The 41,356-nt window shown below is 60.3% G+C and carries 31 protein-coding genes and 1 rRNA gene; 19 read left to right on the plus strand and 13 right to left on the minus strand.

The features are described 5' to 3' along the window. Positions 1-153 precede the first annotated feature (153 nt). From rsmG to rpmH, 6 genes are all read right to left on the minus strand, one after another. Positions 154-822 carry a 16S rRNA (guanine(527)-N(7))-methyltransferase RsmG gene (gene rsmG, locus KIH75_RS06635; RefSeq protein ID WP_219055977.1) on the minus strand — a complete coding sequence of 223 codons (669 nt, stop codon included), beginning with the start codon at positions 820-822 and terminating at the stop codon, positions 154-156. 75 nt (positions 823-897) lie between these two features. Further along, on the minus strand, positions 898-1,410 hold the full coding sequence (locus KIH75_RS06640; RefSeq protein ID WP_219055978.1) for a Jag family protein: 513 nt from the start codon (positions 1,408-1,410) through the stop codon (positions 898-900). A gap of 118 nt (positions 1,411-1,528) precedes the next feature. Continuing rightward, positions 1,529-2,545: a membrane protein insertase YidC gene (gene yidC, locus KIH75_RS06645; RefSeq protein WP_219055979.1), complete on the minus strand. Its 1,017-nt coding sequence runs from the start codon at positions 2,543-2,545 to the stop codon at positions 1,529-1,531. Between the two features lie 11 nt (positions 2,546-2,556). Beyond that, entirely contained in the window at positions 2,557-2,859 is a 303-nt protein-coding gene (gene yidD / locus KIH75_RS06650) for a membrane protein insertion efficiency factor YidD (RefSeq protein ID WP_219055980.1), read from the minus strand. 2 nt (positions 2,860-2,861) lie between these two features. Then, entirely contained in the window at positions 2,862-3,224 is a 363-nt protein-coding gene (gene rnpA / locus KIH75_RS06655) for a ribonuclease P protein component (RefSeq protein WP_219055981.1), read from the minus strand. 24 nt (positions 3,225-3,248) lie between these two features. After that, the gene (rpmH, locus tag KIH75_RS06660; protein ID WP_003825298.1) at positions 3,249-3,383 is read right to left on the minus strand and encodes a 50S ribosomal protein L34; all 135 of its coding nucleotides are present in this window, start codon (positions 3,381-3,383) and stop codon (positions 3,249-3,251) included. Between the two features lie 305 nt (positions 3,384-3,688). Between rpmH and dnaA the strand changes: the two genes are divergently transcribed. From dnaA to KIH75_RS06710, 10 genes are all read left to right on the plus strand, one after another. Then, entirely contained in the window at positions 3,689-5,257 is a 1,569-nt protein-coding gene (dnaA, locus tag KIH75_RS06665) for a chromosomal replication initiator protein DnaA (protein WP_219055982.1), read from the plus strand. Between the two features lie 557 nt (positions 5,258-5,814). Further along, the gene (gene dnaN / locus KIH75_RS06670; protein WP_219055983.1) at positions 5,815-6,939 is read left to right on the plus strand and encodes a DNA polymerase III subunit beta; all 1,125 of its coding nucleotides are present in this window, start codon (positions 5,815-5,817) and stop codon (positions 6,937-6,939) included. 75 nt (positions 6,940-7,014) lie between these two features. After that, positions 7,015-8,268 carry a DNA replication/repair protein RecF gene (gene recF, locus KIH75_RS06675; RefSeq protein ID WP_219055984.1) on the plus strand — a complete coding sequence of 418 codons (1,254 nt, stop codon included), beginning with the start codon at positions 7,015-7,017 and terminating at the stop codon, positions 8,266-8,268. Further along, a complete protein-coding gene (locus tag KIH75_RS06680) occupies positions 8,265-8,735 on the plus strand; it encodes a DciA family protein (RefSeq protein WP_219055985.1) in 471 nt (156 codons plus the stop codon). The genes recF and KIH75_RS06680 overlap by 4 nt, the downstream gene beginning before the upstream one ends. A gap of 146 nt (positions 8,736-8,881) precedes the next feature. Continuing rightward, positions 8,882-10,984, plus strand: a complete 2,103-nt coding sequence (gene gyrB, locus KIH75_RS06685) for a DNA topoisomerase (ATP-hydrolyzing) subunit B (protein ID WP_274608103.1) — start codon at positions 8,882-8,884, stop codon at positions 10,982-10,984. Positions 10,985-11,140: 156 nt separating this feature from the next. After that, on the plus strand, positions 11,141-13,852 hold the full coding sequence (gene gyrA, locus KIH75_RS06690; RefSeq protein WP_219055987.1) for a DNA gyrase subunit A: 2,712 nt from the start codon (positions 11,141-11,143) through the stop codon (positions 13,850-13,852). A gap of 55 nt (positions 13,853-13,907) precedes the next feature. Further along, positions 13,908-14,510, plus strand: coding sequence for a DUF3566 domain-containing protein (locus KIH75_RS06695; protein WP_236028095.1), 603 nt, complete (start codon positions 13,908-13,910; stop codon positions 14,508-14,510). 131 nt (positions 14,511-14,641) lie between these two features. Further along, on the plus strand, positions 14,642-15,787 hold the full coding sequence (locus KIH75_RS06700) for a VanZ family protein (RefSeq protein WP_219055988.1): 1,146 nt from the start codon (positions 14,642-14,644) through the stop codon (positions 15,785-15,787). 249 nt (positions 15,788-16,036) lie between these two features. Further along, the gene (locus KIH75_RS06705; RefSeq protein ID WP_219055989.1) at positions 16,037-17,164 is read left to right on the plus strand and encodes an ABC transporter ATP-binding protein; all 1,128 of its coding nucleotides are present in this window, start codon (positions 16,037-16,039) and stop codon (positions 17,162-17,164) included. A 230-nt stretch (positions 17,165-17,394) separates the two neighbouring features. Further along, positions 17,395-18,813 carry a DUF4032 domain-containing protein gene (locus KIH75_RS06710; RefSeq protein WP_219055990.1) on the plus strand — a complete coding sequence of 473 codons (1,419 nt, stop codon included), beginning with the start codon at positions 17,395-17,397 and terminating at the stop codon, positions 18,811-18,813. Positions 18,814-19,271: 458 nt separating this feature from the next. On the opposite strand, the gene rlmB is transcribed toward KIH75_RS06710, so the two are convergent. From rlmB to KIH75_RS06730, 4 genes are all read right to left on the minus strand, one after another. Further along, positions 19,272-20,264 (minus strand): 23S rRNA (guanosine(2251)-2'-O)-methyltransferase RlmB, encoded by a 993-nt coding sequence (gene rlmB, locus KIH75_RS06715; RefSeq protein WP_219055991.1) that lies wholly within the window; start codon positions 20,262-20,264, stop codon positions 19,272-19,274. Positions 20,265-20,434: 170 nt separating this feature from the next. Further along, positions 20,435-22,018 (minus strand): hypothetical protein, encoded by a 1,584-nt coding sequence (locus tag KIH75_RS06720; RefSeq protein ID WP_219055992.1) that lies wholly within the window; start codon positions 22,016-22,018, stop codon positions 20,435-20,437. A gap of 74 nt (positions 22,019-22,092) precedes the next feature. Further along, positions 22,093-22,674 carry a dCTP deaminase gene (dcd, locus tag KIH75_RS06725; protein WP_033522392.1) on the minus strand — a complete coding sequence of 194 codons (582 nt, stop codon included), beginning with the start codon at positions 22,672-22,674 and terminating at the stop codon, positions 22,093-22,095. A 281-nt stretch (positions 22,675-22,955) separates the two neighbouring features. Beyond that, a complete protein-coding gene (locus KIH75_RS06730; RefSeq protein WP_219055993.1) occupies positions 22,956-25,028 on the minus strand; it encodes a cation:proton antiporter in 2,073 nt (690 codons plus the stop codon). A gap of 150 nt (positions 25,029-25,178) precedes the next feature. Here KIH75_RS06730 and KIH75_RS06735 point away from each other — a divergent pair, with 150 nt between their 5' ends. After that, a complete protein-coding gene (locus tag KIH75_RS06735; protein WP_219055994.1) occupies positions 25,179-25,622 on the plus strand; it encodes a nucleoside deaminase in 444 nt (147 codons plus the stop codon). Positions 25,623-25,659: 37 nt separating this feature from the next. Here the strand turns inward: KIH75_RS06735 and KIH75_RS06740 are convergent, their stop codons facing one another. Beyond that, positions 25,660-26,493 carry a sulfite exporter TauE/SafE family protein gene (locus KIH75_RS06740; protein WP_219055995.1) on the minus strand — a complete coding sequence of 278 codons (834 nt, stop codon included), beginning with the start codon at positions 26,491-26,493 and terminating at the stop codon, positions 25,660-25,662. A 677-nt stretch (positions 26,494-27,170) separates the two neighbouring features. Between KIH75_RS06740 and KIH75_RS06745 the strand changes: the two genes are divergently transcribed. Beyond that, positions 27,171-29,462 carry an alpha-galactosidase gene (locus KIH75_RS06745; protein WP_219055996.1) on the plus strand — a complete coding sequence of 764 codons (2,292 nt, stop codon included), beginning with the start codon at positions 27,171-27,173 and terminating at the stop codon, positions 29,460-29,462. A gap of 114 nt (positions 29,463-29,576) precedes the next feature. On the opposite strand, the gene KIH75_RS06750 is transcribed toward KIH75_RS06745, so the two are convergent. Beyond that, positions 29,577-30,776, minus strand: coding sequence for an ROK family transcriptional regulator (locus KIH75_RS06750; protein ID WP_219055997.1), 1,200 nt, complete (start codon positions 30,774-30,776; stop codon positions 29,577-29,579). Between the two features lie 362 nt (positions 30,777-31,138). On the opposite strand from KIH75_RS06750, the gene KIH75_RS06755 reads away from it, so the two are divergent. The 6 genes from KIH75_RS06755 to ilvA all read left to right on the plus strand — a co-directional run bounded on the left by KIH75_RS06755 (position 31,139) and on the right by ilvA (position 39,790). Beyond that, on the plus strand, positions 31,139-32,599 hold the full coding sequence (locus tag KIH75_RS06755) for a sugar porter family MFS transporter (protein WP_219055998.1): 1,461 nt from the start codon (positions 31,139-31,141) through the stop codon (positions 32,597-32,599). 219 nt (positions 32,600-32,818) lie between these two features. Further along, on the plus strand, positions 32,819-34,111 hold the full coding sequence (locus KIH75_RS06760) for an ABC transporter substrate-binding protein (protein WP_219055999.1): 1,293 nt from the start codon (positions 32,819-32,821) through the stop codon (positions 34,109-34,111). 14 nt (positions 34,112-34,125) lie between these two features. After that, positions 34,126-35,040, plus strand: coding sequence for a carbohydrate ABC transporter permease (locus tag KIH75_RS06765; protein ID WP_219056000.1), 915 nt, complete (start codon positions 34,126-34,128; stop codon positions 35,038-35,040). A gap of 18 nt (positions 35,041-35,058) precedes the next feature. Continuing rightward, positions 35,059-35,931, plus strand: a complete 873-nt coding sequence (locus KIH75_RS06770; protein WP_219056001.1) for a carbohydrate ABC transporter permease — start codon at positions 35,059-35,061, stop codon at positions 35,929-35,931. 578 nt (positions 35,932-36,509) lie between these two features. Then, positions 36,510-38,330, plus strand: coding sequence for a glycoside hydrolase family 13 protein (locus KIH75_RS06775; protein WP_219056002.1), 1,821 nt, complete (start codon positions 36,510-36,512; stop codon positions 38,328-38,330). A gap of 194 nt (positions 38,331-38,524) precedes the next feature. After that, complete coding sequence (ilvA, locus tag KIH75_RS06780) at positions 38,525-39,790, plus strand: threonine ammonia-lyase (RefSeq protein ID WP_219056003.1); 1,266 nt, start codon at positions 38,525-38,527, stop codon at positions 39,788-39,790. Positions 39,791-39,869: 79 nt separating this feature from the next. Here ilvA and KIH75_RS06785 read toward each other — a convergent pair whose 3' ends face one another. Continuing rightward, entirely contained in the window at positions 39,870-40,625 is a 756-nt protein-coding gene (locus KIH75_RS06785; RefSeq protein WP_219056004.1) for a Sir2 family NAD-dependent protein deacetylase, read from the minus strand. 515 nt (positions 40,626-41,140) lie between these two features. Between KIH75_RS06785 and KIH75_RS06790 the strand changes: the two genes are divergently transcribed. Continuing rightward, positions 41,141-41,356: ribosomal RNA gene (locus tag KIH75_RS06790) — 16S ribosomal RNA — on the plus strand; the annotation flags it as partial.

The raw sequence follows: 41,356 nt of genomic DNA on the forward strand, positions 1-41,356 counted from the left end.
ACCCCAACCCCACTCCCCCAAAGCGGCAAAACAAAAACGGCGTCCCCGCACACATACGCGGGAACGCTGTTTCACAACACTCAGACACTCAGGCGCTCAGGTCACCCAAGGCCACCCAAGACCCAAGCCACTCAGGGAACCAGACGAGTCTACCTACTTCTTATCCACCAGCACCACGTGCGTAGCCTCCAGGCCGGGGCCGACCGGAGCCTCCACAACGCGGGGGCGCACGCCCTTGAACTTGGCGATCATCTTAGCCGCCTTCTCGATCTCAGCCTGCGCGGAACGCCCCTTCAGAGCCACCAAGCGGCCCTGCGGCTTCAGCAGCGGCAAGGTCCATCCGGCGAGCTTCGTCATCGGTGCCACGGCCCTACAAGTGACCGCAGCGTACGGATGCATGCCGCGATCCTGACGCATCGCCGTGATCACCTCTTCGGAACGCGCACGCATGATCGTCACGTTCTTCAGGCCCATCTCCTCGACGCACTCCCCCAGCCATTCGACGCGACGTTCCATCGGTTCGATCAGCGTGAACTCGTGGTCGGGCAGACATGCCGCCGCGACAATGCCGGGGAACCCGCCACCGCTGCCGACATCGGCCACGGTCTTGAAGCGCTTGCCGTCCGTCACCTCACGGATGAACGGCACGATGGCGGCGGAGTTGAGAATGTGACGCTCCCAGATGATGTCGACATCCCTCGGACCGATCAGACCGCGCGGCTCGCCCTCCGTTTCCAGCTTCGCGTGGAATTTCTCCAGCTTGGGCAACGCATCCCCCAGCACCTCGGCGAGAATCGGGGAACCATTCAGTTCATCAACCATAGGCTCTACTGCTCTTTCCTACTCATACAAAACAGGGAGCCCATATCGCTATGGACTCCCTGTTCCACGTGAAACTTACTCTTCGTCCTCGTTCGCCGCGGCCTTCAGATAGATGGTCACATGGCGGTTCGGTTCCTCGCCGTGGGAGCGGGACTTCAGTCCCTCCTCGCGGACGACATCGTGCACCACCTTGCGCTCGAACGAATTCATCGGCTTCAGGTCGACCGGCTCACCGGTCTCCCTGACCTCATCGACCGCGTCCAGTGCGATATCGTGCAGACGCTGACGCTTGCGCTTGAGGAAGCCGTCAACGTCGACGATGAGGCGGGAACGTTCGCCGGTCTTCTGCTGGACCGCGAGCCTGGTCAGCTGCTGCAGAGCGTCGACCACTTCGCCGTTGCGTCCGATGAGATGCTTGATGTCGGTATCGTCGTCGGCGACGATCTGAACCGTCGGACGGCCGTTACGGATACCCATTTCGATATCGCCCTCGTAGTCGGCGATATCCAGAAGTTCTTCAAGATAATCGGCGGCGATATCAGCTTCCTCGTTGAGCTGATCCAAGGTCTTCTCGTCATCCTGTGCCATATATACTCCTTTTTGGCGCGTATAGATATCAGTCTAAACCAGCTGCCGGAATTGCTCAACGACAGCCCCAAGTCAGAATAAGGTCTGATGTTTCACATGAAACATCAGACCTTATCGTTCACTTCTTCTTTTTGCGTTTGCGGTGCGGCTGTTCTCGCTGGAAGCCTTGGGTGAGCTTTCGCTCCTCCTCTTCCTTGGCCCGCTGCAGCTCCTCATCCTCAAGCGAAGGCTCGCCGGCGCGTGCACGTCGTGCGTTCTCGCGCTTGTGGTCGCGCTCTTCCTTTTCCTTCGCGGCCGGGGAACCAGGGGTCGGGAAGTTGCGGATCTGCCACAGGGTACGAATCAGGTTGCACACGTTGTTGGTCAGCCAGTACACCAGCACGGCGAACGGCATGGCGATGCCGGAGAAGATGTACATGACCGGGAAGCCCCACATCATGACCTTCTGCATGGTCATGGTCTGCTGGTTGACGGCGTCGTTGTTCATGTTGCGCTTCATCTGGAAGCGCTGCATGAAGAACAAGCAGGCGCACATCAACAACACGAAGATGCCGATGACGATCTTGCCGCTGCTGTCCGCGGTGCCGAAGGTATCGGAGACGCCGACGATTTCAAAGACCTTGGTCTTGCTGAACTCGGCGGCCGTGGCCTGGTCGAACGCACCCAGGGTGGCGCGCTTGCCGCGTGCAATATAGGGAATGGCCGACAGCGTGTAGAACATGCACATGAACACCGGGCCCTGGATCAGCATAGGCAGGCAGGAGCCGGCAGGATTCACCTTGTTGTCCTGATACAGCTTCTGCATCTCACGGCTCATGGCTTCCTTGCTGGCCGGATCGGTCTTGCCCTTGTACTTGTTGTTGATGCGCTGCATCTTCGGAGCCAATGCCTGAAGCTTGCGCATCGACTTCATCTGCTTGTAGTACATCGGGAAGATAATGGCGTGAACCACCAGCACCAGGAAAATAATGGACAAAACCCATGAGATACCAACGGGGTTCATGCCCACCAAAACCAGCAGTTTATGGAAAATGGCCATGACCTGAGTCATCAGCCATTCGACCGGGGTCAGCAGCTTATACAGCCACCCCCAAAAACCACTGTCCAGTAAAAACTGGTCTTGATTATAAATCATCGTTCGAATCCTTACTCGTCAGCCGACAACGGCGTCAGTCGAGGTTCTTCGTGGGCTTTCGACCACCGAAAACGATAGAAAACGGAAAAGCGTTGCGGAACATCATCGATGCCGCCATAACTCCACGGCCGGCATCTCAACAGACGCAGAACAGCCAACAATCCCCCGCGGCATACACCGAATCGCCGTACCGCTTGAATCGCATAGTTGGAACAACTCGGGTAGAACTTACAGCATGGTACGGCGCGATTCGCCGAAAAATGACGCTGATACCACCGAATCATGCGTATGATCGCATCGCCGGCAACGCTCATCGTCAATCCCGGGCGAGTTTCGACGCCACCACCTCAAATCCGGTGGCCATTTGTTCTTCCAATGATTGGAAGGAGGCATTGGCTGCGGATGGCTTCGCGCGCAATACCACATCGATGCCCTCAGGCAAAGTATGCTCGTATCGCGAAGCCAATACGCGAAAACGACGCTTAACTGAATTACGCGTGACGGCATTGCCGACCGATTTGGATACGGCTAGCCCCATCCGTCGCGCACCGGGCGTCACAACACCATGCGCCTTGGCATCATCGCGCATAGCGTAATGCACGATGAGATCATGGCGCGAGACCTTGCGACGGCGCTTCAGCACGGCGACGAAATCACTGTGGCTCTTCAACCGTTCCACGGTAACGATGCCGTCAGCGGCAAATCAGGCAGACAGGTTCTTGCGGCCCTTGGCGCGGCGACGGTTAATCACGGCGCGGCCGGAACGGGTGCGCATGCGCAGGCGGAAGCCGTGCTTCATGTGACGACGACGGTTGTTGGGCTGGAAGGTCCTCTTCATAATTAGCTCCTAGGTTTCTTCGGCCACGCTTGCGCGCGGCTCTCACGTGAGTCAAGCTCTATAAAACTACTCTCACCCCTGCCCTAACGTCAACTCAACGGTCATATCCGCACGCGCGGAAAACCCGCCGACATGCCGTAAAACGTTGCAAATGCACGGGAACAGGGCCGAAAGTTATCCACAAATTACATTTATGTTATTCACAATTCAGTAATTGCAACACGCTAGGCGGTGGATAACTCACGCGGTACGAGTAAAAATAGGTAGCTGAGTGTCCCTACATGGCGGAAGAGGAAAGGAGTGTCATGACCGCAGACGCCGATAACCCAGCTGTTCAGGCTCAGCATATCTGGTCTGACGCCCTTACGCTGCTGAAGCATAAGAAGTCCCTCTCCCCCCGCGACAAAGGCTGGCTGGAGGGTGTGACCCCCGAAGCCGTATACGGGACGACCATCGTGCTGTGCGTCGACAACGCCGGCACACGCCAGGCTCTTGAAAACGAACTCATGCAGCCGCTGCTCGAAGCGCTGAACATGGTCACCGGCCAGGATATGTTCCCGGCGTTCAAAATCGTGCCGCAACAATCCGCCGCCAAAGCGAAGCCGGAACCCAAACCGCAGCCCAAGGCGAAGCCGGAACCGCGGCCCGCCGCCGTGGAGGAGCAGCCCGAACTGCCGTTGTCCGGCGGCACGCCATCGCTTGAGGATCTGGGCAAGGAACCGTTCGGTTCCGCCGGTCCGGTTCCGACCGTGCCTTCGGCATTGCAGCCGCAGGTCAATTCCGAGGTCGAAGGCCAGTATGTGGTCGATCGCAACAAGGTGCAACGCGATCCGGAAACCCATCTCAACAAGAACGCGACGTTCGACACCTTCGTGCCCGGTGATTCCAATCGTTTCGCCCGTACCGTGGCGCTTGCCGTGGCCGAGGGTTCCGGCAAAGATTTCAACCCGTTGTGTATCTACGGCGGGTCCGGCTTGGGCAAAACCCATCTGTTGAACGCGATCGGCAACTACGCACTGGTCAAGGATCCGACCCTCAAAGTGCGGTATGTCAACAGCGAGGAGTTCCTGAACGAGTTCATCGAGGCGTTGCAGATTCCGTCGCAAAGCCAGGGGCGTATCGCCGAGTTCAACCGTCGATACCGCAGCGTGGACGTGCTGCTCATCGACGACATCCAGTTTTTGGGCGGTAAGGAAGCGACCCTCGAACAGTTCTTCCATACGTTCAACGCGCTTCATCAGGCGAACAAGCGCATCGTGATCGCATCCGATGTGGCGCCGAAGAACCTGAAGGGCTTCGAGGCCCGTCTGATTTCGCGTTTCGATTCCGGTCTGACCGTGGACGTCAAGCCGCCGGATCTGGAGACCCGTATCGCCATCCTGCGCATGATGGCGACGATGAACCACAGCAACATCCCGAACGATGTGCTCGACCTGATCGCCGAACGGTTCACCGAGAACATCCGCGAGCTGGAAGGCGCGCTGACGAGAGTGACCGCAGTCGCATCGCTCAGCAACCAGCCGGTCACCAGGGCCATGGCCGAACAGACCCTGCAGGATTTCTTCACCACGGATGTGGAGATCAAGCCCACTGACATCATCAGTCAGGCGGCGAAGTACTTCCATCTCACCTTCGACGACATCGTGGGGCGTTCTCGTATGAAGAACATCGCCCTCGCCCGTCAGATAGCCATGTATCTCACCCGTGAGATGACGAGCATGAGCCTTGTGGACATCGGCAAGGTGTTCGGCGGCAAGGACCATACCACCGTCATGCACGCCTGCGACCGCATCACCAACGAGATGCAGCAGCGTCAGGATATCTACAACTACGTCATGGAGCTCACCGTCCGTCTGAAGCAGGGCTCCAACTGATTTTCCGTTTTCGCCCGGCCGTCTCTTAGGATCGTTCTGAGAGACGGTTTTTGCATGTTTTTCCGGCCGTCCGCCAAAACCGTCGATTTTGGTCTCTGAGCGCGATTCTCCCAGCCGCAACACTCCGGCGAAGCCGGAAATTTTTAAAAAAGTTATCCACATGGTTATGCACAAATGTGGGTAAACCCTGCGGATAACTCGTGGATTACTGGTATTTTCGATGTGGATAACTCGTGGATAACAAGGCGGCGAATGTGGATAATTCAGCGGCGCCGGAACGCCTGTGGATAACTCGCCTGTTTATCCACATGAATCTTCGAGTTATCCACATCCGTTGAGTTATTCACAATCGAAAGCGCGGGAACGGTTTGCGCGAGTTATCCACATTATCCACAAGCCTTATTACGAGTATTACTTACGTTTGTACCTGTTCTAACCGCAATAGCAATAATGCGGGCCGCCGATCCCAAACGGAACCCGGTTTCAAGTCGCTAGAATGATGCCTAGCTCAAGAAATACCCGCATGTGGCGGGTTCTTCCGAAGGAAAGCAGGCTTTATGAAGGTTGAAATCGATTCCGCGGCCCTTGCCGAAGCAGTGGCATGGACCACCAGGGTCATCGACAGCCGCCCCTCGAACCCTATTCTCGCGGGCATCCGCCTCGATGCGGCGGATGGAACGTTGCAACTTTCCGCGTTCAATTACGAAATTTCGGCTCGCCACCACATCGAAGCCGGTGTGGATGAACCCGGCAGCATCCTGGTGCTCGGCAAGCTGCTCGCCGACATCACCAAGTCGCTTCCCGCCGAACGCACCTACCTCGTCGCGAACGACACCACGCTGACGATCACCTCCGGCAAATCGACCTTCACCATGCAGCTCATGCCGAGCGCCGAATACCCGGATCTTCCGCAAATGCCGCAACAGCTCGGTCAGGTCGACGCCCCGACCTTCGTCCAGGCGGTTTCCCAGGCCTGCGTCGCGGTCTCCCGTGAGGAGAACCGCCCGGTACTCACCGGCGTGCGCATGCAGTTCGAAGGCGACAAGGTCGTGCTGACCTCCACCGATCGCTTCCGTCTGGCCCGCGCCACCTTCTCCTGGAGCCCGCAGAATCCCGCGGTGAACACCACCACGCTGGTACGTGGCTCCCTGCTGCGCGACATCTCCCGTTCCCTCGACGAACGTCAGAACCTCACGCTCGATTTCGACACGGAAAGCCCCTCCCTGCTCGGTTTCGAGAACGCCGGCCGCGCCTCCACCTCGCAGCTGATCGACGGCGAATTCCCGGCGGTCGACCGCCTCTTCGCCGACGAATACCCGATTCAGGCCGTCATCGACAAGCAGTCCCTAATCGGCGCCATCAAGCGCGTCGCCCTGGTCGCGGAACGCAACGCCCCGATCCGCATGGTCTTCTCCGGCAACGAGCTCACCCTGAGCGCCGGCGCCGTGGACGAAGCCCAGGCGAAGGAAATCATCGACATCGATATGGATGGCGAAGACATCACCGTCGCGTTCAACCCGTCCTACCTCATCGAAGGCCTGAGCGCCATCAGCGAACCGTACGTGCGCATGAAGCTCACCACCGCGGTCAAGCCTGTGGAATTCAACGGCCAGCAGGAAGCGGACTCCGACGAATCGATGGATTACCGCTATCTGCTCGTCCCGATGCGTTTCAACAACTGAAACCCGTAATCGGATAGCGGAACAACCAAACATCGAAACACCCGAACCAGCACATCCCCATCGGAACCGGCAGCCATGTATATTTCGCGTCTCGCACTCGACCACTTCCGCTCCTGGAACCAGATCGTGGTCGACTTCGAACCCGGCGTGAACGTGCTGCACGGTCCGAACGGATTGGGCAAAACCAATCTGGTCGAAGCGATCGAAGTGCTTTCCACCGGTGGCAGCCACAGGGTATCCTCGTCGCTGCCGCTGGTGGAACGCGGCGAAAGCAAGGCCACCATCCGCGTGAACGTCAACACGCAGGACGGTGCCGGGGCTGATGGCACGGGCACCGAACCCACCACCTATGAGGTGACGATCGCGGCCAAAGGCGCGAACCGTGCGCGCATCAACTCCGGCGCCTCCCAATATCTGCGCGATATCGTCGGATTGGTGCCGTCCGTGGCGTTCACGCCCGACGATCAGCGTTTGGTGAGCGCCGATCCGGCGACCAGACGCGGTTTCATCGACCGCAGCGGCAGCCAGCTGATTCCCCGGTACGCCGAGCGTCTGCAGCGGTTCACCCAGATCGCACGCCAACGTGCGGCGCTGCTCAAGCAGCTCGGCCAGCATGAAGGTTCCGTGGACGCGGTGCTCAGCGGTCTGGAAGTATGGACAGGCCAGTTCATCGAAGCGGGCGTGGCATTGACCCGTATGCGCGACGAGATGATGCGTTCCCTCGCGGAACCGTTCACCACGATCTACGAACGGCTGTCGCGCGGCCAAGGCAAGGCGCAGATCGCCTACCAGCCGTCGCTGGATGAGGTGTTCGCCTCCGATTCGCCGGAACTCGCCATTTCCGAGCATTTTCAGCGCCTGTACCCGGGTGAGGTGGCGCGTGGCGTGAACCTCATCGGCCCGCAGCGCGACGATTTCGCGATACTGCTCGACGGCGTTCCCGCCAAGGAATTCGCCTCGAACGGTGAGATGTGGACCATGGCGTTGGCGTTGAAAATGGCGCTGTTCGAGGTGATCGCGCGTTCGCGCGGCGTCAAGCCCATCGTGATTCTCGATGATGTGTTCGCGCAGCTGGACGAGTCGCGTAGAACGCAGATCCTCGATTTCGCCAAGGACCAGGATCAGGTGATCATCACCGCCGCCGCGGAAAGCGATATTCCCCAGGATGCCCGCGCGAACATCATCGATGTCGCGGCGCTGAAATCGCATGCCGATCCGTTCGCGGATATGATTGCGGCGCTGTCCGGTTCCTCCGGTTCCTCCGACTCCACGGAATCCCCCGAATCCGCTCCCCCGATTCCGCCGAGCGAGAACGAAGGCCGATCATGAAGCCGCCCGTGGCGGTGACGCTGCACCTCGACCAGCGCACCCTGCCGGCCCAGGTGTTCGAACGGTACGCTCGGCGCGAGGATTCCCGCAAAATACGTGCGGCGAGGGCGGAACTCGCCTGGGAGAATTTCGGCAAGCCGGGGCGCGATCCCGCCAAACTGGGCGGCGTCGCCGCGGCCATAGCGGAAAGCGGCAATTGGATGCCGCATATGAAGATCTCGCAGCTGAACAACCATTGGGATCAGGTGGTCGGCACGGGCATCGCGCAGCATTCGCGCGTGGTGAGCTTCCGCGACGGCGTGCTCGTCATCCGCGCCGAATCACAGGTGTGGGCGACCCAGCTCACTTTCCTTATCCCCCAGCTCTCCGCCACGATCGCGAAGAAACTGGAAGGATTGGAAGTCAACGACATCCGGGTCGTCGGCCCATCCGTCGGATACAGCCGAAAATGGGGCAAACGCCGCTAATGGGCGCGTATAGCTGTAGTCGTGGCGCATGAGTAGAATCACCTGCAGTATAGTCAAGACGCCTCAGGGGGCCTTAGAAGGCGTTTTTGAGGCAATGGACCGCGAAATAACCCTTTCGCGAGCCAGTGACGCAGGAAGGAAGCTCCTTGGCGGATTCGCTGGAGACGGCCGCGAGCAAAGAAGAACAGCTCAAAGCCGCAGATGAACATATCAATAACGCCGAATTGCAGGAAGGCGAGCTCGACGAGTCGATGACTCCCGAGCATTACGACGCCTCCGATCTGAAGGTCCTCGAAGGACTTGAGGCGGTGCGCATCCGCCCAGGCATGTATATCGGCTCCACCGGTCCCCGAGGCCTGCATCATCTGGTGTACGAGATCGTCGATAATTCCGTGGACGAGGCGCTGGCCGGTTACGCCAGCCACATCGAGGTCACGATTCTGCCCGACAACGGCATCCGCGTCGTCGACGACGGCCGTGGCATCCCGGTCGACATCGTGCCCGGCGAAGGCATCTCCGGCGTGGAAACCGTGATGACCAAGCTGCACGCCGGCGGCAAGTTCGGTGGCGGCGGCTACGCCGTCTCCGGCGGTCTGCACGGCGTGGGCATCTCCGTGGTGAACGCCCTGTCCACCAGAGTGGACGTCGAAGTGCGCCGTCAGGGCTTCCACTGGACCCAGACGTACAAGGATCAGCACCCCACCGCGCCGCTCGCGAAGGGCGAGCCGATGGCCGAAGGCGAATCCACCGGCACCTCCGTCACGTTCTGGGCCGACCCCGCCATCTTCGAAACCACGTCCTACGATTTCGAGACGCTGCGCAGCCGTTTCCAGCAGATGGCGTTCCTCAACAAGGGCCTGAAGCTCAGCCTCACCGACCTGCGCCAGGTGGACGACGCCGGCGACGAGGTCGCGGGCGACGGCGACAACGTCACCGAGGAACTGCATCAGACTGCCACCTACCAGTACGCCAACGGCATCAAGGATTACGTAGGCTACCTGGTGAAGTCCCGCAAGGCCGTGCCCGTCGAGGACGAGGTCATCAACTTCGACGCCGAAGACCTGAAGCTCGGCATCTCCGCCGAAATCGCCATGCAGTGGACCACCGCATACTCCGAATCCGTGCACACCTTCGCGAACACCATTTCGACCACCGAAGGCGGCACCCACGAAGAAGGTTTCCGTGCCGCGCTGACCTCGCTGGTGAACCGTTACGCCCGCGAGAAGAACATCCTCAAGGACAAGGACGAGAACCTGTCCGGCGACGACGTGCGTGAAGGCCTGACCGCGGTGGTGTCCGTCAAGCTCACCAACCCGCAGTTCGAAGGCCAGACGAAGACCAAGCTCGGCAATTCCGAAGCCAAGACCTTCGTGCAGCGTGTGATGACCGACAAGCTCGGCGACTGGTTCGACGCGCACCCCAGCGAGGCGAAGAACGTCATCCAGAAGGCCATCGAAGCCTCCCGTGCACGCCTGGCCGCCAAGAAGGCCCGTGAGAACACCCGCCGCAAGTCGATCTTCGAATCCGCCGGCATGCCCGACAAGCTCAAGGACTGCCAGTCCAACAATCCTGAGGAATGCGAGCTGTTCATCGTGGAGGGTGATTCCGCAGGCGGTTCCGCCATCCAGGGCCGTAACCCGATCACCCAGGCGATCCTGCCGCTGCGAGGCAAGATCCTGAACACCGAGCGCGCGAGCCTCGACCGCATGATGAAGTCCGAAACCATCGAATCGCTGATCACCGCGGTCGGCGGCGGCTACGGTGAGGACTTCGACCTGAGCAAGGTGCGCTACCACAAGGTCATCATCATGGCCGATGCCGATGTCGACGGCGCGCACATCGCCACCCTGAACCTGACGCTGTTCTTCCGCTACATGCGTCCGATGATCACCGCCGGGTACGTGTACGTGGCCATGCCGCCGCTGTACCGACTCAAGTGGACCAAGGGTGCGCACGATTTCGTCTACACCGATGCCGAACGCGACCGCGTGCTCGCCGAAGGCAAGGCGAAGGGCCGTCAGCTGCCGAAGGGCGAAGGCATCCAGCGTTACAAGGGTCTGGGCGAGATGAGCTACCAGGAACTGTGGGAGACCACCATGGATCCGGATCACCGCATCCTCAAGCAGGTGCAGATCGAAGACGCGGAAGCCGCCGACGAGACCTTCTCCATGCTGATGGGTGATGAGGTCGAACCGCGTCGACTGTTCATCCAGCGCAACGCGCGCAACGTCAGCTGGATCGACGCGTGACGGCATCGCGTAAGGCATAAGGCGAATCTTCGGTCCGGCGCGCGAACCGGAATCCGAAGTGAGGAAACGTAATGGGAGAAGGCTTTCGATGCCTTCTCCCCCGGCCGGTTCCACGGCCGGCGCCTTCCCCTCGGGAGGCATAGCTACGGAGGAAAAGTGGCAGACGAAAACAACAATGAAGATGGTCAGTTCGTGCCTGACGGCTCGATGGAACCGTTGAGCCCGCAGGAAGCGGACAACACCGATTACGGTCTGATGGTCGGCGAACGCATCCGCGTGCGCGATCTGCAGACGGAAATGCGCGAGTCCTACCTCGCCTACGCCATGAGCGTGATCGTCGATCGTGCGTTGCCCGACGTGCGCGACGGCATGAAGCCGGTGCATCGCCGCGTGGTGTACGCCATGTACGACGGCGGCTACCGTCCTGATCGCGGCTACTCCAAGTGCGCCCGCGTGGTCGGCGAGGTCATGGGTAAGTACCACCCGCACGGCGATTCCGCCATCTACGACACCTTGGTGCGTATGGCCCAGTCCTGGTCGATGCGTTACATGCTCGTCGACGGTCAGGGCAACTTCGGCTCCCCGGGCGACGACCCCGCTGCCGCAATGCGTTACACCGAATGCCGTATGGCGCCGCTCGCCATGGAAATGGTGCGCGACATCGACAAGGACACCGTCGACTTCCTGCCGAACTACGACGGCAAGACCCAGGAGCCGACCGTGCTGCCGGCCCGTTTCCCGAACCTGCTGTGCAATGGCTCCTCCGGCATCGCCGTCGGCATGGCCACCAACATTCCCCCGCACAACATGCGCGAAGTGGCCGAAGGTGTGCACTGGGCGCTGGAACACCCCGATGTGAGCCGTGAGGAACTGCTCGACAACCTGATTCGCATCATCAAGGGACCGGATTTCCCGACCGGCGCCACCATCCTCGGCCACAAGGGCATCGAACAGGCCTACCGTACCGGCCGTGGCCTGATTACCATGCGTGCCGTCGTCAACACCGAGGAGATCAAGGGCCGCATGTGCCTGGTCGTCACCGAGCTGCCGTACCAGGTCAACCCCGATCGCCTCGTCGCCTCCATCCGTGAAGCCGTGCGCGACGGCAAGATCCAGGGCATCGCCGACATGCGCGACGAGACCTCCGGCCGTACCGGCCAGCGACTGGTGCTCGTGCTCAAGCGCGACGCGGTCCCGAAGGTCGTGCTCAACAACCTGTACAAGCATTCCCAGCTGCAGCAGACCTTCGGCGCCAACATGCTGGCGCTGGTCGACGGCGTGCCGCGCACGCTGAGCCTGGACGCGTTCATCCGCCATTGGATCAACCACCAGATCGAAGTCGTCGCCCGCCGTACCGCCTACCTCAAGCGCGAAGCCGAGGAACGCGACCATATCCTGCAGGGCCTGCTCAAGGCGCTTGACGCCATCGAAGAGGTCATCAAGCTGATCCGCAGCAGCCAGGGCCGTGAGGACGCGCGTCCGAAGCTCATGGAATTCCTCGACATCGACCAGGTCCAGGCGGACGCCATCCTGTCCATGCAGCTGGTTCGTCTGGCCAACATGGAAGCGCAGAAGATCGTCGACGAGCACAACGAGCTGATGCGCAGGATCGCCGACTACAACGACATTCTCGCCAGGCCGGAACGCCAGCGCACCATCGTCGGCGAGGAGCTTGACGAGATCGTCGCCAAGTACGGCGATGAGCGCCGCACCAAGATCCTGCCGTTCAGCGGTGAAATGAACGTCGAGGATCTCATCCCCGAAGAGAACGTGGTGGTCACCGTCACCCACTCCGGCTTCATCAAGCGCACCAAGGCCGACGAATACCGCGCCCAGCACCGCGGCGGCAAGGGCATCAAGGGCGCGAAGCTGCGCGAGGATGATGTGGTCGATCACTTCTTCCTCACCAGCACGCACAATTGGCTGCTGTTCTTCACGAACAAGGGCCGCGTCTACCGCTTGAAGGCGTACGAGCTGCCCGAAGGGTCAAGGGATTCCAAGGGCCAGCATGTGGCCAACCTGCTGCAGTTCGCCCCGGACGAGTCCATCCAGACCGTGCTGTCGATTCCGAACTACGAGGTCGCCAAGTATCTGGTGCTCGCCACCCGTTCCGGCAAGGTCAAGAAGACCGCGCTGGCGGAGTACGATTCCCCGCGTCAGGGCGGCCTGATCGCGGTCCGTCTGATGGCCGACGAGAACGGCGAGAACGCCGACGAGCTGATCGGCGCCGCGCTGTGCAACGCCGATGATGACATCATGCTGGTCTCCAGAAACGGCATGAGCCTCAAGTTCACCGCAAGCGACGAGCAGCTGCGTCCGATGGGACGTCAGACCGCCGGCGTGCAGGGCATGAAGTTCCGCGACGGCGACGAGCTACTGGCCATGGACGTGGTGTGGGGCGATACCGACAAGGATCTGCTCGTGGTCACCAACGAGGGCTTCGCCAAGCGTTCCGCGGTGAGCGAATACCGCTTGCAGGGCCGCAACGGCTACGGCGTCAAGGCGCTGCAGCTGGCCGAAGGCCGTGGCTCCCTGGTCGGCGCGCTGATCGTCTCCGAAGACGATCAGGTGATGGCCATCATGAAGTCCGGCAAGGTAATCCGTTCCGACGTGGCCGAGGTCAAGCGCACCGGCCGTAACACGCAGGGCGTCACCCTGGCCAAGCCGGATAAGAACGATGAGATCATCTCCATCGCTCTGAACGCCGAACGTGACGAGGATGATGACGATGCCGAATCGAGCGTCGAGTCCGCGACCGCCGAAACCGTGAACGTCGAGTCCGCGACCGCCGAGCAGCAGTCCGTCGAACAGCCTGCCGAACAGCCCGCTGACGAACAGAATGTGAATACCGAGGCGGACGGCGAATAATCGTCTGCGAAGATTGCTACTCTCGGCAAGAGATAGCGAATCATGAAGGAGCAACATGAGCGACAAGCCTGAAGAGAACGCGACCATCGAAACCCCGGGAACGCCCGCGGAAACCAACGCGACCGAGGCGTTCGAACAGCAGCCGAAGGACACGGTCGACGCTCCGCGCGAGGCGCGTTCCGTGTCCAGCCAGGCCCCGGCGCACGAGAAGGCACGTGCTTTCTCCTCCTCGACGACGCCCACCGGTGTTCCGGTGCGTCCGGCTCCCAACGGTAAGGGCAAGCGCAGCACGCCGCGTGCCCGCCGTATGAACCTGTCGCTCACCAGGCTGAACGCGTGGAGCGTGGCCAAGGTCTCCTTCCTCATGTCACTCGCATGGGGCATCATCCAGATCGTCGCGGCCGCGCTGGTGTGGATGCTGCTCAATGTCGTCGGCGTGTTCGATCAGCTGACGCAGATCGTCGCCTCCACCGGCCTTGATGCCGGCGGCCTGAACCTGACCGACGTGTTCTCGCTGAGCTCGGTGCTTTCCGCGGTCACGATTTTCTCCATCATCGAGATCGTGCTGTTCACCCTGCTCGCATCCGTCATCGCGCTGATCTACAACGTCGTGAGCTCGCTGGTCGGCGGCGTGCACATCACGCTCGGCGACGACTGATCCGCAAGCGAAACGCGAACGAATCGCGCGCATACCGAGAAGAAAGCAAACGGACGGTGGGTTTTCCCGCCGTCCGTTTTTTCGTTCGTGGCATAGCCCGAGGCATATCCCGGCCGGTACAGTGGTGAACCATGCTGAGCTATCTGGGGTATTTCTCGACGTCGTTCATCATCGCGGTGCTGGTGTGGCCGTTCGCCTCCGCGTTGCTCACCCTGCCCATTCTCGCGGGGTTGTACCACCGGTATCACCGGCTGCGGTTCATGGCCGTGGCCGCCGCATACCTTTCGGTGCTGTACGTGCTCGGTCTGGTCGCCTTCACCCTTTACCCCATGCCCGACGACCCGCAGGCCTTCTGCGCCGCGCACGCCGGCGACTACGCGCCGCAGCTCGACATCTGGCGCTTCATCAGCGATCTGCGTTTCGGCGGTCTATCCGGCGCCTTGCAGCTGGTATTCAACATCGTGTTCTTCGTGCCATTGGGATTCGTGCTGACCCGTTGGCTGCGTTGGCGTTGGTGGATCGTCATGCCGGTCGGATTCCTCGTCTCGCTGGGCATCGAAACGTCGCAGCTCACCGGATTCTGGGGACTGTACCCGTGCGCCTACCGTCAGTTCGACGTGGACGACCTGCTCACCAACACGTTAGGCGCGATGGCAGGCATCGGTGTGGCCAAACTGTTCGGATTGCTGGTGCCGCAGTCGGTCATGCCGAATCCAGACGCCATCAACGCAAGGCCCGGCGTGATCCACCGCACCGTGACGTTCATCATCGACATGATTTTCGTGGCGCTCGTCTACTTCCCGCTCACCCTCGCCGTCGTATTCGGCTTCCATGCGATCGCCACCCCGCTGAGCGACGGCAGGTTCCGTCTGTTCGGCTGGCTTACGGTCGGCGTCGGCTGGCTGGATATGATCGCCCCGATCAGCGCGGCGGTGGCGTTCCTGATCTTCGAACTGCTGATCCCGCTGACCCATCATGGCCAGACGCTCGCCGGCATGTTCACGCATATGACCATCGAAACCAAAAGCCGCCACGGTTCGGCACGCACCGCGTTCTATGCGGTCCGTACCGTGGTGCTCGGCCTGCTGTTCCTAGTGGATGTAGTCGGATTCGGCGGCGAATCCACGTCGCTGCGGTCGTACGGCATGTGGGCGGCTTTGATCCTGTTCGTGTTCGGAGCCGTGACGCGCCGTATGCCGTGGGATATGATCCCGGGCGCCCAGCCGAGCGTTCCGGCGGGCAAGAACGGCGGAAAACCGGCGATCTCGCGGATGTGATTTGCGTCACAAAACCGCGTTACGCACGAAACATGCCGATTGACGAATTCGATTTGACGTGTATAGTGGGCAGAAGGCTCAATGAGGAGAACCTCAACGAACCCAAAACAAACAAGTAAACGCAGAAGTTTGCGGTTTGCCTGAATGTTCGCAGCGATGCGGGCGACAGGTGATTCACAGATCGAAGCACCGTAAATCCCTTTACAACGGATCGTGAGGCACGTACCTGCCTCTGAAAGGATTGAACTCATGGCAGAAGTCGTTTTCGACCACGTCACTCGTATCTACCCGGGCAACGATAAGCCCTCTGTGGATAATCTGAATCTTGATATCAAGGATGGTGAGTTCCTTGTGCTCGTCGGCCCGTCCGGCTGCGGCAAGTCCACCACCCTGCGCATGCTCGCTGGCCTTGAGGAAGTGAACAAGGGCAGCATCCGCATCGGTGATAAGGATGTCACCACCATGCAGCCGAAGGACCGCGACATCGCAATGGTGTTCCAGAACTACGCGCTGTACCCGCACATGACCGTCGCCGACAACATGGGCTTCGCCCTGAAGATCGCCGGCACCCCGAAGGATGAGATCCGCAAGCGCGTCGAGGAAGCCGCTAAGATCCTCGACCTCACCGAGTACCTCGACCGTAAGCCGAAGGCACTGTCCGGTGGTCAGCGTCAGCGCGTCGCCATGGGTCGTGCAATCGTTCGTAAGCCGAAGGTCTTCCTGATGGATGAGCCGCTGTCGAACCTCGACGCCAAGCTCCGTGTGCAGACCCGTACCCAGATCGCCGCTCTGCAGCGTCAGCTGGGTGTCACCACCCTGTACGTGACCCACGATCAGACCGAGGCTCTGACGATGGGCGACCGCATCGCCGTCATCAAGCTCGGCATCCTGCAGCAGGTCGGCGCTCCGACCGAGCTGTACGATCGCCCGGCCAACGTCTTCGTCGCCGGCTTCATCGGCTCCCCGTCGATGAACATCAACACCCACCCGGTGGTGAACGGCAAGGCGAAGATCGGTGAGGACACCGTGGATCTGCCGGCCGAGGCCGTCAACAAGCTGACCGCCGAAGACAAGGGCCAGATCGTCGTCGGCTTCCGTCCGGAAGACGCCTCCCTGGCTACCTCCGACGATCCGAACGCCTTCTCCCTGAAGGTCGTCAACATCGAGGATCTCGGCTCCGACGGCTACATCTACGGCAACATCATCACCGACGGCTCCGCCGCCGAGGCCACCCAGGTCATGTCCGATCAGAACAAGCTCACCACGGTTCGTGTGAACCCGCGTGCGCTGCCGAAGATCGGCGACACCGTCAAGATCAAGATCGATCCGGCCAAGATGCACCTGTTCGCTCCGTCGACCGAGCTGCGTCTGAACTGAGTCGAGTGACAGGCCGCAAGGCCGGTCGCAACAGACTTGACCGGTTCCATGCGGAACTGGCCAACCATTAAACGAGGCGTTTTCTCTTCCTCTCTAACCGTCTCGTTGAAGAAGCCCCGCTACGATGCGGGGCTTCTTTTTATTCCCATGCCCCCCCCTGCCGAATCGTCCAGCCACCATATAGTTCATTCATAATCCCTGGGGTGGTGGCATGCGTAAAATCTTGACCTATGACCCCTAATCCAATTGATGTGTCCCAACTGGACCCCCGTGCCGCCATGGCGACATCCGTGAACGCGGAAAGCGAACCGGATAATGCGGCGGAACCGCAGGCGCTGAAGATCACCGCCGCGAGTTCCAACCCGAAGATGTTCACCCTGCCGTGGCATGAGCCCTTGGCCTCCTGGCCGCAGGACCTGCTCGCCAATCTTCCGCGAGGCATTTCGAGGCACGTTGTGCGTTTCGTGCACGTAGGCGACGAAGTCTACGCCATGAAGGAAATCACCAAGCAGATGGCCGAACGCGAATACGAGAACCTTCGCCGCCTGCAGAAGCTGGAACTGCCCGCCGTCACGCCGATCGCCGTGGTCACCGGCCGTCACGACCGCAACGGCGAACCGCTGGAAGCCATTCTGGTCACCAAGCATCTGAAGTTCTCCCTGCCGTACCGTGCGCTGTTCGCCCGCAACCTGCGTCCGGACACCGCCGAACGTCTCATCGACGCCTTGGCCGTGCTGATGGTGCGTCTGCATCTGGCCGGCTTCTACTGGGGCGATGTGTCCCTGTCCAACGTGCTGTTCCTGCGCGACGCCGACGCGTTCACCGCGTTCCTGGTGGACGCCGAAACCGGTGACTTGCAGATCAACCTGACCGAAGGCCAGCGCGAATACGATATCGACCTGGCCCGCACCAACATCATCGGCGAACTGATGGATCTGAGCTACGGCAAACTGCTGCCCGGCGACGTGGACGAGATCGAAATCGGCAACCGTCTGGTGGAGCGTTACCATTCGCTGTGGAGCGCGCTCACCGACACCGACAAGTTCATGCCGGACGAGATGTGGAAGATCGAGAAGCGCGTCAACAAGCTGAACGAGCTTGGCTTCGACGTGGACGAGCTGGAAATGAAGACCACGGAGGACGGCAAGCGTGTGCTCGTCCGCCCGCGCGTGGTGGACGCAGGCTACGCCTCCCGCAAGCTGCTGCGGCTTACCGGTCTGGACGTGCAGGAGAATCAGGCCCGTCGACTGCTCAACGATCTCGACGCCTACCGTGCCTCCACTTGGCGTGAGGGCGAGGATCTGGAGATCGTGGCGACCGATTGGATGCGTGAGGTGTTCGAACCGACGGTCCGCATGATTCCGCGCGAATACCGTTCGCAGATCCAGCCAGCCCAGTTCTTCCACGAGATCCTGACCCATCGTTGGTACCTTGCGGAGAACGCCGGGCATGACGTGCCGATGGCCGAGGCGGTGAAGAGCTACATCGACAACGTGCTGCCGAACTACAAGCTCGACGACAAGGCCATCAACGCACTGCTTGAGGAAGCCGATTCGGGCGTCATCGACGACGAAACCACCTATGGCGACGGCGATGATGACGGGTACGATCCCGATTACGATCCCGACGCCGCAGTGTGGGCGCACTGACCGCTCTTTCCGCTTGTTTCCATCAGGGCCCTGCTTGGCTGTTGCGCCGAGCGGGGCCTTTGGCGTATCAGGGCTATTCGGGCGTATCCAGGCATATTTCGGAGCCATTCAGCATATCCGGTGCATTCGGCGCATTCGGTGTATCGCACGCCCAGTCGAACGGCAAAAGAAAACCCCGGTGTGATTGGCACCGGGGGAAGAGAAAAGAGAGAGAAAGAAGAAGAGGTTCAATTATCTGGAGCTTGTTGGAGTTCCATCCGAATCGCTTCGGTAATTCTTATATAACCAGCCGTTTCTGTGCCTAACGATGTGGTTCCCTGAGAATTCCCTGCCTGTTATTGGGAGAATATGTAAAACACCGCCCCGTGGAATGGATTCCACGGGGCGGTGTTGCGTCATATTCGCTTGCCGGATGTACCGGTTGCCTGGCTTACCAGGCTGCCGGTTGCGGCCTTGGATCAGGCTTCCGCGGCCCTGCGCCTTTCGCGGGCCACCGCGTACAGGCTGATGCCGGCCGCGACGGATGCGTTCAGGGATTCCACCTGGCTGGAGATCGGGATGCCGGCGATGGCGTCGCACGCCTCGCGCACCAAGCGGCTCAGACCCTTGCCTTCCGAACCGAGCACCACGACCAGCGGATCGCTTTCGAAACCGGTTTCGCCCACCAGCTTGTCGCCGCCGCCGTCGAGGCCGACCACGTAGTAGCCGCGCGCCTTGAGCGCCTCGATGGCCTTGGTGAGGTTCACGACACGGCAGACGGGCATGTGCGCCGCCGCACCGGCGGAAACCTTCCATGCCGCCGCATTCACCGAAGCGGAACGACGTTCCGGCAGGATCACGCCGTTGGCGCCGAACGCCGCAGCGGAACGGATCACCGCGCCGAGGTTCTGCGGATCGGTCACGCCGTCCAGGGCGATGAACAGCGGGCGTGCGCTGATGCGCGCGGCCGCGGAATTCGCCGCTTCCATGGCGCGGGCCTTCTTATCCGCGCGATCGGCGAGCTCGGCCAGCGAGGAATACTGGTACGGTTCGACCTTCAGGATTACGCCCTGATGGTTGCCGGACCTGGCGATGCGATCCATCTCCAGACGATCCGCCTCCATCATGCGCAGACCGTGCGTGCCCGCGATCTTCACGATTTCGCGCGTACGGTCATCATGCTCGATGCGGGACATCACGTACAGCGTGCTCGACGGCACGCCCACGCGAAGCGCTTCGAGGACGGAATTACGTCCGAACACCAGATCGGTGGTGTTGTTCGTGGAGAATTTGTCGGCGCGACGACGAGCCGCCAGACGCGGATCGGACATCTTGCGACGGTCGGCGACCTTCTTGGCCGCGTATGCCTTGTGATACACGCGATCTTCGGCCTTGGGGGTCGGCCCCTTGCCACGAAGTGCGTTTCTGTGCTTTCCACCCGACCCCTTGGTCGGTCCTTTCTTAAGTGCCATGCGTCCCATTGTCCCAGCACCCCGCGTCATAGCTGGCTTCGGAGGTTCCTGCTTCGCGGCTTGGGGTCGGGTCGGGCGTGGTCGTGTGCGATACGAAAAAAGACGACGCCCGTGGTGGGCGTCGTCTTCATGTGCGATTGCGGTCGCGGGAACGGTGGTGCGGGCCGCGATCAGTTCCCGGTATCGGAGGTCTGGCAGGAGGCGTCCGTGCCGTCGCACTGGTCGGTCTGGCCGGAATCACCTTGACCGGTATTGCCTTGGTTCTGGTTCTGCTCCTGCGCGCGCTTTTCGGCTTCCTGCTGTTCCTGCTGCTTCCGCTGCGCTTCCGCGTCGGCCTGCTGCTTGGCGCTGATCGAGGCGTTGACGTCGGAAACGGCCTTCTGCAACCGGGACTTCGCGTTGCTCACATCGGACTGCGACGGCGAGGATTGACCGGCGACGTTATTCGCGTTGCTGATCGCGTCCTGCAGCGCCGTGCGCGTGCTTTCGTCCGCGACCTTGCCGGAGGAATCGTTCAGCACGGTCTGTGCGGCGGTGATATTGGCGTTCAGATCGGATTTCAGCGCGCTGGTGTTCTTGGCGTCCTTGCTGCTGGTCGCGGCGTCCAGCGCCTGCTCGATGGACTTCTTCGCGTCCTTCGCGTCCTTCGTGGCGTCCTTGAACGAACTGGTGTTCGTCTTCAGCTCCTGCGTTTTCATATCCGCGGAGCATGAGGCGTTCGTGCTGATGGATTGCGCGTCCGAAATGGCCTTGTTCAGATTGTCGAGCGTGCTCTGATTGTCCACGGCGTCGGCGGATGGAGCGTTCTGCTTGGCCTGGGTGGCTTCCGCGTTGAGGTCCTTGATCGCGTCGTTGTACGAGGACTGCGCCTTGGTGCACGCCGCGTAGGCGATTTTGCCGCTGTTCGACCGGAAGAACATCACGCCGCCCACGATCAGGGCGATCACCACGATCACGGCGATAACGATTCCCACGATCTTGCCGTTGATCGGCTTCTTGCCGTCGGAATCCTTGCCATCGCCATCGTCGTCCCCATCCTCATCGTCCGGCGGGATGGTGGGCGGCAGGATCGTGGGTTGTGCGGGCGTGCTGATGGTGCGAGGCTGGGTGGCCTGCATGGCTTGGGTGGCCTGCATGGTCTGGCCGGCGATCCGGGGCTGCTGGAGCTCGCCGGGCGTGAACGCCTGCGTGGCTTGCAAGGATTGGAAATCGAAGGCCTGCGTGGCCTGATCGCCCGGCTGCATGGGCTGGAACGCTTCGGTGGATTGCGCCATGCGCGGCTGCTGCGACGATGCGGCGGATCGGGGCATCGGCGTCGTACCGAACATTTCGGTGGGCTGCTGTGAAGCTGTTTGCTGGAAAGCGGTCTGCTGCGGTACCGCTTGTGTGGGCATGGCTTCCGTGGGCATGGCCTGTGTGGGCATCGCCGATGCGGACATGGACTGCTGCGGCATGGCTTCGGTCGGCATGGACTGCTGCTGCATCGCATCCAGCGGCATCCCCTCCCAGACAGGCGGCATCGCCTGCGTGGCGCCCAGCGCATCATAGTCCTGACCGGGTGCGGGGAACGCCTGCGTCGCGCCGAAATCGGAAGCCTGGGTCGGCTGTACGGGCTGTACCGGTTGCGCCGGCTGTGCGGGCTGGGTCGGCTGTGTCGACCGCCCAGCCTGCCCCTCGACGGAACGATCCGCGGGACGTTCGGGCTGCTGGCCGCTTTGGAAATCGAACCGGAATTCACCGTTCGGATCTGTCATGATGAAAATGCTCCTTAATATGCGAAGGCGGCCGGTGAAGGCCGCCAAACGTGATTGATGGACGTCTCCTGCGATCAGTCGGTGATCTGCGCGCGGTAGAAATTCTCGTAGGAACGGCTCGGGGTCGGTCCGCGCTGCCCCTGGTAATGCGAACCCGTTCCCGCGGAACCGTACGGATGCTCGGCGGGCGAGCTCAGCTGGAAGAAGCACATCTGCCCGATCTTCATGCCGGGCCACAGCTTCACCGGCAGCGTGGAAACATTCGACAGCTCCAGCGTGATATGCCCCTCGAAACCGGGGTCGATGAATCCGGCGGTGGAATGCGTGAGAATGCCGAGCCTGCCCAGCGAACTCTTGCCTTCCAAACGTGCCGCGATGCTCGCGTCGAGCTTCACGTATTCCCATGTGGAACCGAGCGCGAATTCGCCCGGATGCAGGATCCACGGTTCATCCGCCTTGACCTCGAACTGTTCGGTGAGTTCGCCCTGGTTCTCAGCGGGGTCGACGTAAGTGTAAGCGTGATTGTTGAACAGTCGGAAGAAACGGTCGAGCCTGACGTCGATCGATGCCGGCTGCACCATTTCCGGCGTCCACGGGTCCAATGAAATATGTCCTTCGGCCTGCGCGGCCAGAATGTCGTGGTCGGACAACAGCATGAGAGCTCCTCGCAAATGGAAACGATACTGACCGCCAGTCTAGTGCCTGCGCCCTATAGGGCCACAATCCCTCCACGACTTTCAGGAATCTATCAGAAAAACATAGCGGTAAACACAGGAACGTGGTGTTATATAAAAGTTGTCGACGAAATCGACCCGGCAACTTAGGTTCCGGACAATTGAATCTTCTTCTTCTTCTCTCCTTTCTCTGTTACCCCGGTGGGCTCCTCCCCACCGGGGTTTTCCTTTGTCTGCGCGCTCCCGCCGATCGGATGCCGGCATCAGATGCCGGAATCCGCGTCCACCTGCATCACATAGATATTGCGTCGCAGCGTCTTGGCCTGCGAGCGGGTGATATCGCCGGCCTCAAGCATGTCCTGCACGACGCCGAGCTCAATGCCGTAGCTGTCGCGTTTGATATCGGCCGCCTGATTGGCCGCAGCGGTGCTGCCTTCCATATTCGGGCGCGACTTCAGCGACGCCTCGGCGCGACGGTAGTCGAGGATCAACGCGGAGCAGAATTCCGTATCGTACGTATCCTTGCCCATTTCCTCGCTGAGCCGGTTGATGACGTGATCGATCGCCTCGATCTGCAGCACCTGCATGTGCGCGAAGATCTGATCCTCGCTCACCAGCGGGGTGGTTCTGCGAATACGGTTGGTCGCCCGCTTGAGAATATTGCCCGTCTGATGCTGGAATCGGCGGATACGGCCGCGGATCTGCGACACGGTATGGCCGGATTCCGGGTCGGCCGAAGCGTGACGCAATGAATTCATGATCTGGTCGAGCATGCGTTCGCACGCTTCCAGATTCAGCTCCTGCACGGCCTTGTTGGGATTCGGATGGGCCTTGACCTCGGCCTGCCTGTTGCGCACGAACTCCTTCTCCCAATACAGGGCTTGGAGTTTGAGCTGTTCATAGCCGCGAAGATCGACGATACCGGCCAGCTGCTTCAAACGGCTGATGCGCTTGGTGTACGAGTCGATGACCATGAGCACCGCGCGTCGGTTCTCCGGTGTGATGCGTGTGGTGAGCTCCTCCACCGTGCGTCTCAGCACTTCGATGGTCACCTCGCACATTTCGGACGACGTGTTCTCGGCATGGTTCGGAGCCAGCAGCGGCAGCGTGAAATTGGCCAGCAGCAGCGTCATGACGATCACGCCGGATGCGATGAAGATCAGTTCGTCGCGCATGGGGAATTCGGCGCCCGCGGCAAGCGTGTACGGAATGGTGAACATCAACGACAGGGTGATGGCGCCCTTGGGGCCGCCGAAAGTCATCACTGCGGCGGAACGCCAGCGGTCGGGCGACATCTTGCGGCGTTTGCCGGTTTTGGTGTCACGTGCGATGCGCAGCATGAGCGCCACCCACAGGAATCGAAGCGCGATGACCACCACGGTGACCAGCAGGATCACACTCAACAGCAGCTTGTTGCTCACGCTCGGATCCGACCAGCTGGCCGTCATCGCCCGCGGCAGCAGCATACCCAGCAGAATGAACACCGCGCCGTTCAACGTGAACGACAGCACGCCCCACACGCTGGACGAAACGATGTTCGTACGCGCCACGTTCGGGCCGATGCCGGTACGGTCGAATCTGACCAGCAGGCCGGCAGTGACCACGGAAAGAATGCCGGACACATGGCATTCCTCGGCGCCGATGTACAGCAGAACGGGCAGGAACAATTCCATCAGGATGCGTGTGGTGGTGGTTTCCCAACCCAACGAACGGACGGTTTCGAACACCCAGTTGATGATCAATCCGACCACGAAACCGAATGCCGCGCCGCCGATGAACGAGATGATGAACTTGCCCGTGGCCTCGCCGACGGCGAATTGGCCGGTGATCGCGGCGGAAATGGCGAACTGGAATCCGACGATGCCGGAAGCGTCGTTGAACAGCGACTCGCCTTTGAGCACGCTGCGTTGACGTGTGGTCAGCGAGGCTTCCTTGCCGAGCGATGTCACCGCGACGGCGTCCGTGGGGCCGAGCGCCGCGCCCAGCGCCAGGGCGGCGGCCAGCGGCATGGCCGGCCAGATGGAATGCAGGGCGAAACCGACGGCCGCCATGGTGGCGATGGCCAGTCCGATGGCGAGCGACAGGCTGAGTTTCAGCGTTTTCAGCAGTTCGGATTTGTTGATGTCATGCGCTTCGAGATACAGCAGCGGCGCGATGAACAGCACCATAAACAGTTCCGGGTTCAACTGCACGTCCTGGAAGAACGGCAGCTGGCTGGCAAGAGCCCCCAGCGCGATCTGCACGAGCGGTGTGGAGACCTTGGGAATGAAACGGCTGAGGAACGACGATGCCACGACGATGGCGATGATGCAGAGAATAAGCTCTATGACGGCCACAAGTTTCCTTACCTTGGAGGGACGTTTTCAACAGTACAGAAGGGGCATAAGCAAAACGTTACACGCTCTATGTTCCAGTGGCACCCGCGCTTCGCCATGGGCGGGACGGAAGAGGGGCGAGAGGTGCCGTGCCCGGGTAGACTGTCAGGCATGAACGATGATGAGGCGATGCGCCGCGCGTTGGAATTGGCACGGTATGCGGCGGAGCACGGGGATGTGCCGGTGGGAGCCGTGGTGCTCGACCCTCGTGGGCATATCGCGGGCGAAGGATGGAATACGCGCGAGATCGATGGCGATCCGCTGGCCCATGCGGAAATCGCCGCCATGCGTGAAGCCGCCGAACATGGTTGGAATCTTGCCGATTGCACGCTGGTGGTCACGTTGGAGCCGTGCCCGATGTGTGCCGGGGCATGCGTGCAGACGCATATCGAACGAATCGTGTTCGGGGCGTGGGATGCCAAACTCGGCGCTTGTGGTTCGGTGTGGGATATTCCCCGCGACCCGCATATCGGCCACATGCCTGAAGTGTATGGCGGGGTGCGCGAGGGGGAATGCGCCGGGGTGCTGCGCGAGTTCTTTTCGGGCAAGCGGTAGGAGCCGTTTCCTGCCCGTTATCTGCCGTTGCCCGCCGCTATCCGCGTTTGATGCGCGAAACCAGGCCTGCGGCGGCGGGCGTGATGTTCAGCGCGGTCCAGAAGCATCGGATGCCGATGAACGTCAGGTAGACGATGAACAGATTCGTTCCCATGCGCGGGCTGATCGCGCTGGCGATCAGGGTGCCCAGCGGCGCGGATATCGCGGACACGATGCCGATGATCAGGCCGTCCTTCACGATGACCAGGTTGCGTTTCCGATTCGCCACCGTCGCCGTGATCGAACTGGGGAACATGGCGAGCAGCGACGTGCCGCGGGCGATGAGATCCGATGCGCCGAAGATCAACGACAGCGCGGGAACTGCGATCGATCCGCCGCCGATGCCGAGCAATCCCGCCAATGTGCCGATGAACACTCCGGCCAGCATGATCGCGCATCCGGTCAACGGCGTCAGATGGATCGTCGAATCCCTCGACGGTGTGAAACATATCTGTGAAACGATCACGAACGCCAGAAACACCACATAGAACCAGCGCAGGAACAGTTCGGACAGTTTGGAGAGCAGCCAGCTGCCGATCTGCGATCCGCACATCATGCCGACGGCCATGAGCAGCGCCGCGATCCAGTCGACGTGACCCTCCTGCGCATAGGACACCACGCCGGAGATCGACGTGATGATGATCGCGCAGATGGACGTCGCAGCCGCCTGCCGCTGCGAGAGACCGATCCACACCAGTGCGGGAACGATGACGGTGCCGCCGCCGATGCCGAACATGCCGGAGAACACGCCTGCCGTCAATCCCACGGCCAGCATGATCGTCAACTGTTTGCGTGCACTGCCGTGAATCGCCCTTTGATCGCGGTCGGTCATTGTGCCTCTCATTCCTCCTCTGGATCCTCTGGAAATGCGCGGAGTTCCGCCACTGCGCATTGCTTTCTCGTCGCTTATGCTACATCGATGGAGTCAGGCCGTGCGCCCGTCGCTTCATATCGCATATTCGTCGTGCGTTTGCCGTGCGTTCGTCGATTGCCCACCGCACATTCGCCGCCTGCCGACCGCCCGCGCTCCGCCATCGCGTCAAATAACCGTCAAATAACCGTCAAATAAAAAAACGTTGAAATTCCAACGTTTCTTGCGTTTTGCCCTCCAAAAATCGGGTTACTCGTCAAATAACCGTCAAATAAAGAAACGTTGGAATTTCAACGTTTCTTGTGCTACGCCCCCGAAAAACGGGTCATTTTGTCAAATAGTCGGCGAAAAAAGCGTTAGAAATCCAACGATTCTTGCGTTGTACCCCGGAAAAATCAGGTTACTCGTCAAATAACCGTCAAATAAAAAATCGTTGAAATTCCAACGTTTCTTGCGTTTTGCCCTCCAAAAATCGGGTTACTCGTCAAATAAACCGCAAATACCGCAGGCGGGAAACGGCGGGGCCTCTCGACCGAATTACTTTCCCAAAACAAGAAACACGCTGGAAGCTGGCAAGGAAAGCGCTCCGGCGTAGGATTGGTGACACGAAACCAGTCGTTCAAGAGAAGGATGATGCAATGTCGCGCATTCGTAAGTTCCAAGGCACCGCTTCCGACGGCACCGCACTCACCGGCGTATACGCCGAACAGCCGGAAGCCGATGTGGCGTTCGCGCTCGTGTTCCCCGCCGATGATCTGCCTCGTTTCGTCCATTGGGGCCGTCCGCTCAGCGCACCCGAAACCGTGCTTGGCATGTATGACGCCCAGCGTCCGCAGCGTGTGTCCGGTGCCCTCGACTACACCTCGTACCCGAGCGTGCTGCCGACCCAGTCCGAATCCTGGCTGGGTGCCGATCGTTTCGATGTGCGCCGCGATGGCAGAAAACTGTTCTGCAAGTTCGTGGTCACCGACATCAAGGCAGAGGACGTGCAGGCCGGCAACGCCTACAGCATGGGCGTGAAGGACGGCTACCCGCAGTGGACGGTCAGCGGCACCAAGGTGACGCCGACGGTCGTGGTCACCGCCGAAGACGCCGAACAGGGCGTCGGTCTTGTCTGGACCTGCGAGCTGGATGTCAGCGGCCTGATCAGGCAGCGTGCCGAGGTCATCAACCTTGGCGGCGGGCAGCTTGAAGTGGGCACGGTCGAACTTGCCTACACCGTCCCCGCCGACGCCACGGAAATCCTCACCACCACCGGTCATCATCTGCACGAGCGCTCCCCGCAGCGTCAGCCGCTCACGGTCGGCAGGTTCGAGAAGGTCTCTATGGCCGGCCGCCCGGACTTCGACGCCACGCTGCTGCTGTCCATCGGCGAAACCGGTTTCGGTTTCACGCGCGGCAACGTGTACTCCGCACATGTCGGTTGGAGCGGCAACAGCGTGCTCTCCGCGGAACGTCTGCCCTACACGACCGGTGTGCTCGGCGGCGGCGAAGTGCTGCTCGGCGGCGAAATCGTCCTCGGCGGCGGCGAACGCTACACCACCCCGTGGCTGTACGGTTCCTTCGGCGAAGGCCTCAACGAGGTCGCGGCCCGATTCCATTCCTATATCCGCAACGCGCATCGCGATTGGCGTGCCGAGCATGGCATCGCCGCGAAACCGCGTCCGGTCATCCTGAACACGTGGGAGGCCGTCTACTTCAATCACGATTACGACACCCTCACTGCGCTTGCCGATAAGGCCGTGGAAAGCGGTGTGGAGCGTTTCGTGGTGGATGACGGCTGGTTCGGCTCCCGCCGCGACGACACTTCCGGCTTGGGTGACTGGGAAGTCTCCCAGGAGGTTTGGCCCGATGGGCCGAAGTCGCTCAAGGCGCTTGCCGATTACGTGCACGGCAAGGGGCTGGAATTCGGATTGTGGTTCGAGCCTGAAATGGTCAACCCTGATTCCGACATGTTCCGCAAGCACCCTGATTGGGTGATGAAGCCGACCGCGAACCGTCTGCCGATGCAGGGGCGTACCCAGCAGGTCGTGGATCTGACCAATCCGGACGCCTTCGATTACGTCTACGGTGCGATGGATAAGCTTGTCGGCGAGCTTGGCATCGACTACATCAAGTGGGATCACAACAAGCTCGTCACCGAGGAAGTCTCCCCGCGCACCGGTCGCCCCGCGGCGCATGCGCAGACTCTTGCCGTCTACAGGATCTTCCATGATCTCAAGGCCGCGCATCCCGGTCTGGAAATCGAAAGCTGCTCCTCCGGTGGCGGTCGTATCGACGTCGGCATTCTCGAACTCGCCGACCGCGTGTGGGTGTCCGATTGCGTCGATCCGGTCGAACGTGCCGATATCCAGCGTTACACGTCGCTGCTGGTCCCGCCCGAGATGATGGGTGAGCATGTCGGTGACAGCCCCGCCCATTCCACCCACCGCGCCACCTCTCAGGAGATGCGCATGGCCATGGCGTTCTTCGGCCATATGGGCATCGAATGGAATCTGCTCAAGCAGCCACAGGAGGATATCGACAAGCTGCACGAGTGGGTGACCGAGTTCAAGAAGCATCGTGAATGGTTCGCGGTCGACACGGTGGTGCATTCCGATGCCGCTGATCCCGCGGTGCGTGTGGACGGTTGCGTCATGCCCGACAAGGCCGCCGCCATCTACCGTTTCACCCAGCTGACCACGTCGCAGACCTATCCGGCCGCTCCGGTGCGCCTGCCCGGTCTCGATCCGGACAAGGTGTACGAGGTTTCGCCGCTTGATGTGAGCCTCGACTTGGCTGGTCAGGATATCGGCAACGGGCAGAGCCTGCTGGGCTGGTGGTCCGCCGATGGCGTGAAGATGACCGGTCGCGCGCTTGCCACGTACGGCATCCGTCCGCCGGCATTGCATCCGGCGCAGGCGGTCCTGTTCAAGGTGGTTGCGATCTGATCGGCGAAAATCGTTGAATATTGGTAAACGGCGGAGCGTGCATGGTATCGTGCACGCCCCGCCGTTGTCGTAGTGGCATATGTGGGCTATGCGGTCCTATCCGCCACTCCCCTGTTATTCGATATGGCTTACGATCGCGCGCGTCGCCGCCGCTTTCGCCCATAGCGACCAATCGTGGTCGATGATTTCGAACTGTACCGGCGCGGCCTGATTATGCCGGTACATCTTGATGCCGTCGCGTAGTGCACTGATGCCGCGTTGCGCGATGAACGCCGATTCGCCGGCGATCATGATCTTCTCGGGCATCGCGATATTGGAGATGATCGCGATGAGCGTTCCCAGCCGGAAGCAAGTGCGGTCCACGAGTTTCGTCGCCTGCGGTACGCCGTCGTACGCGTCGCGTTCGAAATCGCCGAACGTGACCGCACGGCCCATCATCTGCGAATATTCGTCCGCGATGGAATCGTTGCTCAGGCATTGCGAGCATCCCCGGTGGCCGGAAGTGCAGATCGGTCCGTTCGGGTCCAGTGGGATGTGTCCCACCAAGCCGTAGCTTTTGTCCGCGCATTCGACGAGTTTGCCATGTGTCGCCAGCGAATAGCCTACGCCCGCGCCTATGGTCAGTGCGGCGAAACTGTCCAGGCCTACGCCGGGGCCGAACCAGCAGGCGTCCACCAGTATCGAATCGATGTCGTTGTATATGCCGGTGGGTAATCCGGTGGCGTAGGTGACCATGCGTGAAAGGTTCACGTCGTTCTCCCACATGAGGAACGGCGCGAAGGTGACCGTGGTGTCGTGTTCCACATGCCCGCCGATGGTGATGCCGATGGCGCAGGGTGCGGGCAGGCCGTTCGTCACGGCTTCGACCGAGCAGTCCCGGACCAGTTCGGCGATGGTTTCGACCACCGCTTCCGGTGAAGCGTCGTCGATGGATTGCTCATGGCATCCGGTGACGATATGGCTTCCCGCGTCGGTGGCGACCGCAGTGGCCAGCGTGCCGCTGAGCTTGATGCCGATGAAGGTTTTCAGTCTGGCGTTCAGTTTGAGTCCGGTCTGCGGTCTGCCTCGCCGCTCCGTGTTGCCTTTGGCTGCGAATTCCTTGGGAAGTCTGGGGGATGTTTCGTTCGGGTCGGCTTCGGCGATGACGCCTTCGTGGAGAAGATCGCTGGTGATGCGCGATACCGCACCTTGCGACAGGCCAAGGAGCTGCGAAAGCGCGATGCGCGATACCGGCCCGTACTTCGTGATGCAGGCCGCTACCTGATGCGTGTATTTGGATCCCTCGAACCATTGAGGGATGGGATGTGTCACCATAGACTGCTCTCTCCTATTTTCTATCCTCGGGTAATTAATTATTGGCGTCAGAGTTGACAAGAGGCGCCGATGGTTCTACCGGTGAGACGGGCGAATCTCGGCATGTGCGCTCGACGTGTGTTCAACATGGCGTTATACCGCCGTTTGCGAGCGTTGAAGCGATTTGTGGTCGGATGCTGCGAATATATGCCCCCATACCATGCCCCCGTTGTTGATGAAAACCATTTTTTAGACAAAACCTTGTATAATGTTGAATACAACAGGGTTGCAACTCTATAGGCAAGACCTGGGCTGGCGTTTGTCGCGCCAGCTCGGGTCTTTTTCGTATTTCGGCAAAGACGCCACGAGAGAAAGGATTGGATATGGCTACGAAGAGCGGCTCTTCGTCGGCAAAGACCGCAACGGCGGCCCGGCGACCAGCGCGTGAAGTCGGCGGAAACGGAGGAGGCGGGAATACCCCCGCGCGTTCCCCGTTGAACAACGCCTTCATTTTCGTGTTCGGCGCATTGGGAGGCATGCTGTTCGGCTTCGACACCGGCATCATTTCCGGCGTATCCCCGCTGGTCGAAGAGGAATTCCGACTGAATGTCGCCCAAACGGGCTTCATTACATCATCGGTGCTCATCGGCTCCTGCATCGGCGCACTGTCGATCGGATCGCTTTCCGACCGATTCGGGCGCAAGAAACTGCTTATCGTCTCCGCGATCCTGTTCCTGCTGGGATCCGGTTTGTGCGCGGCGGCCACCGGTTTCACGATGATGGTCATCGCCCGCATCATCCTCGGCCTGGCCGTCGGCGCCGCGTCCGCGCTCACCCCGGCATACCTCGCCGAACTTGCGCCGAAGGAACGGCGAGGATCATTGTCCACGCTGTTCCAGCTCATGATCACCTTCGGTATCCTGCTGGCCTACGCGTCCAACCTTGGTTTCCTTGGTCACAACATCGCCGGCATCCGCGATTGGCGATGGATGCTCGGCTCGGCGCTGATCCCCTCGGCGCTGCTGCTGATCGGCGGCCTGCTGCTTCCCGAATCCCCGCGCTACCTGATCAGCAAGGGCGATGACCGCACCGCCCTCAAGGTGCTTACGATGATCCGCAAGGATGCCAATCAGGCGCAGGTGAAGGACGAACTCGACGAGATCAAGGACGTCGCCTCGCATGGCACCAAGGGCGGTGTTGGCGAACTGTTCCGCATCGCACGTCCCGCATTGGTCGCGGCGGTCGGCCTGATGCTCTTCCAGCAGCTCGTCGGCATCAACTCGGTGATCTACTTCCTGCCGCAGGTGTTCATCAAAGGCTTCCACTTCCCCGAAAGCCACGCCATCTGGGTGTCCGTGGGCATCGGCGTCGTGAACTTCGGCGCGACCATCGTCGCCACCCTCATCATGGACAAGTTCCCGCGCAAGAAGCTGCTGACGTTCGGTTCGGTGGTGATGGCCGTGTCGCTGGCCGCGATGACCGCGTTGAACTACATGGGCGATGTGTCGAAGCTCGCCGTGCCCACCATGGTGCTGATCGGCGTATATATCCTCGGCTTCGCCACGTCCTGGGGGCCGATCGCCTGGGTCATGATCGGCGAGATCTTCCCGCTGTCCGTGCGCGGTATCGGCACGTCCTTCGGTTCCGCGGCCAACTGGCTGGGTAATTTCATCGTCTCCCAGTTCTTCCTGGTGCTGCTGTCGATGTTCCACAACAATGTCGGCGGCCCGTTCGCGGTATTCGCGGTGTTTGCGGTCCTGTCCATCCCGTTCGTGGCATGTTTCGTGCCGGAAACCAAGGGCAAGTCCTTGGAGGAAATCGAACGGTCCATGGTCAAGCGGTAGTCGGTTCGTAGGTTCGACCCGCTGACCTGCAGGCGCCCGTCGACGGCCATTGCGTCGACGGGCGCCTTTCTATTTTCTTTCCGTTGATAAGAAAATTGCCGTTGTTTTGTTGCGACACGAGCGGCGATGCAAAAACTGGGAATGAAAAGTGAACTCGGTTAATCTAAAAAGCAGGGTTGCGGCAAGGAAGCTGCAGCACAAGGAAGGAAAGGGTTGATTATGAGAGTGCGATCTCGTATAAACCATGGAAATTGGCGTCGTGCGGTTCGTCGCGCGGCGACCGCCGTCTGCGTGACGGCAATGGGCTTGGGGATGGCCGGTTGCGGCACCTCCAACGCCGGTACGGTAACACTGGATTTCTTCCAATTCAAGGCCGAAGCCGCCGACTGGTTCACGGCGAAGGCCCGCGAATTCGAGAAGACGCATCCCGATATCAAAATCAATGTCAATAATTCCTCCGACGCGACCACCGATCTGCGGACCCGTCTCGTGAAGAACCGCGAGCCCGACGTCATCACGGTCAACGGCGACATCAATTTCGGTATGTTGGCCGAAGCGGGTGTGTTCCATGATTTCACCGATGATGAGATCGTGGACGAGCTCAATCCGGGCATGGTGAAAATCGCCAAGAGCCTGGTGCAGACCACCGATCAGTCGAAGAAGCGACTGTACGCGATTCCTTACGCGGGTAACGCAAGCGGATACATCATCAACGCCGACGTATGGGAGGCGGCAGGCGAGGATCCGGACAATCCGCCGCAGACCTGGAGCGAATTCGTTTCGCTGCTCAAGCGGTTCAAGGCCAAGGGCGTCGTACCGATCGAAGCCAGCACCGGCGACCCGTGGACCATCCAGGCGCCGCTGTCGTCACTGAACTCCACGCTCGTTCCCGAAAGCGAATATTCGCATCTTCGCGACGGTTCGAAAACCTTCAACGACCTGTGGGATCCGGTCAGCGACAAGCTGGTCGAAATCTACCAGAACTACACGCAGAAGAACCCTGCGGTCACCTACCAGCAGGCGACCCAGGACATCGCAGCAGGCAAGGCGGCCATCCTGCCGCTGGGCACCTACGCCATTCCGCAGATTCGTCTGATCAACAAGAACGCCAACCTGCGATTCGCCCAAATGCCGGCCACGGACAACGTCAAGGAGCAGCAGCTCACCGCAGGCGATGACGTGATGCTGACCATGGGCGCGCACACCAAGCATGAGAAGGAGGCGCGCGAATTCGTGGACTTCCTGATGAGCGAGGAGAACGTCAAGGACTACTCCAAGCAGCAGTCGGCATTCTCCCCGTACAAGGACACGTATGTCGGCGACGAGGCGCTCAACGGCGTGCTGTCGTTCTACAAGGCGGGCAAGCTCACCGATTTCTGCGATCACTACGTTCCGGCCAGCATCAATATCGCCGGATTCCTGCAGACGCTGATCCAGACGGGCAATAAAGCCAAGTTCCTGAGCAGCATGCAAAGCGAATACGACAAGATCGAAGCCAGAAACTTCAGATGAGAGGAGGGAACGAAATGACTGGCAAAGCAACATCGGCGACGAAGCCGAAGAAGGTTTCCAAGTATTCGAAGCGCAAGGTGGATCCGGCCTTCTATTGGATGACGGTTCCCGCGGCGATCCTGGTGGCCGCATTCCTGTACTGGCCGTTCCTTCAGGGAGCCGCGTACTCGTTCACCAACTCCCAGGGGTATGGTGATTTCAAGTTCATTGGATTCAAGAACTACATCGCCATGTTCCAGGATGCGCGCGTGGGTCACGCCTACGTGTTCACGATCTTCATCGCGATCCTGATCACCCTCGGCACGAATCTCATCGGCATGTTCCTCGCGGTACTGCTGAACTCCAAGATCGCGTTCAAGAACGGGTTCCGCGCGATCTTCTTCATCCCCTACACCCTGTCCGTGCTGGTCATCGGCTACGTCTTCAAGTACATCTTCATGACGCCGCTGCCCGCGCTCGGCCAGGCATTGCATATCGATTGGCTATCCACGTCGATGATCTCCGATCCGAACCTCGCCTGGTTCCCGATCGTGTTCCTGTCGATCTGGCAGGGCGTGGCGTATTCCACGCTGCTGTACCTGGCCGGTCTGCAGACCATTGACAACGAGATCTACGAGGCTGCGGCCATCGACGGCGTGAGCCCCTGGCAGAACTTCTGGCAGATCACTTTCCCGCTGATCGGACCCTTCGTGACGATCAACATGGTGCTCAGCCTGAAGAACTCCCTCGGTGCGTTCGATCAGGTCATGGCATTGACCAAGGGCGGACCGGATTCCAAGACCGAAACCGTGTCCTACCTGATTTTCCAAAACGGTCTTGGCAACGGCGAGTACTCCTACCAGATGGCGAATGCGGTCACGTTCTTCATCGTGCTGGCGGTTCTCGCGTTCGTGCAGCTGAAGTTCTTCAGCGGCAAGGAAAAGGTCTGAAAGGAAGAGGCGATTATCATGACTTCCGCACATGCTTCGATTGCGACCAAGAATTCCGCGAACACCACCAAATACCGCAAGGACCACAACATCAACTGGTGGCTTACCGCGGCTGTGGCGGTGCTCAGTCTCACCGTGCTGGTGCCGTTGTATTTCACCGTCGTCACCGCGCTGAAAACCCCGGGCGAGGCGGGTACCTTCACCCTGCCCACCACATGGGAATGGCATAATTTCGTCGACGCATGGAATAAGGTCAACTACCCGAAGGCCGCGCTCAACTCCGCCATCATCACCGTGTGCGCCGTGGTGCTCACCCTGCTGACGAACACCTTCGTGGCCTACGCCGTCGCGAGGAACATGGATAAGCGGTTCTTCCGTTTCCTGTACTACTTCTTCCTCGCCATGATGTTCGTGCCGTTCACCGTAATCATGCTGCCGATCGCCAAGGAAATGGGCTCGCTGCATCTCGACAACCAGCTTGGCCTGATCATCCTGTACACGATTCTCGGCATCGGTTCCAACCTGTTCATCGCCATCGGTTTCATCCGTTCGATACCGGTGTCGTTGGAGGAGGCCGCACGTATCGACGGCGCTTCGACCTGGCGTATCTTCTGGACGGTGATTTTCCCGTTGATGGGTCCCATCAATGCCACGATCGCCATCCTGACCGCACTGTGGGCGTGGAATGACTTCCTGCTGCCGCTGATCACCCTGACCGATCAGAGCAATCAGACCATTCCGTTGGCGCAGTACGTGTTCCAAAGCCAGTTCACGTCGAACTACCCGATGGCCTTCGCCTCCTACCTGATGGCTATGGCCCCGGTCCTCATCGTCTACGTCTTCGCCCAAAAGTGGGTCGTCGGAGGAGTAATGAGGGGCGCGGTGAAGTAGTGGAAAGCCCTGTGGGCTTTCCACTCACCGCGCCGAGCGGCTGTGCCGCGAGGTGATGTTGAGTCCGCGCGTAGCGCGGTCCGAAATGGCTGGGCTCCGTTAAGTGAACAGTCCTGTGGACTGTTCATAGGCTCCCCCTGAGCGAGGCGGTAGCCGAGCGAAGGCAGCAGATAGGCGGCCGTAGGCCGTCCTCTTTCCTGCCGCATTGAACGGATGGGCTGCGGAACAGAGATTCTGTGGGCTTTCCGCTCACCGCGCCGAACGGGACGAGCCGTTAAACGGAGAGCCCTGTGGGCTCTCCGTAGGCGAGCCGAGCAGCTGTGCTGCGAGGTGGAATCCCGCGAGGAAACAGATAGTCCGCGCGTAGCGCGGTCCGTTTCCACTGGCCGCTGAATCAACAACGCCACCCGCCATACCCCACCCCAAGGTCGGTGGAATCCACTCGTTGGGTTCCGCCGACCGTTTTGCTTTTCGAAACGTTCGAAACGGCCACGCCACGTATGGTCAACGGTGGGGGTCTTGTCTAGGATGGGGAGCGGTAACACCGAATAAGCAAAGGAAAGCAAAGGAGCTTAACAATGACATCGCTTAATCGTCCGCAGCTGCCGGACACCGTGCGTACCAACGGTGCCACTCCCAACCCGTGGTGGACGAATGCCGTGGTCTATCAGATTTACCCGCGCTCGTTCCAGGACACCAACGGCGACGGTGTCGGTGATCTGAAGGGCATCACCAGCAGACTTGATTATCTTGCCGATCTCGGTGTGGATGTGCTGTGGCTCTCCCCCGTATACAAGTCCCCGCAGGATGACAACGGCTACGATATTTCCGATTATCAGGACATCGATCCGCTGTTCGGCACGCTTGACGACATGGACGAACTGCTTGCCGAAGCGCATAAGCGTGGTCTTAAGGTTGTGATGGATCTGGTCGTCAACCATACTTCCGACGAGCATGCCTGGTTCCAGGCGTCCCGCGACAAGAATGATCCGCATGCGGATTGGTATTGGTGGCGTCCCGCCAAGCCGGGCCATGAACCGGGCACTCCGGGTGCGGAACCGAATCAGTGGGGTTCCTATTTCGGCGGTTCCGCGTGGGAATACGATCCGAAGCGTGGCGAATACTTCTTCCACCAGTATTCCAAGAAGCAGCCTGACCTTAACTGGGAGAATCCGGAGGTGCGTAAGGCCGTCTACAAGATGATGAACTGGTGGATGGATCGCGGTATCGACGGTTTCCGTATGGATGTGATCACCCAGATTTCCAAGGTCGTGGATGCCAATGGCAAGCTGCCGGGTGAGGATGGCAGCCTGATCGCCGACGATCCGGTTGGTCCGGAAGGCTATTCCAGCCCGTTCCCCTTCTGCTCCGATGGCCCGCGCGTCGACGAGTTCCTTGCGGAAATGCGTCGTGAGGTTTTCGAAGGCCGTGAGGGCTTCATGAACGTGGGTGAGGCGCCTGGCGTCACGCCCGAGCGCAACGAGCACATCACCGATCCTGCCAATGGCGAGCTGGATATGATGTTCCAGTTCAACCATGTCGGCATCGACCAGTCCGGTTCGAAGTGGGATACCGTGCCGTTCAAGGTGGTGAATCTGCGCCGCGAACTGGCTGAACAGCAGCAGGCTGTGGCCAATGTGGGTTGGGCCAGCCTCTTCTTCTGCAATCATGATCAGCCTCGCGTCGTCTCCCGTTGGGGCGATGACTCCACGGAGGCGTCCCGCGTCGCTTCGGCGAAGGCGTTCGCGCTGCTGCTGCACATGCATCGTGGCACGCCGTATGTGTATCAGGGCGAGGAGTTGGGCATGACCAACGCCCACTTCACTTCGCTCGACCAGTATCGTGATCTGGAAGCGTTGAACGCGTACCGTCAGCGCGTCGAGGAAGCCAAGGTTCAGTCCCCCGAGTCCATGATGGACGCTTTGGCTCTTATCGGCCGCGATAACGCGCGTACGCCCATGCAGTGGGATGCCTCCACGTTTGCTGGTTTCACCGCCGAGGATGCGCCTACCGAGCCTTGGATCAGCGTGAATCCGAACCATGCCGAGGTGAATGCCGAGCGTCAGGTCGACGATCCGGATTCCGTGTTCGCCTTCTACAAGCGTCTGATCGCGCTGCGTCACAGCAATCCTGTTATCGCGGCGGGTACGTGGACTCTGGTGGATGCCGGCGACGAGCATGTGTATGCGTTCACCCGCAAACTGAACGGCACTACGCTGCTTACGATGGTCAACCTGTCCGGCGATCGCGTGGTCATTCCGTCTGAGAGCGCCGCGCTGGTGGCTTCCGGTGTTTCCGAGCCTCAGATCGTCGTCTCCACTCATGGTGCAAGCCATGCGGTGGTTTCCTTGGCGAATGGCGAGCTGAGCGCCTGGGAAGGCATCGTCGTCGAATTGTGACGAATGACGATATCTGCCGAACGGCCATAACGCGGTCGCTGCAACTGTTGCAACGCGGCAGTCGTGGCGTAATGGCCGTGTGAACCGTCGAGCGCCCGGAGTGAGGGAATATCCCTTATTCCGGGCGTTTTGTTCTCCTCATCGGGTGAGAAGCGGTTTGCCCAATGACAGGAGCGACTCCTACAATGCCGGTTATGGAACAAAAGGACGTACTGAAAGCGCTGCAGCGTGACCATGCAGCCGAGCTGAAACTCGCAGCGAAGCGTTTGGAAGGCACCGCACGCCACACCGAAATCATCCCCTCCCCCGTACTGAGTGAAATGACGGGGCATGAGATTCTTCTGAAGCCTGAGAACCTGCAGGTCACCGGTTCGTTCAAGATCCGCGGCGCATACAACAAGATCGCCTCCCTGAGCGAGGAAGAGCTCGCTCACGGCATCGTCACCGCATCCGCGGGCAATCACGCTCAGGGTGTGGCTTACGCGGCCCGTGAGCGTGGCGCGAAGGCCACGATCTGCATGCCGACCATCACTCCCCCGCTGAAGGTGGATGCCACCAAGGCGTACGGCGCCGACGTCGTGCTGTACGGCGACGTGTTCGATGAGGCGGCGGCCCATGCGGCCGAACTTGCCGAAAGAGACGGCATGATCTACGTTCCGCCGTTCGACGACTACGAGGTGCTGTGCGGTCAGGGAACCATCGGTCTGGAGATTCTCGAGGATGTCCCCAACGTCACCGATGTCGTCGTCCCGCTGGGCGGTGGCGGCCTTGGCGCCGGTGTCGCGCTGGCCATCAAGACCTTCAAGCCGGAAGTGCGCGTGATCGGCGCTATCCCGGAGGGCTCCCCCGCATTCAAGAATTCGTTCGCCGCAGGCCACGTCGTGCCCGCCGACCAGGTGGTCACTTCCGCCGAAGGCGTCGCAGTCAAGCATCCTGGCGATCTTACGTTCGCGCTGCTGAACGAGTTCCTTGACGATCTGGTGACCGTCAGCGAACGTGATATCAACGAGATGATCCTGCTGATGCTCGAAAAGCACAAGCTTGTGGTCGAAGCCGCCGGTGCCGTGTCGCTGGCCGCTTTGGAGCATCTCAACCTGCGTTCCCACAAGTTCGCTTCCGCTCCCGGACCGCATGTGGTGGTTCCGATCATGTCTGGCGGCAATATCGATACCGTCACGATCGGCGCCGTGATTCAGAAGGGTATGATCGCCCGCGGCCGCATCATGAATTTCGAGGTCGAACTGCCGGATACTCCGGGTCAGCTGGTGAAGGTCGCGTCGCTGCTCGCACGCGAACGTGCCAATGTCATCGCGCTGGATCACGATCAGTTCAAGGCTTCCGGCCATTACACCAACGCGGTGTCGTTGGGCGTGACCGTGGAAACCAATGGTCCGGATCATATCGAGCGTATTCTCGCCGCGCTGAAGGCCGAAGGATTCCAGCCCAAGCGCATTTACTGATTTCGGCTGTATAAGCCAGGAAGGGCCGCGATTCGTATTTGAATCGCGGCCCTTCCGCGTTTAACGGTGTGTGCCCCGCTCAGCTGTTTGCGGCGATGGTTTCGTCCACCAGTTCGGGCAGTGCGACGGCGATATCGTCGTGGATCAGCCTGATGGCCAGACGGTCGTACTGCGTGCGTCCCATATTCATGATGGTGATCGGTACGCCGGCTTGTGCTGCGACCGGTACGATGCTCGCTGCCGGCATCACTTCCAGCGTCGATCCGATGACCCACAGTTCGTCCGCTTGCGTGGCCAGTCGATACGACTTTTCCATCGCGCCGTCCGGCAGTGCCTCGCCGAAATACACCACGTCGGTTTTGATCAACCCGTTGCATGGCATATCACCGCTGTATGGCAGTTTGCGGTGGCAGTGCGGATCTGGTTCCTCGTCCAGTCGGTTCATGATGTCGCTTGTGTCGTATTTCTGATGGCATTTCATGCAATGGGAGGTGCCGATGGTGCCGTGCAAGTTCACGATGATGTCGGGGCTGTTGCCTGCCTTCTCATGCAGCGCATCGAAGTTCTGCGTGGCCAGCAGTGTCAGCATACCGGCCTGTTCGAGCTTGACCAGCGCCTTGTGGGCCGTGCCGGGCTGTGCGTTCCACACCGGCGACTCCTTCTGCCAACGCCAGGAGTATTCACGGTCCTCCTCATTGGCCATGAACGCGTCGATGTCGTACACGTTCATCTGTTCGGGGTGTTTGGTCCAGACGCCGTCCGGGCCGCGGAAATCCGGAATGCCGGCTGAGGTGGAGATGCCGGCGCCTGTCAATACTGCGATTTTCTTCGTCATGGCTCTCACCCTACGCCTGATTTGATGTGTGTGATGTGCGTGAGTACGAAAGATGGAGTGCGACACGCCGTGTCCGTGGGTTTTCCGCCCCGTTTCGCGTGGCTGTTCGTGTGTTTTGTCCGGTTCGGCCCTGTTCCGTCCCGTTTTCGACACGCCGACGAACCTTAGTGTTTCCAATGGTTCGCGGGTGGTTTGCGTGGTCCGGGTTTGCGTGGGTTCGGGTTTTGGTGTAGGTTTTTCTCTTGCTGCTCGGCGCGGCGCGGTTCCCCTCCTGAAGGGCGGATGGTTCCGGGTCGGTGCGGTGGTGGTTTGAGAACTCAAGAGCGTGTTTGTACTACTTCTTTATAGTCAATGATTGCCAGTCCGTCCACGGCCCGCGCGTTTGGCGTGCGGGTGCCGGGAAGCCGGTTGAACGGGGCGGGGTTTGAGCGGACAGCGCCGTTTTCCTTAAAACGGCTTGTTCAATTTCTATTTTGTTTTGAGAGTCATCTATTCGATGTCTTTCCATGAAGTTTTTTGTGGAGGGTTCGATTCTGGCTCAGGATGAACGCTGGCGGCGTGCTTAACACATGCAAGTCGAACGGGATCCAGGCAGCTTGCTGCCTGGTGAGAGTGGCGAACGGGTGAGTAATGCGTGACCGACCTGCCCCATACACCGGAATAGCTCCTGGAAACGGGTGGTAATGCCGGATGCTCCGGGCCATCGCATGGTGGTTCGGGAAAGATTGTAT

The sequence above is a fragment of the Bifidobacterium pongonis genome (assembly GCF_019331805.1).
Taxonomy (GTDB): domain Bacteria; phylum Actinomycetota; class Actinomycetes; order Actinomycetales; family Bifidobacteriaceae; genus Bifidobacterium; species Bifidobacterium pongonis.

What these genes read in the sequence shown, in the direction of transcription:
- rsmG (WP_219055977.1), bottom strand. Translation starts at nt 822, where the DNA reads ATGGTTGATGAACTGAATGGTTCCCCGATTCTCGCCGAGGTGCTGGGG.
- KIH75_RS06640 (WP_219055978.1), bottom strand. Translation starts at nt 1,410, where the DNA reads ATGGCACAGGATGACGAGAAGACCTTGGATCAGCTCAACGAGGAAGCT.
- yidC (WP_219055979.1), bottom strand. Translation starts at nt 2,545, where the DNA reads ATGATTTATAATCAAGACCAGTTTTTACTGGACAGTGGTTTTTGGGGG.
- yidD (WP_219055980.1), bottom strand. Translation starts at nt 2,859, where the DNA reads ATGAGCGTTGCCGGCGATGCGATCATACGCATGATTCGGTGGTATCAG.
- rpmH (WP_003825298.1), bottom strand. Translation starts at nt 3,383, where the DNA reads ATGAAGAGGACCTTCCAGCCCAACAACCGTCGTCGTCACATGAAGCAC.
- dnaA (WP_219055982.1), top strand. Translation starts at nt 3,689, where the DNA reads ATGACCGCAGACGCCGATAACCCAGCTGTTCAGGCTCAGCATATCTGG.
- dnaN (WP_219055983.1), top strand. Translation starts at nt 5,815, where the DNA reads ATGAAGGTTGAAATCGATTCCGCGGCCCTTGCCGAAGCAGTGGCATGG.
- recF (WP_219055984.1), top strand. Translation starts at nt 7,015, where the DNA reads ATGTATATTTCGCGTCTCGCACTCGACCACTTCCGCTCCTGGAACCAG.
- KIH75_RS06680 (WP_219055985.1), top strand. Translation starts at nt 8,265, where the DNA reads ATGAAGCCGCCCGTGGCGGTGACGCTGCACCTCGACCAGCGCACCCTG.
- KIH75_RS06695 (WP_236028095.1), top strand. Translation starts at nt 13,908, where the DNA reads ATGAGCGACAAGCCTGAAGAGAACGCGACCATCGAAACCCCGGGAACG.
- KIH75_RS06700 (WP_219055988.1), top strand. Translation starts at nt 14,642, where the DNA reads ATGCTGAGCTATCTGGGGTATTTCTCGACGTCGTTCATCATCGCGGTG.
- KIH75_RS06705 (WP_219055989.1), top strand. Translation starts at nt 16,037, where the DNA reads ATGGCAGAAGTCGTTTTCGACCACGTCACTCGTATCTACCCGGGCAAC.
- KIH75_RS06710 (WP_219055990.1), top strand. Translation starts at nt 17,395, where the DNA reads ATGACCCCTAATCCAATTGATGTGTCCCAACTGGACCCCCGTGCCGCC.
- rlmB (WP_219055991.1), bottom strand. Translation starts at nt 20,264, where the DNA reads ATGGCACTTAAGAAAGGACCGACCAAGGGGTCGGGTGGAAAGCACAGA.
- KIH75_RS06720 (WP_219055992.1), bottom strand. Translation starts at nt 22,018, where the DNA reads ATGACAGATCCGAACGGTGAATTCCGGTTCGATTTCCAAAGCGGCCAG.
- dcd (WP_033522392.1), bottom strand. Translation starts at nt 22,674, where the DNA reads ATGCTGTTGTCCGACCACGACATTCTGGCCGCGCAGGCCGAAGGACAT.
- KIH75_RS06735 (WP_219055994.1), top strand. Translation starts at nt 25,179, where the DNA reads ATGAACGATGATGAGGCGATGCGCCGCGCGTTGGAATTGGCACGGTAT.
- KIH75_RS06740 (WP_219055995.1), bottom strand. Translation starts at nt 26,493, where the DNA reads ATGACCGACCGCGATCAAAGGGCGATTCACGGCAGTGCACGCAAACAG.
- KIH75_RS06745 (WP_219055996.1), top strand. Translation starts at nt 27,171, where the DNA reads ATGTCGCGCATTCGTAAGTTCCAAGGCACCGCTTCCGACGGCACCGCA.
- KIH75_RS06750 (WP_219055997.1), bottom strand. Translation starts at nt 30,776, where the DNA reads ATGGTGACACATCCCATCCCTCAATGGTTCGAGGGATCCAAATACACG.
- KIH75_RS06755 (WP_219055998.1), top strand. Translation starts at nt 31,139, where the DNA reads ATGGCTACGAAGAGCGGCTCTTCGTCGGCAAAGACCGCAACGGCGGCC.
- KIH75_RS06760 (WP_219055999.1), top strand. Translation starts at nt 32,819, where the DNA reads ATGAGAGTGCGATCTCGTATAAACCATGGAAATTGGCGTCGTGCGGTT.
- KIH75_RS06765 (WP_219056000.1), top strand. Translation starts at nt 34,126, where the DNA reads ATGACTGGCAAAGCAACATCGGCGACGAAGCCGAAGAAGGTTTCCAAG.
- KIH75_RS06770 (WP_219056001.1), top strand. Translation starts at nt 35,059, where the DNA reads ATGACTTCCGCACATGCTTCGATTGCGACCAAGAATTCCGCGAACACC.
- KIH75_RS06775 (WP_219056002.1), top strand. Translation starts at nt 36,510, where the DNA reads ATGACATCGCTTAATCGTCCGCAGCTGCCGGACACCGTGCGTACCAAC.
- ilvA (WP_219056003.1), top strand. Translation starts at nt 38,525, where the DNA reads ATGGAACAAAAGGACGTACTGAAAGCGCTGCAGCGTGACCATGCAGCC.
- KIH75_RS06785 (WP_219056004.1), bottom strand. Translation starts at nt 40,625, where the DNA reads ATGACGAAGAAAATCGCAGTATTGACAGGCGCCGGCATCTCCACCTCA.